The sequence below is a fragment of the Kitasatospora sp. NPDC017646 genome (assembly GCF_044329365.1).
Lineage (GTDB): Bacteria > Actinomycetota > Actinomycetes > Streptomycetales > Streptomycetaceae > Kitasatospora.
The window spans coordinates 182,244-224,850 of record NZ_JBIRJC010000013.1; the positions used below are offsets into that span (position 1 = coordinate 182,244).

The 42,607-nt window shown below is 72.0% G+C and carries 36 protein-coding genes and 3 tRNA genes (1 of these 39 running past the window's edge); 11 read left to right on the forward strand and 28 right to left on the reverse strand.

What is annotated here, in order from left to right:
* Nucleotides 1–679, reverse strand: partial view of an SIR2 family NAD-dependent protein deacylase gene (locus tag ACH4J0_RS21980; protein ID WP_396242197.1) — the 5' portion only. Its footprint begins 62 nt before the window's first position; the window shows 679 of its 741 coding nt (coding positions 1–679); its start codon is at nt 677–679; its stop codon lies off the left edge, out of view.
* A gap of 138 nt (nt 680–817) precedes the next feature.
* On the opposite strand from ACH4J0_RS21980, the gene ACH4J0_RS21985 reads away from it, so the two are divergent.
* Both ACH4J0_RS21985 and ACH4J0_RS21990 read left to right on the forward strand, forming a co-directional pair.
* Nucleotides 818–1,882 carry an ATP-binding protein gene (locus ACH4J0_RS21985; RefSeq protein ID WP_396242198.1) on the forward strand — a complete coding sequence of 355 codons (1,065 nt, stop codon included), beginning with the start codon at nt 818–820 and terminating at the stop codon, nt 1,880–1,882.
* Nucleotides 1,879–3,720: a hypothetical protein gene (locus ACH4J0_RS21990; RefSeq protein WP_396242199.1), complete on the forward strand. Its 1,842-nt coding sequence runs from the start codon at nt 1,879–1,881 to the stop codon at nt 3,718–3,720. The genes ACH4J0_RS21985 and ACH4J0_RS21990 overlap by 4 nt, the downstream gene beginning before the upstream one ends.
* A gap of 13 nt (nt 3,721–3,733) precedes the next feature.
* Here the strand turns inward: ACH4J0_RS21990 and ACH4J0_RS21995 are convergent, their stop codons facing one another.
* The 4 genes from ACH4J0_RS21995 to ACH4J0_RS22010 all read right to left on the reverse strand — a co-directional run bounded on the left by ACH4J0_RS21995 (nt 3,734) and on the right by ACH4J0_RS22010 (nt 7,121).
* On the reverse strand, nt 3,734–4,345 hold the full coding sequence (locus tag ACH4J0_RS21995) for a hypothetical protein (RefSeq protein WP_396242200.1): 612 nt from the start codon (nt 4,343–4,345) through the stop codon (nt 3,734–3,736).
* Between the two features lie 154 nt (nt 4,346–4,499).
* Nucleotides 4,500–5,180 (reverse strand): response regulator, encoded by a 681-nt coding sequence (locus tag ACH4J0_RS22000; protein ID WP_396242201.1) that lies wholly within the window; start codon nt 5,178–5,180, stop codon nt 4,500–4,502.
* Nucleotides 5,177–6,364 carry a sensor histidine kinase gene (locus tag ACH4J0_RS22005; RefSeq protein WP_396242202.1) on the reverse strand — a complete coding sequence of 396 codons (1,188 nt, stop codon included), beginning with the start codon at nt 6,362–6,364 and terminating at the stop codon, nt 5,177–5,179. Before ACH4J0_RS22005 ends, ACH4J0_RS22000 begins: the two co-directional genes overlap by 4 nt.
* An 82-nt stretch (nt 6,365–6,446) precedes the next feature.
* Nucleotides 6,447–7,121 carry a DUF4097 family beta strand repeat-containing protein gene (locus ACH4J0_RS22010; RefSeq protein ID WP_396242203.1) on the reverse strand — a complete coding sequence of 225 codons (675 nt, stop codon included), beginning with the start codon at nt 7,119–7,121 and terminating at the stop codon, nt 6,447–6,449.
* Nucleotides 7,122–7,360: 239 nt separating this feature from the next.
* Here ACH4J0_RS22010 and ACH4J0_RS22015 point away from each other — a divergent pair, with 239 nt between their 5' ends.
* The 6 genes from ACH4J0_RS22015 (at nt 7,361) to ACH4J0_RS22040 (ending at nt 14,199) form a co-directional block, all read left to right on the forward strand.
* Nucleotides 7,361–8,080 (forward strand): Crp/Fnr family transcriptional regulator, encoded by a 720-nt coding sequence (locus ACH4J0_RS22015; RefSeq protein ID WP_396242204.1) that lies wholly within the window; start codon nt 7,361–7,363, stop codon nt 8,078–8,080.
* 111 nt (nt 8,081–8,191) lie between these two features.
* The gene (locus ACH4J0_RS22020; protein ID WP_396242205.1) at nt 8,192–9,004 is read left to right on the forward strand and encodes a hypothetical protein; all 813 of its coding nucleotides are present in this window, start codon (nt 8,192–8,194) and stop codon (nt 9,002–9,004) included.
* On the forward strand, nt 9,001–11,208 hold the full coding sequence (locus ACH4J0_RS22025) for a hypothetical protein (RefSeq protein ID WP_396242206.1): 2,208 nt from the start codon (nt 9,001–9,003) through the stop codon (nt 11,206–11,208). Before ACH4J0_RS22020 ends, ACH4J0_RS22025 begins: the two co-directional genes overlap by 4 nt.
* Before the next feature lie 43 nt (nt 11,209–11,251).
* A complete protein-coding gene (locus ACH4J0_RS22030) occupies nt 11,252–12,217 on the forward strand; it encodes a hypothetical protein (protein ID WP_396242207.1) in 966 nt (321 codons plus the stop codon).
* 16 nt (nt 12,218–12,233) lie between these two features.
* The gene (locus ACH4J0_RS22035) at nt 12,234–12,764 is read left to right on the forward strand and encodes a Pycsar system effector family protein (RefSeq protein ID WP_396242208.1); all 531 of its coding nucleotides are present in this window, start codon (nt 12,234–12,236) and stop codon (nt 12,762–12,764) included.
* Between the two features lie 121 nt (nt 12,765–12,885).
* Nucleotides 12,886–14,199: a M48 family metalloprotease gene (locus ACH4J0_RS22040; protein ID WP_396242209.1), complete on the forward strand. Its 1,314-nt coding sequence runs from the start codon at nt 12,886–12,888 to the stop codon at nt 14,197–14,199.
* A 72-nt stretch (nt 14,200–14,271) separates the two neighbouring features.
* Here the strand turns inward: ACH4J0_RS22040 and ACH4J0_RS22045 are convergent, their stop codons facing one another.
* From ACH4J0_RS22045 to ACH4J0_RS22105, 13 genes are all read right to left on the reverse strand, one after another.
* Nucleotides 14,272–18,165 carry a DNA-directed RNA polymerase subunit beta' gene (locus ACH4J0_RS22045; RefSeq protein ID WP_396242210.1) on the reverse strand — a complete coding sequence of 1,298 codons (3,894 nt, stop codon included), beginning with the start codon at nt 18,163–18,165 and terminating at the stop codon, nt 14,272–14,274.
* A 98-nt stretch (nt 18,166–18,263) separates the two neighbouring features.
* Entirely contained in the window at nt 18,264–21,740 is a 3,477-nt protein-coding gene (gene rpoB / locus ACH4J0_RS22050) for a DNA-directed RNA polymerase subunit beta (protein WP_396242211.1), read from the reverse strand.
* A gap of 675 nt (nt 21,741–22,415) precedes the next feature.
* Nucleotides 22,416–22,799 carry a 50S ribosomal protein L7/L12 gene (gene rplL / locus ACH4J0_RS22055; RefSeq protein ID WP_396242212.1) on the reverse strand — a complete coding sequence of 128 codons (384 nt, stop codon included), beginning with the start codon at nt 22,797–22,799 and terminating at the stop codon, nt 22,416–22,418.
* A 90-nt stretch (nt 22,800–22,889) separates the two neighbouring features.
* Complete coding sequence (gene rplJ / locus ACH4J0_RS22060; RefSeq protein ID WP_030290437.1) at nt 22,890–23,453, reverse strand: 50S ribosomal protein L10; 564 nt, start codon at nt 23,451–23,453, stop codon at nt 22,890–22,892.
* 357 nt (nt 23,454–23,810) lie between these two features.
* Entirely contained in the window at nt 23,811–24,689 is an 879-nt protein-coding gene (locus ACH4J0_RS22065; protein WP_396242213.1) for a hypothetical protein, read from the reverse strand.
* A 132-nt stretch (nt 24,690–24,821) separates the two neighbouring features.
* Complete coding sequence (locus tag ACH4J0_RS22070) at nt 24,822–25,769, reverse strand: hypothetical protein (RefSeq protein WP_396242214.1); 948 nt, start codon at nt 25,767–25,769, stop codon at nt 24,822–24,824.
* Nucleotides 25,770–25,858: 89 nt separating this feature from the next.
* Nucleotides 25,859–26,692: a hypothetical protein gene (locus tag ACH4J0_RS22075; protein WP_396242215.1), complete on the reverse strand. Its 834-nt coding sequence runs from the start codon at nt 26,690–26,692 to the stop codon at nt 25,859–25,861.
* Between the two features lie 104 nt (nt 26,693–26,796).
* A complete protein-coding gene (locus ACH4J0_RS22080; protein ID WP_396242216.1) occupies nt 26,797–27,579 on the reverse strand; it encodes a hypothetical protein in 783 nt (260 codons plus the stop codon).
* Between the two features lie 242 nt (nt 27,580–27,821).
* Complete coding sequence (rplA, locus tag ACH4J0_RS22085; protein WP_030290441.1) at nt 27,822–28,544, reverse strand: 50S ribosomal protein L1; 723 nt, start codon at nt 28,542–28,544, stop codon at nt 27,822–27,824.
* A gap of 79 nt (nt 28,545–28,623) precedes the next feature.
* Nucleotides 28,624–29,058: a 50S ribosomal protein L11 gene (gene rplK, locus ACH4J0_RS22090; protein WP_224278191.1), complete on the reverse strand. Its 435-nt coding sequence runs from the start codon at nt 29,056–29,058 to the stop codon at nt 28,624–28,626.
* Between the two features lie 167 nt (nt 29,059–29,225).
* Nucleotides 29,226–30,119, reverse strand: a complete 894-nt coding sequence (gene nusG / locus ACH4J0_RS22095; RefSeq protein ID WP_396242217.1) for a transcription termination/antitermination protein NusG — start codon at nt 30,117–30,119, stop codon at nt 29,226–29,228.
* A gap of 206 nt (nt 30,120–30,325) precedes the next feature.
* Nucleotides 30,326–30,652 (reverse strand): preprotein translocase subunit SecE, encoded by a 327-nt coding sequence (gene secE, locus ACH4J0_RS22100; protein WP_380421353.1) that lies wholly within the window; start codon nt 30,650–30,652, stop codon nt 30,326–30,328.
* A 150-nt stretch (nt 30,653–30,802) separates the two neighbouring features.
* Nucleotides 30,803–30,875, reverse strand: a tRNA-Trp gene (locus tag ACH4J0_RS22105).
* 286 nt (nt 30,876–31,161) lie between these two features.
* Here ACH4J0_RS22105 and ACH4J0_RS22110 point away from each other — a divergent pair.
* A complete protein-coding gene (locus ACH4J0_RS22110) occupies nt 31,162–32,409 on the forward strand; it encodes a pyridoxal phosphate-dependent aminotransferase (protein ID WP_396242218.1) in 1,248 nt (415 codons plus the stop codon).
* A 109-nt stretch (nt 32,410–32,518) separates the two neighbouring features.
* Complete coding sequence (locus ACH4J0_RS22115; protein WP_396242219.1) at nt 32,519–33,565, forward strand: adenosine deaminase; 1,047 nt, start codon at nt 32,519–32,521, stop codon at nt 33,563–33,565.
* Here ACH4J0_RS22115 and ACH4J0_RS22120 read toward each other — a convergent pair.
* The 8 genes from ACH4J0_RS22120 to ACH4J0_RS22155 form a co-directional block, all read right to left on the reverse strand.
* Nucleotides 33,555–34,607: a UDP-N-acetylmuramate dehydrogenase gene (locus ACH4J0_RS22120; RefSeq protein ID WP_396242230.1), complete on the reverse strand. Its 1,053-nt coding sequence runs from the start codon at nt 34,605–34,607 to the stop codon at nt 33,555–33,557. The two genes, ACH4J0_RS22115 and ACH4J0_RS22120, sit on opposite strands and share 11 nt — an antisense overlap.
* Nucleotides 34,608–34,659: 52 nt before the next feature.
* The gene (locus tag ACH4J0_RS22125) at nt 34,660–36,129 is read right to left on the reverse strand and encodes an MFS transporter (RefSeq protein WP_396242231.1); all 1,470 of its coding nucleotides are present in this window, start codon (nt 36,127–36,129) and stop codon (nt 34,660–34,662) included.
* Between the two features lie 197 nt (nt 36,130–36,326).
* Entirely contained in the window at nt 36,327–36,911 is a 585-nt protein-coding gene (locus ACH4J0_RS22130; RefSeq protein ID WP_396242232.1) for a TetR/AcrR family transcriptional regulator, read from the reverse strand.
* 158 nt (nt 36,912–37,069) lie between these two features.
* The gene (locus ACH4J0_RS22135) at nt 37,070–37,492 is read right to left on the reverse strand and encodes a MaoC family dehydratase (protein ID WP_396242220.1); all 423 of its coding nucleotides are present in this window, start codon (nt 37,490–37,492) and stop codon (nt 37,070–37,072) included.
* A 5-nt stretch (nt 37,493–37,497) separates the two neighbouring features.
* On the reverse strand, nt 37,498–37,956 hold the full coding sequence (locus tag ACH4J0_RS22140) for a MaoC family dehydratase N-terminal domain-containing protein (protein WP_396242221.1): 459 nt from the start codon (nt 37,954–37,956) through the stop codon (nt 37,498–37,500).
* A 129-nt stretch (nt 37,957–38,085) separates the two neighbouring features.
* Nucleotides 38,086–38,250 carry a 50S ribosomal protein L33 gene (gene rpmG, locus ACH4J0_RS22145; RefSeq protein ID WP_006604855.1) on the reverse strand — a complete coding sequence of 55 codons (165 nt, stop codon included), beginning with the start codon at nt 38,248–38,250 and terminating at the stop codon, nt 38,086–38,088.
* Nucleotides 38,251–38,333: 83 nt separating this feature from the next.
* Nucleotides 38,334–38,406, reverse strand: a tRNA-Met gene (locus tag ACH4J0_RS22150).
* Nucleotides 38,407–38,449: 43 nt separating this feature from the next.
* Nucleotides 38,450–38,522: transfer RNA gene (locus ACH4J0_RS22155), tRNA-Thr, on the reverse strand.
* Nucleotides 38,523–38,749: 227 nt separating this feature from the next.
* On the opposite strand from ACH4J0_RS22155, the gene ACH4J0_RS22160 reads away from it, so the two are divergent.
* Nucleotides 38,750–40,018 carry a hydrolase gene (locus ACH4J0_RS22160; RefSeq protein ID WP_396242222.1) on the forward strand — a complete coding sequence of 423 codons (1,269 nt, stop codon included), beginning with the start codon at nt 38,750–38,752 and terminating at the stop codon, nt 40,016–40,018.
* 232 nt (nt 40,019–40,250) lie between these two features.
* Here ACH4J0_RS22160 and ACH4J0_RS22165 read toward each other — a convergent pair whose 3' ends face one another.
* Both ACH4J0_RS22165 and ACH4J0_RS22170 read right to left on the reverse strand, forming a co-directional pair.
* The gene (locus ACH4J0_RS22165) at nt 40,251–40,925 is read right to left on the reverse strand and encodes a response regulator (protein WP_396242223.1); all 675 of its coding nucleotides are present in this window, start codon (nt 40,923–40,925) and stop codon (nt 40,251–40,253) included.
* Nucleotides 40,918–42,607: ATP-binding protein (locus ACH4J0_RS22170; protein WP_396242224.1), on the reverse strand; the 1,690-nt coding region annotated here is incomplete at its 5' end. The genes ACH4J0_RS22170 and ACH4J0_RS22165, both read right to left, overlap by 8 nt.

The following is a 42,607-nucleotide window of genomic DNA, read 5'->3' on the forward strand; positions in this document are numbered from 1 at the left end:
GGATCACCTCGTCCGCCGCCTCGTCGAAGGGAGTGGGCTCGCCGTTCATGACGACCAGTCGGGCGCCGCCCTCCAGCGCGATCTGCGGCAGCGAGGCCACCGGGTACACCTGCAGACTCGTTCCCACCGCGACGAAGAGGTCGCAGGCCCTGGCGATCGCGTCGGCCTGCTGGAGCACCACGGGATCCAGCGCCTCCCCGAACATCACCGTGCGCGGCTTGAGGATCCCCCCGCACTCCCGGCACGCCGGGTCCGGCTCGCCCGCCCCGACCCGCGCCAGCGCCTCCTCCATCGGCCCGACCACCCGGCAGCGCACGCACTGCACCTCCCGCGCGGTGCCGTGCAGTTCGAGCACCTTGCGGGCGGGCAGGCCGGCCCGCTGGTGCAGCCCGTCCACGTTCTGGGTGAGCACCCGCACCGGCAGCCCGGAACGCTCCAGCTCGACCAGCGCCCGGTGCCCGGCGTTCGGCTCGGCCGCCAGCGCGCCGGTGTCGCGGCGCAGCAGCCAGGCCCGCTCGCGCACCCGGGGGTCGGCCAGGTAGGGGCCGATGGTCACCAGCTCCTGCGCCGACGGGTCCTTCTGCCACAAGCCCTGCGGGCCGCGGTAGTCGGGGATGCCGGAGTCGGTCGAGATGCCCGCGCCGGTGAGCACGGCGATCAGGGGACGCTTCGCGTTCATGCCCCGGACGGTACGGGCTCCGGGCCGCCGCGGCCACCGAGAATCCGGCGCTTCCCGGGTGACCGGAAATCCGGGTGCGCCCGGCCAACTCCCGCCGCACACTGGGCCGGTCACCCCCCGTCGCCGTGAAGGAGCCCCGTGCAGGGAGCAGTCAGCGTCTCGCCCGCCCAGGTCCCCGAGCTGTTGCTCGGTCTGGCCACCGTCCGCCCGGTGTTCCTCTGGGGCGCTCCCGGGATCGGAAAGTCCTCCCTGGTCAGGGCGTTCGCCGAGTCGCTGGGCCTGGAGTGCGTGAGCCTGGTCGGCACCCAGCTCGCCCCGGAGGACCTCATCGGCGTCCCGCAGCTCACCCCGCAGGGTCGCTCCCGTTTCTGCCCGCCCGAGCAGATCGCCCGCGACGAGCCGTACTGCCTGTTCCTGGACGAGCTCAACGCGGCCTCGCCGGACGTCCAGAAGGCCTTCTACTCGCTGATCCTGGACCGCCGGATCGGCTCGTACGAGCTGCCGCCCGGATCGATCGTGATCGGCGCCGGGAACCGCGCCACCGACGGCGCGCTCGCCCGTCCGATGGCGTCCGCCCTGGTCAACCGCATGGTCCACGTCCACCTGCGGGCCAGTGCCGATGACTGGCTGCGCTGGGCGGCCGGCGCCGGCATCCACCCGTGGATCGTCGACCACCTCACCGACCGGCCCGACCACCTCTGGTCCCCCCCGCCCAAGACCGAGGAGCCGTTCTCCACCCCGCGCGCCTGGCACATGCTCTCCGACGCACTGCACTCCTTCGGCCCCACCCTGGACGAGGAGACCCTCAAGGTGGTCACGTACGGGCTGCTCAGCCCGCAGCACGCGGTCGCCTTCTGCGGCTACGCGAAGATCGTGCGCAACTCCTACGGCCTGGAGGCGATCCTCAAGGGCGACGCCCGCTGGCCGCACCGGCTGGAGGACCGCGACCTGCTCTACTACCTGGCCGACGCCTTCCGCGGCCGCCTGGTCAAGGAGCTGCCCGCCCGCAAGGAGCACGCCTCCGGGGCGCAGCGGCAGACCGCCTTCCGGGCCAAGTCGCTGCTGGTGCAGCTGGCCGAGATCTCGGTGGAGGTCGCCCAGACGGTGATCGCCGACGGCTCGGACGGCAACCCGGTGCTGCCCTCCTGGTTCCTGATCGAGGCCGCCCGGGACATGCCCCGGCTGGTCGAGGCCCGCCGGTGAAGTCCGCCGCCGCGAAGTCCGCCGCCGCGAAAGCCGCCGCCGCGAAGACCGCCGCCGCCCGCAAGGACCCGGGCGCCGAGGCCTTCGTCGAGGGTCTCCGGCTGCTGCGCCGCAACCCGGCCTTCGCCGCCCTGCGCGCCGACGTCTGCCGCAGCCAGGACTGCACCACCACCCCGCCGGACGGCTGGGCGGTGGTCGACTCCAACGGCACCGTGCACGTCGATCCGCGCCGCCGGGCCGAGCCCGAGGAATGGGCCTGGGTGGTGGCCCACTGCCTGCTGCACCTCGGCTTCGGCCACCTCCCGAGCGCCCGCGGCACCCGGGTCCAGCCCGACCCGCACGCGGCCGCCGCCCGCTGCGCCGTGGTCAACCGCTTCCTCGCCACCTTCCCGGTCGGCCGCGCCCCGGTCGTCCTCCCCCAGGAGTACCCGGGCGGCGACGACGAGGAGCTGGCCGCCCGCTGGCGCCGTGACGGCCTGCCGCCGGCCGACGCCGCCGGGACGGCCGGCGCCGCGGGCAGCGGCGGCTGCGACCAGCTGCTGATCGAGTGGCGCGGCCACGGCCAGGCCCCCGAGGACTGGCAGACGGCCTTCGCGGCCGCCCTCACCCGCACCATGTCCGCCGCGATGGACCGGGCCGGCGGGCGGATCGACACCGAGACCGGCGAGCGCCTGCCCGAACGGCCCTGGACCAGGGCGCTCAACTGGTTCGTCTCCTCGTACCCCCTGCTCGGCGGCATCGCGGCCGGTCTCACCGTCGTGGCCGACGCGGAACTCGCCCGGGCGCACGAGATCGCCGTCGCCGCCGTCAACGCCGAGGCCGGCGAGATCTACGTCAACCCGCTGCGCCACCACTCCGACGAGGAGTGGCGGTTCATCCTCGGCCACGAGATCCTGCACGCCGCCCTGCGGCACGGCGAGCGCCGCGGCGGGCGGGACCCGTTCCTGTTCAACGTGGCCGCCGACTACGTCATCAACGGCTGGCTGCTGGAGATGGGCGTCGGCGAGATGCCCGACGGGCTGCTGCACGACCCGCAGCTGAAGGGACTGTCGGCCGAGGAGGTGTACGACCGGATCGCCCGCGACCAGCGCCGGATCCGCCGCCTCGCCACCCTGGCCGGGAAGAACCGCCCGGACGTCCTCGGCGAACCGCCGGTCCGTGACCGGCGCACCTACGTGGACCTCGACGACTTCTACCGGCGCGGCCTCCAGCAGGGCTTCGAGCTGCACCAGCGCGAACGCGGCCTGCTCCCGGCCGGACTGGTCGAGGAGATCCGCGCGCTCGCCCACCCCCCGCTGCCCTGGGACGCGCAACTGGCGCGCTGGTTCGACGAGTTCGTGCCGCGCCCGGAGCCGGTGCGCAGCTACTCCCGCCCGGCCCGTCGGCAGTCCGCCACCCCGGACATCCCCCGGGCCGGCCGCCACCACCCCGAGGAGGAGGTCCCGCGCTGCACCTTCGGCGTCGTCCTGGACACCTCGGGCTCGATGGACCGGGCGCTGCTCGGCAAGGCGCTCGGCGCCATCGCCTCGTACGCCGCCGCCCGGGACGTCCCGGCCGCCCGGGTGGTGCACTGCGACGCCGCCCCGCACGACGCCGGGTACCTCCCGGTCGAGGAGATCGCCGGGCGGCTGCGGGTGCACGGACGCGGCGGCACCGTCCTCCAGCCGGGCATCGACCTGCTGGAGCGGGCCGAGGACTTCCCGCCCGGTGCGCCCGTCCTGGTGATCACGGACGGCGAGTGCGACGTGCTGCGGGTGCGCCGCGAGCACGCCTTCCTCGTTCCGCGCGGGGCCGGGCTGCCGTTCACCCCGCGCGGGCCGGTGTTCCGGATGAGCTGAAGGCCGACCGCCGTCAGGCCAGTGCCGGGCGCAGGGCGGTGGCCGGGCGGGTCAGCGGGGCCAGGGCGCCGAGGTAGCAGGCGGCGGCGAGCGGGATGAAGGCCAGGTCGGCCGCCGAGGCGCCCGTGCCGACCAGCATCAGCACCGGGCTCCACCAGCGCAGCGCCCGGCCCGCCCCCACCGAGGCCGCGACCAGCAGCGCCAGCAGGCCGACGTAGAACAGCAGCGGGCCGACCCGGTACACGGCCGGGAGCACCCCGGGGACGTCCTGGATCCGCTCGAACAGCCGCGACTGCTCCTCCTTGGTCCCCGAGACCACGCCGACGTACAGGTCGATCCCGATCTGCACCAGCGAGGCCAGCAGGCCCGCGAACGCCGTCCCCAGCGCGGCGTTCGCGGCCAGCCTCCCGGGCGCGGTGCCGCGCGGGGCGAGCAGCGCGCGCAGGGCGAGCAGCACCGGGACGAACAGCAGCAGGCCGGCGAACATCGCGCTGTGCCCGGCGATCCAGCCGAGGCCCGGCTGACGGGAGCCGGGCACCAGGCGGATACCGCCGTAGAGCGCCATCAGCGCGGGGGCGCCGACGGCGGCGTAGGCGGCGAGGCGGCTGTTCCGAGGGGCGTTCATGCGAGGTTCTCCCGTGGTGTCCGGGGCCCGCGGACCGCTGTCGGCGTCCGCCGGCCCGTGTCCGTTCCGACACCCCGGAGCCTCCCTGCCGAGCCCCTCGTCGCGGATCGCCCGCACCGGCGAAACCGGCCCCTCCCCCGTGCGGGGGAGTACCTCAGGACTCCCCCACCACCACCGCCCCGGCCTCGTACGCGAACACCACCGCGTGCACCCGGTCGCGCAGCCCCAGCTTGCTCAGCACATTGCTGACGTGGGTCTTCACGGTGTGCTCGCTGACCACCAGCTCGGCCGCGATCTCCGCGTTGGACAGCCCGCGCGCGATCAGCCGCAACGTCTCCTGCTCGCGCAGGGTCAGCTGCTCCAGCAGCTTGGACGGCGGCCGCACCGCCCGCTCCCGGCCGCTCGGTCGGCGGGCGGCGAACTCGCCGATCAGCCGCTTGGTCACCGAGGGCGCGAGCAGCGCCTCCCCCGAGGCGACCATCCGCACCCCGTGCGCCAGGTCGTCCCGCCGTACGTCCTTGAGCAGGAAGCCGCTGGCGCCCGCGTACAGCGCGTCGAAGACGTAGTCGTCGATGTCGAAGGTGGTCAGCATGATGACCTTGGTGGCCGGAAACTCCTCGCAGACCCGGCGGGCCGCCTCCAGGCCGTCCATCACCGGCATCCGGACGTCCAGCAGCAGCACGTCCGGGTTGTGGGCGCGCACCGCCTCGACCGCCTCGGCGCCGTCGCAGGCCTCGGCCACCACCTCGATGTCCGGCTGGGCGTCCAGGATCATGCCGAACCCGGCCCGCACCAGCTCCTGGTCGTCCGCGACCACCACCCGTATCGGCGTCATCCGCCCACCCTCTCCACCACGCCCGCCGGCCCCAGCGGCAGCCGGGCACTCACCAGGAAACCCCTGCCCTCCGGCCCTGGACCGGCCTCGGCCCGTCCGCCGCAGGCCGCCGCCCGTTCGCGGATGCCGACCAGCCCGCGCCCGCCGGACCAGCCGGCCACCGTACGGTCGGCGGTCAGCGGCACCCCACGGCCGTTGTCGGAGACCACCACCTCCAGCACCTCGCCGGAGCGCCGCACCCGGATCGCGGCCCGGTCGGCCCCGGAGTGCTTGACGGTGTTGGTCAGCGCCTCCTGCACGATCCGGAACGCGGCCGCCTCCACATCGGCGGGCAACGCGCCCAGCCCGTCGGCGAGTTCGAGCTCGACCCCCAGGCCCGACCGGCGCACCCGCTCGGCCACGTCCACGAGTTCGGTCAGCCGGGGCTGCGGCGCCAGCTGCTGCCCCGCCTCCGGATCCTTCAACACCCCGAGCACCCGCCGCAGTTGGACCATCGCATCGCGGCCGGAGTCGGCGATGGCGTCGAAGGCGCGGATCGCCCGGTCCGGGTTGTCGCGCACCACCAGCGGCCCGGCCTCGGCCTGGATGACCATCAGCGAGACAGCGTGCGCCAGGATGTCGTGCATCTCCCGGGCGATCCGGGCCCGCTCCTCGGCGACCGCCTGGGCCGCCTCGCTGGCCGCCCGCACCCCGGCCTCCCGCGCCCGCTCCGCCTCCACCCGGGCCAGCTGCCGCTGGGTGCGCACCAGAACACCGAAGACGAACGAGCCGCCCGAGGTGAGCGCGCTGAACAGCGCGCCGTTCGGCGAGTGGGTGCCGACCACGTTGGCGACCACCACCACCGCGAGCACCGTCCAGCGCTGCCGGTCGGGGAAGCGCTCGGCCACCGTGTACATCCCGATCACCACGTACAGCGGCACCTGCGGGTTCGCCGAGTGCGCCACCACCGACAGCACCAGCGAGGGCGCGCTGCCGACGAGCAGGAGCGGCAGCGAGGCGCGGCGCCGCCAGGGCAGGAACATCGAGGTGGACACCGCCAACAGGTACACCCACCAGGGCCAGTCCGTGTCGTCGTTGTAGACCGACCACACCGACACCGCCACCGAGCAGACCGTCAGGAAGGTGTCCAGCACGTACGGGCTCAGCCCGGCCGTGCGGCTCCGCCAACGCGCCGCGCGCTCCACCGTCGTCCCTCCCCCGTACCCGGGGACCCCGCCCCCGCGGAGAAGATCATGCCCTACCGGCAGAACCTCCGGCACCGCCCGGTCAGGCACCGCTGACCGTCACACCGCCGGTCTCCGCCCGCGCGGTGATGCTGTGCGCCGCGCCCGGCTGCGAGGGGATGCCCACGTCCGCCCCGCCGTCCCGGGCCTGCGCGGTCACCGTGTACGCCGCCGCGGACGGCACCTTCAGCCGCACCCCGCCGTTGCCGACCCTGGCGTCCAGCGTCGTCGGCGCCGCCGCGAAGTCGGCCCGCACCCCGCCGTTGGTCGCGTTCAGGTGCGCCGTCGGGGAGGTCAGCCCGGTCGCCTCGACCCCGCCGTTCTGCACCGTGGCCTCCACCTCGGCGGACAGCCCGACCAGCCGCACCCCGCCGTTCTCCTCCTTGATCCGCACCTTCGTACCGGCCGGCACCCGCACCTCGTACCCGACCCCGCAGGAATCGCAGGAGTACGCCAGGCGCAGCACGCCGTCCTTCACCTCGTGGGAGGTCTTCGGCGCGGCCCCCCGGTAGGTCTGCTTCTCGACCACCTGCACCGCGTCACCGGTGCCGGTCACCACCACCCCGCCGTCCTCCCCCTCGACCACCAACTCCCCGACCGACCCGGCCACCCCGTAGCTGATCGTCCGGTGCTCGTCCGACTCCCAGAACGGCAGGCACCCCTGCATCCCCAGCACCACCGCCGCCGTGATCGCCACCGCGCCCAGCGCCCGCTTCATGTCCGGCCCCCTTCGCAAGCCCCGTCATCTCGACACCGAGAAGCCTCCCGCGGCCGCCGCCTGCGCCACCTCCCCCGCCGGAGCGGTTCCCGCGGCTCCCCCGTGAGGGGGAGGGAGGTCGGGGGGAAATTCGCGGATTCACCGACGCGGGGGCCGCTTCGCGGGTAACTTGTTGGCCCGCGCGCCGACGTTCCCGAGCCCGACCGCGCCAAGGCGAACCCAGCGAAGGCTGATCAGGCATGGCCAACACGCCGCCCGGCGGACCAGGTCCCGCGACCGGTCACGGCCTCGACGACCGGGTGCCCTTCCTGGCCCGGCTCGACCATGCCGACCGCACCGCGCTGCTGGCCCTCGGCCGCCGTCTCGACTACCCCGCGCGCACCACCGCGCTTCGCGAGGGCGAACCCTCCGACCACGTCCTGCTCGTCCTGCGCGGCTGGTTCAAGGTGACGGCCGCCGCCGAGAACGGGTACGAGGCGCTGCTCGCCCTGCGCGGCCCCGGCGACATCGTCGGCGAGTCCGCCGCCCTCAGCGGCAGGCCGCGGGCGGCCACCGTCACCGCGCTGGAGCAGGTCGAGACCACCGCCGTGGACCGGGCCGCCTTCACCGCCTACCTCCAGCGCACCCCGGCGGCCTCGATGCAGCTGCTGGCGCTCGCCACCGACCGGCTGCGCGCCGCCGACCACCACCGGCTGAAGTTCGCCTCGCTCAGCGTCAGCGAACGGCTCGCCGACCTCCTGCTGGAACTCGCCCGCACCCACGGCCGCCGCACCCCCGAGGGCATCGTGGTGTCCGTCCCGCTCAGCCAGCAGGAACTGGCCGGCTCAGTCGGCGCCTCCCGGGAGGCCGTCGCCCGGCTGCTCAAGTCCCTGCGGGACCGCGGCATCGTCGTCACCAGCCGCCGCTCACTGGTCGTCGCGCGCCCCGAACTGCTCCGGAGGCCCGGTCAAGTCCGCTGATCCGCACGAGAGTTCTGTGCACACCGTCACAGAACGAGTACCTCATCGGCGCTCACACCGATCCGCCCGCAACGGGCAGGCTGGGGCCCGACGACGAACCGAGAGGCGACCATGACCGACCCGGTGAACCACACCATCCTGCTGCTGGACATCGAGCAGTTCGGCAGGCGGGACGACGTCGAGCAGGCGTTCATGCGCCGGATGCTCTACTCGGTCCTGCACGAGACGCTGCGCAGCGCCGGTGTCGAACCCGCCGACCAGCGCCTGGAGGACCGTGGCGACTCCGTGATGGCCCTGATCAGCCCCACCGTCCCCAAACCCCGGCTGCTGCACGCGCTGATCAACGAGACCCCCACCCTCCTGCACGCCAACAACCGCCTCTCGGCCGCCGGCGCCCGGGTACGGCTGCGGATCGTGCTCGCCTGCGGCGAGGTCGCCGTCCAGGAACTCGGCGGAGCACTCGGCGGCGCCGTCGGCTGGGACCTCAACCAGGCCTTCCGGCTGCTGGACTCCACCGCCCTTCGCGACGCCCTGCGGCACCGGGACGGGCCCTGCGTCCTCGCCGTGTCCGACGCGCTCTACCAGGGCACCGTCCGGCACGGCCACGGCGGGCTGCTGCCGGATGCGTTCCACCGGGTCACCGTCCAGGGCAAGGAGGGCGACTTCCCGGCCTGGCTGCACGGCGAACCCGCACCCGAGCCGGTCGGCGCCCCGAGCCCCACCCCGGCCGCCGCCCCCGCCCCGGCCCCCGCTCCCGTCGCCCAGTCCACCCCGGCCGAGAGCCGCACCCCCGCCACCTTCCAGTTCCTCGGCGGCACCCCGACCTTCGGCGGCAACCTGATCGGCGGCGACCAGCACGTCGTCTCCGGCGGCGAGGTCCACGGCGACGTCAACACCGGCAACACCGTCGGCGGCGACCGATGACCGCCACCGCCGACCCGGAGGCCCCGGACCAGGAGAACGACCTCCAGGAGGCCCCGCCCGAGGAGCCGCAGAACGCCTACGAGGCCGTCCAGGAGCTGCTGGAACACGTCCCGGACTCCTTCGCCGGCCGCAACTACCTCTTCGCCGGCGGCAGTCCCGAGTTCGGCGGCAACCTCGTCGGCGGCGACGAGCACGTCGTCTCCGGCGGGCAGGTCCACGGCGACGTCGTCACCGGCCACAAGACCACCGTCTACCAGCTCGGCTCCGCCTTCGGTTCTCCGCTGCACGCCTCCGGCGAGGTGCCCGCAGAGGAACTCGACGCCCTGGGCAAGATCTTCCGCGAGGGACCGAACTTCCACGAGGCCGTCCACGTGCTGGACGAGCAGCGGGTCCTGATCCTCACCGGCCGGGCCGACACCGGCCGCCGCTCCGCCGCGCTGATGCTGCTCCGCCGGATGGGCGCCCGCCGGATCCGCAACCTCGACCCCGACGTCTCCCCCGCCGCGATGCTCGTCGGCGCCGAACCGGCCGAGGGTTACCTCCTCGCCGACTACACCACCCCCCGCACGCGCCCGCTGCGCCGCTCCGACTTCGACCGCCTCCGCGAGGTCCTCGCCGCACGGGACGCCTACCTGGTCATCACCACCCTCCCGTCCGACACGATCCGCGAACTCCCCTCGGTCGACTGGCGGCCGCCCGACCCCCGGGACGTGCTGTTCAAGCACGTGGGTGTCCGGCGGTCGCCCGCCCTGGCCCCGGCGGCCGACGAGCTGCTCGCCCTCGACCCGGTCCGGGTGTTCCTGGCCCAGAACCGGCCGATGCGGGAGCTCGTCGAGTTCTCCGTCGCGCTGGCCACCTACTCACCCGGGACGGACGAACCCTCCGACCTCGCCGGCTTCGGCCACGGCATCGTCCAGGAACAGGTGGGCCGCTGGTTCGGCAACGACGAACTCGACCTCCGGGAGAAGGCCTTCCTGATCTCCCTGGCCGTCTTCGACCACGCCCCCTACACCCTCGCCGTTGAGTGCGCCGACCAGCTGTTCCGCCGCCTGGAGACCATCCGCACCGCCGGGCAGCCGGACGGCATCCCGCCCTTCGGCAGCTCGGTCGGGGAGCGCATGGCCCTCGCCCGCGCCGAACTCACCGAGGAGACCGAGCAGACCCCGTGGGGCCCGGTCCCCCAGCGGATGGCCTCCTTCCTGGACCCCCGCACCTCCCCCACCCTGCTGCGCGAGGTCTGGACGAGCCACCCTTCGGCCCGCCCGGCGATCACCGGCTGGCTGAACGCGCTGGCCACCGACTCCCGCGCCCTGGTCCGCACCCGGGTGGCCTCCGCCACCGCCCTGCTGGCCTCCGTCGACCTCTCCGCCACCATGAGCGGGCTGCTCGGCCCCTGGTCGGGTGCCAAGGACTTCCGGCTCTGCCTCCAGGCCGCCAACAGCCTGGCCCTCGCCTACCACGCGGGCGCCACCGCCGTCCCGCGCATCCTGCGCAGCTGGGCCGGTGACGACAACGCCCGCCGCCGCTGGACCGCCATCCGCTGCTACGCCCTGCTCGGCCCGCTCCTGCCGGCCCAGGCCCTGGAGGCCTTCGCGCTGGCCGCCGAGCGGCTGAGCGCCGGTGAGCTCGACCAGCTCGCCACCAGGCTCCAGCTCGGTGCGCGGCCCCCGGCGCCCGGGCAGGCCGACCGCTTCCAGGTGCTCGGCCTGCTGGAAGCCGCCGAGCTCCTCCTGCTCTCGGCCGAGGCCGAGCAGGCCCTGCGCGCCCTGGTCCGCTGGCTCTCCGGCCCGGCCGCCCTGCGGCAGCTGGCCCTGGCCGTCTTCCTGACCGCCGCCCAGCGCACCGAGGACACCGCCGTCGGCCAACCGCTGCTGCTCGACTGGTACGCCCGCAGCCCGCGCCCCGAGCCGGGGAGCGTGGTCAGCGTCACGGTGCTGGCCGCGCCCGAGGAGCCCGTGCCCGTCCGCTCGCTGCTGGTCGCCCTGTGGCGCACGGCGCTGGAGGACCGCGTCTACCGCGACGCCGCCCTCGGCGTGCTGCGCGGCTGGCTGATCGGTGCCGCCGACCAACCGGGAACCACCGCCCGGCTCACCGAGCTGTTCGACGACCTGGCCGTCACCGAGCGCGACCGCCAGCGGCTCGACCACCTCGTCCGCACCGTCCGTGCCGGCAGCCCGGCCACCCCGGTGCTGCCCGGCGCCTGAAGCCGCACCACCCGAACCCGTCCCGATCCTGGAGCACCCGCGCATGTCGGCACCACACCGCCCCGACCTCCCCGCCGGCGACCTCGTCGACCCGGTCCTGACGGTCCACCCGCTCGGCCGCGCGCTCGGCCTGCCCAAGCGGCCGAACGCCCGGGCCGACTCCGCCCTGGTCCTGACCACGCCGTCCGGCGACCACCAGGTCTACCTGCCGCCGCACCGCCCGGGCTTCAGCGACCTGGTCGGCCGCGGCTACCAGGCCGCCTTCGAGGTCGACCTCGGCCTGCACCACCTGCGGGTCGAGGAACGGCTGCCCGGCCGGGACGACGTCGGCGCCTTCGAGGCCGTGGTGGAGATCGACTGGCAGGTGTCGGCGGCGGAGCTGGTCGTGGCCAGCCGGATCCGCGACGTCCCGGCACTGCTCGTCCCCCGGATCCGGCAGCGGATGCGGACGGTCACCCGCAACCTCACCACGGACCGGAGCGGCGAGGCCGAGACCGCCGTCCAGCGGGCCCTGGACGAGTACCCCGTCGCCGAGGCCGAGGGCCTGCGGGTGCGCTGCGCCGTCCAGCTCGACATCGACCAGGCCGCCCGCGACCAGAAGGAGCGGCTGCGCGGCTACCACTTCGACACCCAGGCGCACCCGCACGCCCTCCGGCAGGTCGAGGAGGCGAACGAGATCCTCGCCGCGAAGGCCAAGTTCTACCAGTACCACCTGGAGCAGGGCGGGGTCGCCGCCTGGGCCCTCCAGGTCGCCGCCCACCCCGAGGACCTGCCGCGGGCCCTCGGCTACCTGAAGGACGAGCAGCAGGAACTGGTCCAGGGCCAGCTCCACCTGATCGAGCGACTGCTCGACCAGAACGCCCTGGAGGAGTTCGAGCTGGACGGCCCGCGCCAGGACGCGAAGGCCGCGCTCGAAGCCCTCCTGCGGCAGCGGCCCGCCGGCCCGGGCGGGCCCGGCCCGGGTGCGCCCCGGCTCGACAAGGGCCCGAACCCGCCACTCGCACCGTGAACCCGAGGAGCTCGCCGTGTCCGCCCCGCCCACCACCGCCACGCCCACCACCGCCGCGGCGCCTCCACCGCCCGGCACCGACCTGCTCGCCGAACTGCGCACCGAGGTCGCCCGCGCGGACAGCAAGGCCGCCGTACTGGTCGCCGCCCTCGGCGTGATCGTCGGGGTGCTCGGCGGCCTGCTCACCAGCAACGGCTGGGCGCCCCAGCAGCTCTCCGCCGCCGCCAGAGCGCTGCTCGCCCTCGGCGGGCTCGGCATCGCCGTCTCCCTGGTCTCGCTGCTGTTCGCGGTGCTGCCCCGCTTCCGCCGCAGCACCTGGCGCCCGGGCCGCCCGCTCGGCTACTTCGGGGACATCCGGCTGGCCGCCGAGCAGGGGCTGCTCGCCGACGCCCTGGCCGACACCGAGCAACTGGCCGCCGAGGCCGTCCGCGCCGCGCTCGCGGAGAACAGCGTGATCGTCTCCCGGAAGCACTCCTGGGTCCGGGTCGGCATCCTCGCCTTCGGCGCCGGCCTGTTCCCGCTGGTCACCGCCCTGTTCCTGGGCTGACCGGACGCCGCACGCCCGTCCGGCACCGCCCGCACCGTCCTGCCCCGTCCAGCACCGTCATGCACAGCCCAGCACCGTCAGGACGCCGCCGCGCGCGCGTCCCGTCCCCGAGGACCTCGCCATGACCGAACCGACCTACCCGGACGCCCCGCCGCCGCAGCACCCCGGCGCCCCGCCGCAGTACCCGACCGTCCCGCCGCAGTACCCGCAGGGCGCTGCCCCGTACCCGGTCCCGACCCCGCCGCAGTACCCCACCACCGCCGCACCGCAGTACCCGACCGCGCCCCCTCCCCAGTACCCCACCACCGCCGCACCGCCCCGGTACCCGGCCGCCACCCCTCCGCAGTACTCCGCTCCGGCACCGCGGTACCCGGCCGCCACCCCGCCCCCGCACCCGCCGCAGCAGCCGCCCCGCGTCCCCGCCCAGGCCTTCGCCCCGCCGCCCGCCCCGCCGCAGCCGCCCGTGCTCGACCCCACCGTCGACATCGACCCGCACACCGGCCGGATCCACCTGGCCGCCCGCCAGCGCGGCGCCGACGCCACCGCGATCGGCCAACTGGTGTTCCAGCTCCCGCACTTCCTGTGCAGCCTGCTGGTGGTCGGGATCGTCTCGCTGTTCCTGGCCGAGCCCTTCGACTACCTGCTGATCGGCGCCTGGATCGCCTCCGGCGCGCTGGTCTTCCACCGCCCGACCGAGAAGCTCCTCGCCCGCCACCTCTTCCGGATGCGTCCGGCGCTGCACTCCGAGCTGACCCGCCTGGAGCCGATCTGGCACCAGGTGACCGCCAAGGCGGGGGTGAACCCGGAGACGTACGACCTGTGGATCGAGGACCACCAGGCCGTCAACGCCACCGCGGCGGCCGGCCACATCGTCGGCGTCACCCGGTACGCGCTGGAGACCCTCCCCGACGCCCAGCTGGCCGCCGTGCTCGCGCACGAGCTCGGCCACCACCGCGGCGGTCACGCCTGGGCGACCCTGCTCGGCTACTGGTACTCGATGCCGGCCCGGATCGCCTGGGCCGCCTTCCGGATCGGGGCGGTCATCGCCTTCCGGATCGCCTCGGTGTTCTCGCTGCTCGGCGCCCTCGTGGTCGGGCTGGTCTCGGTCGTCCTGGTGGTGGCCGTGGCCCTCTCCTTCCCGCCGCTGCTGCTCATCCTGGTCACGCCGTACCTGCTCGCCGCGGTCGGCCGCCGCTCCGAGCTGCGGGCGGACGTCCAGGCCGCCGAACTCGGGTTCGCCGACGCCATGATCGAGGTCTTCCACGGCTTCCTGCGGGACGAGGAGCAGGCCCTGGCGATCGCCGCCCGGGAGAACGGCGGGCGCGCCGTCCGGCCGGGCCTCGGCCAGCGGCTGCTGTCCAGCCACCCGGACACCCACACCCGGATCCGCCGCCTGGAGGACTGGCGCGCGGCGGCGGCGTCCGCCGCCCGCTAGGGCCCGTACGGGAACGCCGCAGGGCGGCCACCCCGTGAGGGGTGACCGCCCTGGCGATCAGTGACGCGCGACTCAGCCGGTGTACGGGCCGTAGTCGTAGTCGTCCAGCGGAACCGCCTGGCCGGAGCCGGCGCCGAAGGGCGACAGGTCGTAGTCGTCGTAGCCGACGGCCGAGTACATCGCGGCCTTGGCCTCCTCGGTCGGCTCGACCCGGATGTTGCGGTAGCGGGGCAGACCCGTACCGGCCGGGATGAGCTTACCGAGGATGACGTTCTCCTTGAGGCCCAGCAGCGGGTCCGACTTGGCGTGGATCGCCGCGTCGGTGAGGACCCGGGTCGTCTCCTGGAAGGAGGCGGCCGACAGCCAGGACTCGGTGGCCAGCGAGGCCTTGGTGATACCCATCAGCTGCGGACGGCCCGAGGCGGGGTGACCGCCCTCGGCGACCACGCGACGGTTCTCCTGCTCGAAGCGGCCGCGCTCGACGAGCTCGCCCGGGAGCAGCTCGGCGTCGCCCGACTCGATGATCGTCACGCGGCGGAGCATCTGCCGGATGATGATCTCGATGTGCTTGTCGTGGATCGACACACCCTGCGAGTTGTAGACCTTCTGGACCTCGGCGACCAGGTGGACCTGGACGGCACGCTGGCCCATGATCCGCAGGACGTCGTGCGGGTTGGTGGCACCCATGGTCAGCTTCTGACCGACCTCGACCGCCTCGCCCTCGCTGACCAGCAGCTTGACGCGCTTCGAGACCGGGTAGGCGATCTCGTCGCTGCCGTCGTCCGGGGTGACGACCAGCTTGCGGGTCTTCTCGGTGTCCTCGATGCGGACCCGACCGGCGGCCTCCGAGATCGGGGCCACACCCTTGGGGGTACGGGCCTCGAAGAGCTCGACGACACGCGGCAGACCCTGGGTGATGTCGTCACCGGCCACACCACCGGTGTGGAAGGTACGCATGGTCAGCTGGGTACCGGGCTCACCGATGGACTGGGCGGCGATGATGCCGACCGCCTCACCGATGTCGACCAGCTTGCCGGTGGCCAGCGAGCGCCCGTAGCACATGGCGCAGGTGCCGACGGCCGACTCACAGGTCAGGATCGAGCGGGTCTTGACCTCGCCCACACCGTGGCGGATCAGCTCGTCGATCAGCACGTCACCGAGGTCGGTGTTGGCGGTGGCCAGCAGCTTGCCGTCGACGGTGATGTCCTCGGCGAGCATGCGGGCGTACACGCTGGTCTCGACGTCGTCGGCCTTGCGCAGCACGCCGTCGGCGCCCACGGAGCCGATCGACAGCTTCAGGCCGCGCTCGGTGCCGCAGTCCTCCTCGCGAATGATGACGTCCTGGGAGACGTCGACCAGACGACGGGTGAGGTAGCCGGAGTCGGCGGTACGGAGGGCGGTGTCGGCCAGACCCTTACGGGCACCGTGGGTGGAGATGAAGTACTCCAGCACGGACAGACCCTCACGGAACGACGCCTTGATGGGTCGCGGGATGGTCTCGTTCTTGGCGTTCGACACCAGACCGCGCATACCGGCGATCTGACGCATCTGCATCATGTTTCCACGGGCGCCCGAGTCGACCATCATGAAGATGGGGTTCGTCTTCGGGAAGTTCGCGGCCATGGCGTCCGCGACCTCGTTGGTCGCCTGGGTCCAGATGCCGACGAGCTCCTGCTTGCGCTCGTCGTTGGTGATCAGACCGCGCTCGTACTGCTTCTGGACCTTCTCCGCCTTCGCCTCGAAGCCCTCCAGGATCTGGGGCTTGCTCGGCGGGACGATGACGTCCGAGATCGAGACGGTGACACCGGAACGGGTCGACCAGTGGAAGCCGGCCGCCTTCAGGTTGTCCAGGGTCGCCGCGACGGTGACCTTGGGGTAGCGCTCCGCCAGGTCGTTGACGATCGCGGAGAGCTGCTTCTTGCCCACCTCGTAGTCGACGAACGGGTAGTCCTCGGGCAGCAGCTCGTTGAAGAGCGCGCGGCCCAGGGTCGTGGTCAGGCGGAAGGGCTCGCCCTCGAACCAGCTGGACTGGCCCTCCTCGTCCACCGGCGGGGTCCAGCCGCGCGGCGGGACGGTGCCGGCGCCGAGGCGCAGCTCGATCGGGGCCTGGACGTCCAGCTCGCGGGCGTCGAAGGCCATGATCGCCTCGGCGGTCGACGAGAAGGTGCGGCCGGCGCCCTTCACGTTGTCGCGGTCCGAGGTCAGGAAGAACAGACCGAGCACCATGTCCTGGGTCGGCATGGTGACGGGGCGACCGTCGGCCGGCTTCAGGATGTTGTTCGAGGACAGCATCAGGATGCGGGCCTCGGCCTGCGCCTCCGCGGAGAGCGGCAGGTGGACGGCCATCTGGTCACCGTCGAAGTCCGCGTTGAACGCGGTGCAGACGAGCGGGTGGATCTGGATGGCCTTGCCCTCGACCAGCTGCGGCTCGAAGGCCTGGATGCCGAGGCGGTGCAGGGTGGGCGCACGGTTCAGCAGGACCGGGTGCTCGGCGATGACCTCTTCGAGCACGTCCCACACGACCGGACGGGCACGCTCGACCATGCGCTTGGCCGACTTGATGTTCTGCGCGTGGTTCAGGTCGACCAGGCGCTTCATCACGAACGGCTTGAAGAGCTCCAGCGCCATGGCCTTCGGCAGACCGCACTGGTGCAGCTTGAGCTGCGGGCCGACGACGATGACCGAACGGGCCGAGTAGTCGACTCGCTTGCCGAGCAGGTTCTGGCGGAAACGACCCTGCTTGCCCTTCAGCATGTCGCTGAGGGACTTCAGCGGGCGGTTGCCCGGACCGGTGACCGGACGGCCGCGGCGGCCGTTGTCGAACAGCGCGTCGACGGCCTCCTGGAGCATGCGCTTCTCGTTGTTCACGATGATCTCGGGGGCACCGAGGTCGAGCAGGCGCTTCAGGCGGTTGTTGCGGTTGATGACGCGGCGGTACAGGTCGTTCAGGTCGGAGGTCGCGAAGCGGCCACCGTCCAGCTGCACCATCGGACGCAGGTCCGGCGGGATGACCGGGACGCAGTCCAGGACCATGCCGTTGGGCTTGTTGCTGGTCTGCAGGAACGCGGAGACGACCTTGAGGCGCTTCAGCGCACGGGTCTTCTTCTGGCCCTTGCCGGTGCGGATGATCTCGCGGAGGCGCTCGGCCTCCTCCGCCAGGTCGAAGGTCTCCAGGCGGTCCTTGAGGGCCGCCGCGCCCATCGAGCCGGAGAAGTAGGTGCCGAAGCGGTCACGCAGCTCGCGGTAGAGCAGCTCGTCGCCCTCGAGGTCCTGGACCTTGAGGTTCTTGAAGCGGGCCCACACCTCGTCGAGGCGGTCGAGCTCGCGCTGCGCGCGGTCGCGCAGCTGCTTCATCTCGCGCTCGGCGCCCTCGCGCACCTTGCGGCGCACGTCGGCCTTGGCACCCTCGGCCTCCAGCTCGGCCAGGTCGGTCTCGGCCTTCTTGGCGCGGGCTTCGAGGTCGGCGTCGCGACGGTTCTCGATCTGCTGGCGCTCGACCGAGACGTGCGCCTCCAGGGACGGCAGGTCGCGCTGGCGGCGCTCGTCGTCGACCCAGGTGATCATGTAGGCGGCGAAGTAGATGACCTTCTCGAGGTCCTTCGGCGCCAGGTCGAGCAGGTAGCCGAGGCGGGACGGCACACCCTTGAAGTACCAGATGTGGGTGACCGGGGCGGCCAGCTCGATGTGGCCCATCCGCTCACGGCGCACCTTGGCGCGGGTCACCTCGACGCCGCAGCGCTCGCAGATGATGCCCTTGAAGCGGACGCGCTTGTACTTACCGCAGTAGCACTCCCAGTCCCGGGTCGGGCCGAAGATCTTCTCGCAGAAGAGGCCGTCCTTTTCGGGCTTCAGGGTGCGGTAGTTGATGGTCTCCGGCTTCTTGACCTCGCCGTGCGACCACTGGCGGATGTCGTCGGCGGTGGCCAGGCCGATGCGGAGCTCGTCGAAGAAGTTGACGTCAAGCACTGGTCGTCAAGCCCTCTTTCGTGATTCGAGAGTTTGTCTGTGGTCTGAGGGGGGCCTGGGGGCGGGCCGGCTGCGAGGGGCAGCCGGCCCGACCTCCGTCAGACCTCTTCGACGCTGCTCGGCTCGCGCCGGGACAGGTCGATGCCGAGCTCCTCGGCGGCGCGGAACACGTCCTCGTCGGAGTCCCGCATCTCGATGGACTGGCCGTCCGAGGACAGCACCTCCACATTGAGGCAGAGCGACTGCATTTCCTTGATGAGAACCTTGAAGGACTCGGGAATGCCGGGCTCGGGGATGTTCTCGCCCTTGACGATGGCCTCGTAGACCTTCACACGGCCGAGGACGTCGTCGGACTTGATGGTGAGCAGCTCCTGGAGCGCGTACGCGGCGCCGTACGCCTCGAGGGCCCACACCTCCATCTCACCGAAGCGCTGACCACCGAACTGAGCCTTACCACCGAGCGGCTGCTGGGTGATCATCGAGTACGGACCGGTCGAACGGGCGTGCAGCTTGTCGTCGACCAGGTGGTGCAGCTTGAGGATGTACATGTAGCCGACCGAGACCGGCATCGGGAACGGCTCGCCGGAGCGGCCGTCGAACAGGCGGGCCTTGCCGGTGGAGTTCACCAGGCGCTCACCGTCACGGGTGAGGGTGGTGTTGTCCAGCAGGCCGGTGATCTCGTCCTCGCGGGCGCCGTCGAAGACCGGGGTGGCGAGGTTGGTGCCGCCCTGGACGGTGTCGGCGCCGATCGCCTGGAGGCGCTGGGCCCACTCGTCGGCGAGACCGGAGACGTCCCAGCCCTGCTTGGCGAGCCACCCGAGGTGGATCTCCAGGACCTGTCCCGGGTTCATTCGGGACGGGACACCCAGCGGGTTGAGGATGATGTCGACCGGGGTGCCGTCCTCCAGGAACGGCATGTCCTCGACCGGGAGGATCTTGGAGATGACACCCTTGTTGCCGTGGCGGCCGGCGAGCTTGTCACCGTTGGTGATCTTGCGCTTCTGGGCCACGTAGACGCGGACCAGCTGGTTCACGCCCGGGGGAAGCTCGTCGCCCTCCTCGCGGTCGAACACGCGGACGCCGATGACCTTGCCGGACTCACCGTGCGGGACCTTCAGCGAGGTGTCGCGGACCTCACGGGCCTTCTCGCCGAAGATCGCGCGGAGCAGGCGCTCCTCGGGGGTCAGCTCGGTCTCACCCTTCGGGGTGACCTTGCCGACGAGGATGTCACCGGTGACGACGTCGGCGCCGATCCGGATGATGCCGCGCTCGTCGAGGTCCGCGAGGACCTCCTCGGAGACGTTCGGGATGTCCCGGGTGATCTCCTCGGGGCCGAGCTTGGTGTCACGGGCGTCGACCTCGTGCTCCTCGATGTGGATCGAGGAGAGGACGTCGTCCTGCACAAGGCGCTGCGACAGGATGATCGCGTCCTCGTAGTTGTGACCCTCCCACGACATGAACGCCACGAGCAGGTTCTTGCCGAGGGCCATCTCGCCCTCGTCGGTGCAGGGGCCGTCGGCCAGCACCTGGTTGACCTCGACCCGGGCGCCCTCGTCCACGAGCACCTTCTGGTTGAAGGCGGTGCCCTGGTTGGAGCGGGTGAACTTGGCGGCGCGGTACGTGGTGTACGTGCCGTCGTCGTTGGCCACGGTGACGTAGTCGGCCGAGACCTCCTGCACCACACCGGCCTTCTCGGCGGTGATGACGTCGGCGGCGTCGACGGCACAGCGGTACTCCATGCCGGTGCCGACCAGCGGGGCCTCGCTCTTCAGTAGCGGCACCGCCTGGCGCATCATGTTGGAGCCCATGAGCGCGCGGTTGGCGTCGTCGTGCTCGAGGAACGGGATCATGGCGGTCGCGACCGACACCATCTGGCGCGGCGAGACGTCCATGTAGTCGATCTCGGTGCCGGGGATGTAGTCGATCTCGCCACCACGGCGGCGGACCAGGACGCGCGGCTCGGCGAAGTGCAGGTCCGCGGTCAGCGGGGCGTTCGCCTGGGCGATGACGTAGCGGTCCTCCTCGTCGGCGGTGAGGTAGTCCACCTTCTCGGTGACGACACCGTCGACGACCTTGCGGTACGGGGTCTCGATGAAGCCGAAGGCGTTGACCCGGCCGTACGAGGCCAGCGACCCGATCAGACCGATGTTCGGGCCTTCCGGGGTCTCGATCGGACACATGCGGCCGTAGTGCGAGGGGTGCACGTCACGGACCTCGAAGCCGGCGCGCTCACGGGAGAGACCACCGGGACCGAGGGCGGACAGACGGCGCTTGTGGGTCAGGCCCGACAGCGGGTTCGTCTGGTCCATGAACTGCGACAGCTGGCTGGTGCCGAAGAACTCCTTGATGGAGGCGACGACCGGCCGGATGTTGATCAGGGTCTGCGGCGTGATCGCCTCGACGTCCTGGGTGGTCATGCGCTCGCGCACGACGCGCTCCATGCGGGCGAGACCCGTACGGACCTGGTTCTGGATGAGCTCGCCGACGTTGCGCAGGCGGCGGTTGCCGAAGTGGTCGATGTCGTCGACCTCGACCACGATGTCGCGGCCGGTCTCGTCACGCCACTCGGTCTCACCGGCGTGCAGCTTCACCAGGTACTTGATCGCACCGATGATGTCGGGCTCGGTGAGCACGCCGGAGTCCAGCGACTCGGCGTTGCCCAGCTTGCGGTTGAGCTTGTAACGACCGACCTTGGCCAGGTCGTAGCGCTTCGGGTTGAAGTACAGGTTCTCCAGAAGCGTCTGCGCGGCCTCGCGCGTCGGCGGCTCGCCCGGACGCAGCTTGCGGTAGATGTCCAGCAGCGCGTCGTCCTGGCCCTGGGTGTGGTCCTTCTCCAGGGTGTTGCGCATCGACTCGTACTCGCCGAACTCCTCGAGAATCATCTCGTTGGTCCAGCCGAGAGCCTTCAGCAGCACGGTGACGGACTGCTTGCGCTTGCGGTCGATGCGGACGCCGACCATGTCGCGCTTGTCGATCTCCATCTCCAGCCAGGCACCACGCGAGGGGATGACCTTGCAGGAGTAGATGTCCTTGTCGGACACCTTGTCCAGGGTGGAGTCGAAGTACACACCCGGGGAGCGGACCAGCTGCGACACGACGACACGCTCGGTGCCGTTGATCACGAACGTGCCCTTGTGGGTCATGAGCGGGAAGTCGCCCATGAAGACCGTCTGAGACTTGATCTCACCGGTCTCGTTGTTGGTGAACTCGGCCGTGACGAAGAGCGGAGCCGCGTACGTGAAGTCGCGGTCCTTGCACTCGTCAATGGAGTTCTTCGGCGGCTCGAAACGGTGGTCGCGGAAGGTCAGGGACATCGACCCGCTGAAGTCCTCGATCGGGGAGATCTCCTCGAAGATCTCCTCCAGACCGGACTTGGTGGGGACGTCCTGACCAGACTCCAGCGCCTGCTCGACCCGGGTCTTCCAGGCCGCGTTGCCGAGCAGCCAGTCAAAGCTCTCGGTCTGCAGGGCCAGGAGGTTCGGGACCTCGAGGGGCTCCTTGATCTTCGCGAACGAGACGCGGAGCGGGGCGGTGGATGCGGCGGAATTGTTCGAGGCGTTGCGCGGCGCGGCCAAGAGGGGGGTCCTTCCGAGGGCTCGGAGCTCACTACGCGCGTACCAGCCGGGCCTGCTTGGGCTTGGAGCCACCTCCCTCGCCACTGGCCTCTGCCGGGGTCGAAACCCGAGGTCAGAGCCGCTTTGCGGAGGCGGTGCCAGACCCCTTCAGGGCAACGCAAACTCCGGGCGACGAGTCACGGAGCAGCTAACAGGCAGCGCAAAGGGACAGTGTAGCCAAAGGCTACACTGCTGTCCAGCTCTGATTCGGAAACCGAATCGGAGACTCCTCCCGGTAGCCGGGGGCGCGGACGCCCACCGGGTACTGCTCTAACTCACGTGGAGTCATTTCCCGCCGGAGCCACTGGTTATGCATCCAGCGGCGAACCAACCGGGCGGACTCGCGCCTTGAGAATCGCGCGCCCCGCCAGGTTCGTCAAGGGCCCGCCGGCGGCGCGGACCTCGACCCGTCTATCGGCCCGGAGCCCTCCGGCGTTACAGAAGCCGTGGTCGGGACCACTGTCGACGACGGTGATCACCATACTCCTCGACGCCGACAGTACCGAGTGGGCGATCGGCCACACCGGTGGTTCCCGGCCTCCCCGCCCGGCCCCCGTCCGGGAACGCAAAAGACCGGGCCGACCACCCACAAGGGTGATCGGCCCGGCCTCAGGCCCCCTCAGAGGGGGCGAGGAGTCACTTGACGGTGACCTTGGCGCCAGCGGCCTCGAGGGCAGCCTTGGCCTTCTCGGCAACGTCCTTGGCAACCTTCTCCAGGACCTTGGCACCGGCGGTGTCAACGAGGTCCTTGGCCTCCTTCAGGCCGAGGGAGGTCAGGGTGCGCACCTCCTTGATGACCTGGATCTTCTTGTCGCCCGCACCGTCGAGGATGACGTCGAACTCGTCCTGCTCCTCGACGGCCTCAGCGGCAGCACCGGGAACGCCGGCGGCGGCAACGGCGACCGGGGCGGCGGCGGTGACGTCGAACTTCTCCTCGAAGGCCTTCACGAAGGCAGCGAGCTCGATGAGGGTGAGCTCCTCGAACTGCGCGAGCAGCTCGTCCTGGGACAGCTTCGCCATGATTGGCGTCCTTCCACTAAATCGGCAGGTGGTGCCGGATGTACGGGTTGGCGGGCGTACGGGCCCGCAGCGAGGCGTGAGCCTGCCGAATTACTCGGCGGCCTCGTCCTCGGCGGCGGGAGCCGGCGTACCGGCACCGCCCTGCTCGACCTTGTCGCGCAGCGCGTCCACGGTGCGGACGAGCTTCGACGGCAGGGCCTGGAAGAGCGCGGCAGCCTGGGACTGCTTGGCCTTCAGGGCACCCGCCAGCTTGGCGAGCAGCACCTCGCGGGACTCGAGGTCCGCGAGCTTCTTGATCTCATCGGCGGACAGCGCCTTGCCGTCAAGGACACCGCCCTTGATGATGAGAGCGGGGTTCTCCTTGGCGAAGTCACGCAGAGCCTTCGCCGACTCCACCGGGTCACCGGTGACGAAGGCAACAGCCGTCGGACCGTTGAACAGGTCGTCGAGCTCCGAAATCCCGGCCTCGTTGGCCGCGATCTTGGTCAGCGTGTTCTTCACCACGGCGTACTCGGCGTTGTCGCCGAGCGAGCGACGCAGGGTCTTGACCTGCTTCACCGAGAGACCGCGGTACTCGGTGAGCAGCGCCGCGGAGGAGCCACGGAACTTGTCCGTGATCTCGGCGACGGCAGCAGCCTTGTCGGGCCTGGCCATAGGCTTACGCCTCCTTCCGTGATGTCGAAGTCCGGCCGACCGCGAAAGTCGACCATTCACGCCTCGAACCGACCGGACGGAAGGAAAGCCCTTGCGAAATGCAATGAGCCCCGGTGCGCAGGCGCACGGGGCTCGTCACGACCTCGACGGGCGGCCGCGCGGACGCGGTACCCGGAGGTCGAAGCTCCAGACACACCTGCGCGGGCTGCCTGCGACGGAGCGCAGATCCTTCGGCCACCTGCTCCCTGACGGGCGCGGCGACAACCAGCGGTCTTTGGCTTCGGCAACAGTAACCGGACACGTCCGGAAGACGCAAATCGCCCTCGGGCGGGTGAACCCGGGCGGGTCGGGAGCGGTTCAGCGGGCCAGTGGGGAGACGGTCCGGACGCCGGTGTCCACGGTGTCCGTCTCGGCCGGCGCCTGGGCCGAGAGCAGCGGACCGGCCGGGTCGGAGTAGAGCACCGAGTCGTCCGCCCGGCCGCTGTCCCCGTTGCCGGTGCGCTGGAGCCGGACCAGCTGGTCCTTTTCGTTCAGCCAGAGGTCCAGGGTGAGCGAGATCGAGCCGCCGGGCGCCAGCGCGGCCCGCAGGCCGTCCCGGCGGGCCTGGGTCAGCCCGGTCTGGGCGGCCGCGTACTTCTCGGCGGTGGTGGTCACCCGGTAGTGCTCGACGGTCGCGTCCTCGTACTTCTCCTCGCCGACGAAGCTCGCGTCCACTCCGTCGGCGGTGGCGGCGGCCAGCGCCTCGACCGGGTTCAGCAGATCGATCAGCCCCGCGTACGGGACCTCCTTGTGGCCGTCCGGGTCGGGCGGGACGGTGAAGCGCTCCCAGTGCTTGCCGCCGTTGCGGGCCGCGGTGGCGGCGTCGCCGCCCTGGTAGGCGACGGTGTCCACGACGATCAGCTGCTCGGCGTCCGCCGGGGTGGAGCGCTTGATCTGCAGCGCCGTCTTGGGCGCCCAGAAGAGCGGACCGGACCCGGCGTCCGCGCCCAGCCGGTAGCTGACCTTGGCCCGGCGGGCGGTCTGCATGGCCAGCTCGGCGGAGAGCAGCACCCCGTGCGGCGAGCGGTCGGTCGGCTTGGCCGGCCCGGTCGGGGTGGCCGTGGTCGGGGAGGCACTGCTCGCGCTCGACCCGGCGGACGGCGCGGCGGGCGCGCCGCCGCGCCCGCCGCAGCCGGTCAGCCCGCTCGCGAGCACGGCGACGACGGCCAGCGCCGCCAGCCGCTGCCGTCCCGCCATCGTCCGTTCCTCCCTCACCGGGCCACCTTGCCATCCGGACCCGGATCCGCCGGTGGCGGCCCCCTGGTCGGGCCCCACCGCCCCGGGCCCGTCCACCGGTCGGACGAGTCGGGGCCGGAACGGGGGCCGGGATCAGCTGTCGGTGGCCGCGGCGTTCTTGCCGAGCTTCGCCAGCTCGGTGATCTCGATCGAGTCGGACTGGTCCGGCGCGGTCGTGTTGACCGGGGTGCCGTAGTCCGAGTAGGTGACGGTGACCTTCATCGCGCCGGCCTTGGTGTCGGCCTGCTCGGTCCGCTTCACCACGAGCTGGTCGGCGTCCACCCAGACATCGATGGTCTCGCTGGTGATACCCATGGTGGCCAGCGACTGCTTCATCCGGTCGAGCTGCTCGGGGGTGAGGCCGCCGTTGGCCTTCGCCATGTTGGCCACGTTCAGCTCACCGGTGTAGTGGGTGGCCGGCTTGCCGTTCACCGTCTCCTGCCCGACCTCGGAAACGGTGCCGGAGGCGATCAGGGTCCGCACGCCCTCCACGGGGTCGGCCTTCTTGAACTGGTCGGCGGTGCTCGCGCCGCCGGCGGCGGTGCCGCCCTGCAGCTTGGCGACGTCGCCGTAGCCGATGTGCACCCAGTGCCGCCCGTCGGACGCCTTCAGGGCGTCGCCGCCGAGCTTCATGTACATGCCGTCCGGAACGAACCGGTAGACGAACGCCGTGCCGCCGATGCTGGTGGTCATCTTGTCGGCATTCGGCATGCCGGACATGTCCATCGTCATGTCGCCCTGGAGGCCACCGCCCCAGCCCATGGCGCCGTCGGCCTTCATGGTGATGCGGCCGATGGTGATGTCCTCGGTGACCTTGGCGGACTTGGCCGCGCCGGTCTTCTTGGTGACCTGCTCCAGGAAGACCGCCGGGCTCACCTTGGCCGGCGGGGCCGCCGCCTGGGTGGTCGCGGCGGCGGCCGTGGTCGGCGCGGCCGGGGCGGCGTTCTTGCCTGCGGAGTCGCTGTTGTCGTTGCAGGCGGTCGCGGTCAGCGCCAGCGCGCCGAGGACGACGACGACGGCGGCCTTGCGGGTTCCAGCCATGGTGTTCCCCCCTTGAGAACTCCCCGGGCGCGCGCCGCGCCCGGGGTGGTAGCCGGTGGTTGTCGTTGCTGCGTCCGGTCCGAGCGGGCTCAGCCGAACAGCTTGAGGAGGTCGGCCTGGGAGCCGAGGTCACCGGCGGCGGGCGCCTCGACCTTGGTGCCCTTGCCCAGGTCGGAGTACTTCACGGTGACGGCCTTCGACTCGCCGTTGGTGTCGCCGTACTCCTGGTACTTGACGAGCTCAGCCTTGTCGTTCAGCCAGAAGTCGATGGTGAGGGTCTTGCCGTCCTCCTCCAGCGTCTTCTGGACGGACTGGCGCTGCTCCGGCGTGAGCGCGGTCATCCCGGCCACCAGGGTGGCGGCCTCCTCGACCGCCCGCAGGTGGGTCGTCTGGACGCCGTCCACGCTCTCCTGGCCGACCTTGCTCAGCTTGCCGCTCGCGCCCGCGATGGTGAGCTGGGCGACCGGGTTGGTCATCTGACCCATCACCACGAAGGCGCCGCCCATCTCCTCCGAGGTGGGCACCTTGACCCAGTGCTTGCCCTGCAGCGCCGTGGCGTCGTCGACGCCGACGTAGGCGTCGGCCCCGATGACCCGGATCTTGAGCTTCTTGCCGTCCATGTCACTGGACACGTCCAGGGCGACCTTGCCCGGGTCCTTCCAGTCGACGGTGCCGGCACCGCCCGGGCTGGTGGGGTCCGGGGAGGTCATGGTGACCTTGCCGTTCCCGGCCTTCTGCATCACCAGGGCGGCGGCGGTGAGCGCGGCCTTCGGGTCCGCGGTCAGTCCGGCCGGGACCGACCCGGCGTCCTTGGTGTCACCGGCCGACTTGCTGTCGCTGCCGCCCTTGCTTCCGCAGGCGGTGGCGCCGGCCAGCAGGACGGCGGCGGTCGCGACGGTAGCGGCGAGACGCACGGCACGCATGGAGTACCCCCCGTAAGTTCTTCGGAAGAGCCGATCCTCAGCTTCTTCTCACGCGGACTCTAACGGATCGCCAGGACCGACCCGCACCGGATATCCCCCTCCCGTCACCCGGCCGCGGCGGGCGTGGTGTCCGCCGGCCCGGAGGCAGCGACATCCGTCGTGGTCACCGTGGCTCCGGCGCTCCCCTGCGCCGTCTCGCGCAGTCTCAGCAGTCGCGGGCCGGGCCCGACCCAGAGGTCGTAGCCGATCCGCGCGACCCCGCGCTGCCGGTACCAGTCGACCACCGCGGCCAACCGCCGGGGGCTCAACTCCCCGTCCGCGCCGAAGTAGTCGGCCACCGGGGCGGCGCCCTGGTAGTGGGCGACGGTCACCCCGGCCAGCTGTTCGCCGCCGAGCGAGCCGAGCCGGTCGGTCTGGGCCATCGCGTACGCCCGGCTGCCCGGGTTGGTGACCAGCGTGCTCATCCAGCCGCCCGCGTAGCCGCCGGGGTCGATCCCGGCCTTCGGGTCGAGCGACTCCGCGGTGGTGCGGTCCGCGTGCTTGGCCGCGGCGCCCTGGTAGGCGAGGTCGATCGCGCCGTCGTGGAGGGTCAGCCGTCCGGCGCCCAGTTCGTCGGTGACGGTCAGCGCGGCCTCGTCCCGGTCCCCCCAGACCACCGTGCCGCTCGCGGTGCGCCGGCCGTCCGGGCCCTCCTGCACCACGTCGATCCGGGCACCGCCGGTGTCGTCCAGCGCCTGGGCGGCCGCGAGCACCACCTGCTTGGGCGGCACCGGCGCGGGCTCGCCGGGGAGCTGGGTGCCGGGGGCGGCCAGCATGCTGCAACCGGTGGCGGCGCCGAGCAGCAGCAGGGCCGCCGCGAGCGCGGCGGGGCGTAGGGCGGGCGGCACGGCACACTCCGGCGGTCACAGGTTCTCCACATGAACTGACCGGCAGAGCGTACGACGATTCGGTCAACCGTTCCCATCCGCCCGTGTCCCGATCCCGCAACCGTTTCCGCGGCCCGGGCCCCGCGGTGCCGGACTGGGGGCAGGCGGGGGCCGGACCGGGCCGGGAACGAACGACGGCGGGCCCGCACCCCCGGTGAAGGGGGTACGGGCCCGCCGTACGGACTGCTTCAGAGCGCTGGGGCTCAGACCGCGGCCGGGTCCTCCTCGACGAGGAGGTTGCGGGTGCGGTTCGGGTCCACCTGGATGCCGGGGCCCATGGTGGTCGAGAACGCGGTCTTCTTGATGTAGCGGCCCTTGGCGGCGGACGGCTTGGCGCGGAGCACCTCGTCCAGCGCGGCGGCGTAGTTCTCGACCAGCTGCTCGTCGGTGAAGGAGGCCTTACCGATGATGAAGTGCAGGTTCGAGTGCTTGTCGACGCGGAACTCGATCTTGCCGCCCTTGATGTCGTTGACAGCCTTGGCGACGTCCGGGGTCACGGTGCCGGTCTTCGGGTTCGGCATCAGACCACGGGGACCGAGCACGCGGCCCAGGCGGCCGACCTTGCCCATGAGGTCCGGGGTGGCGACGACGGCGTCGAAGTCCAGCTTGCCCTTCGCGACCTCGTCGATCAGCTCGTCGGCACCGACGATGTCGGCACCCGCAGCACGCGCGGCCTCGGCACGCTCGCCGGTCGCGAAGACCAGGACCCGAGCGGTCTTACCGGTGCCGTGCGGGAGGATCACGGTGCTGCGGACCATCTGGTCGGCCTTGCGCGGGTCGACGCCCAGACGCATGGCGACCTCGACGGTGCCGTCGAACTTGGTGGTGCTGGTCGCCTTGGCGAGGCGGACGGCCTCGAGGGGGGCGTAAAGGCGCTCGCGGTCGACCTTGGCGTCCGCGGCCTTCAGAGCCTTGCTGCGCTTCACTGCTGCTCCTGAATGGTGATGGGAGTTGTGGTAGTCAACGGGCCTGCGCAGGCCCTACCACGGGAAAGAGAGGGGCTGATCAGCCCTCGACCGTGATGCCCATCGACCGGGCGGTGCCGGCGATGATCTTCTCCGCCGCGTCCAGGTCGTTGGCGTTCAGGTCGGGCATCTTGGTGGTGGCGATCTCGCGGACCTGGGCGCTGGTGAGCTTGGCGACCTTGGTCTTGTGCGGCTCGCTGGAGCCCTTCTCGATACCGGCGGCCTTCAGGATGAGGCGCGCGGCCGGCGGCGTCTTCGTGATGAAGGTGAAGGAACGGTCCTCGTAGACCGTGATCTCCACCGGCACGATCATGCCGCGCTGCGACTCGGTCGCAGCGTTGTAGGCCTTGCAGAACTCCATGATGTTGACGCCGTGCTGGCCCAGCGCGGGGCCGACCGGCGGCGCCGGGTTGGCCGCACCGGCGTTGATCTGGAGCTTGATAAGCCCCGTGACCTTCTTCTTCTTGGGAGGCATGTCTCTCCGGGTCCTTCCGAGAGGTGATTGCTGGTGCGTGCGGAACCGGGGCGACACCCGGTCGCCAGCACACACATCGGACCAGGCTAACGCGTCAGCGCCGCTGGACCAAAACGGATCCGGGGCGGGGGCGCCCGGCCCCCGCCCCGGATCCTGAGACCGTGGGACTAGTTCTTCTGGATCTGGTCGAAGGAGAGCTCGACCGGGGTCTCCCGGCCGAAGATCTCGACCAGGCCCTTGACCTTCTTCGAGTCGGGGTTGATCTCGTTGATGGTCGCCTGGAGGGTCGCGAACGGGCCGTCGGTGACGGTGACCGAGTCGCCGACCTCGAAGTCCAGCACCTGGATCTCGGTCGGCTTGACCGGCGAGGGCTTGCCGGCCTCCTTGGCGGCCTGGCGCTCGACGTCCGGGGCGAGCATCTTGACGACCTCGTCCAGGGTCAGCGGGTACGGGTCGTAGGCGTTGCCGACGAAGCCGGTGACGCCGGGGGTGTTGCGCACGACGCCCCAGGACTCCGGGGTGAGGTCCATGCGCACCAGGACGTAGCCGGGGAGCTTGTTCTGGCGGATGGTCTTGCGGTCGCCGTTCTTGATCTGGACGACCTCCTCCTGCGGCACCTCGGCCTGGAAGATGTACTCCTCGACGTTCAGCGAGACGGCGCGCTGCTCCAGGTTCTGCTTCACCCGGTTCTCGTAGCCGGCGTAGGTGTGGATCACGTACCACTCGCCCGGCATGAAGCGCAGGTCCTCGCGGAACTTGGCGACCGGGTCGACCTCGGCCTCGTCCTCGGCGGACTCCTCGGCGGCCTCGGCCTCCTCGGCGGCGGACTCCTCGGTGCCGTCCTCCGCCTCGGCGGCCTCCACGTGCAGCGCGGACTCCTCGGCGGCCTCGCCGGCCTCGGCCTCGTCGTACGCCTCGACCTCGTCCTCGTCGCTGTCCGCGGCGTCGACGATCTGCTCGGCGGACTCGGCGTCGTCAGCCAGCTCGGCCGCGTCCAGCTCGGCGGCGACATCCGCCTCGCGGACGGTCTCGTCGGCGTCGTACAGGGGGGACTCAGACACTGTGGCTGCTTCTTTCCTGGAGATGGTGAAGGTGGCGCGCTCCGAAACCGGACCGGCGCTCGGCCGCTCGAGCGGGCGCCAGGAGAGGCCTCGGAGACTTCAACAGTACCGAGTCCACGGTACGCGCGCGTACGTCCGCCGCCGACAGCTCGACCCGGACCGATGATTCGGCCCGGGTCGGGAGGTGGTTCGGAGGTGGGGCTCGATCAGCCGAAGACCAAGAGGCTCAGCTTGGCGAAGCCGTAGTCGAGGCCGTAGACGAAGCCCATCACGACCACGACGAAGGTCACCACGACGGCGGTGTAGTTGGTGAGCTCGCTCCTGGTGGGCCAGACGACCTTGCGCAGCTCGGCGATGATCTGGCGGTAGAACAGGCCCATGCGCGCGAAGAGGCCCTTCTTGGCCCGCTTGCCGGACTTCTTCTGCTTGCCGGACTTCTTGTCGCCCTCGACAGCAGCGGTCTCGGCAGCGCCGTCGGTCCCCTCGGGGTTGCCGCTCTCAGGCGTTGCGGTGGAGCCCGTGGTCTCCGTCACTCGTCCTCACCTGAATCCGGGTCCGGCCGAACATCGCCTGCGTACCCGTTTCAGGCACGAGCGGTCGGCTTAAGCGGTGCTGATCGGTGCCCTCTCCGCATCAAGCCCGCTCGCTCTGTGGAGCGAACGGGCTGGGTACGGATCAAGCAGCAGGGCAAGAGGGACTCGAACCCCCAACCGCCGGTTTTGGAGACCGGTGCTCTACCAATTGAGCTATTGCCCTACGGAGCCTCGCAGCCCCTGGTGGCGACCAACCTACCGCATCTCCCCCCGCTGTCCGTACAGGCGGTGAAAGCTCCGGTCTTTTTCGGTGGGCCGTCGAGGAGCGAGTGTACGTGGTCGGAGGCTGTTTGGTCGAACCTCTTCTTCCGGAGCCCCCGGCCGCCCGGCGGATGTCCGGCCGGGGGCGGCGATCACCGGCGGATCGGCGGGGGCCGCCATGCGGACGGAGCCGTACGGATGGTGAAACCGCGATGACCGGTCCGTCCCGGTTCTGCGACGATGCAGGCATGAGCGCTTCCACCCCGCAGCCCGACCAGTCCATCCGCCCCGCCGACCGCCGGGTCTCCGCCCGGATCGGCGCGATCGCCGAGTCCGCGACCCTCGCCGTGGACGCCAAGGCCAAGGCCCTCAAGGCGGCCGGCCGGCCGGTGATCGGCTTCGGTGCCGGCGAGCCCGACTTCCCCACGCCGGACTACATCGTCGAGGCGGCCGTCGAGGCCTGCCGCGACCCGAAGAACCACCGTTACACCCCGGCGGGTGGCCTGCCCGAGCTGAAGGCCGCGATCGCCGCCAAGACGCTGCGCGACTCGGGCTACGTGGTGGACGCCTCCCAGGTGCTGGTCACCAACGGCGGCAAGCAGGCGATCTACGAGGCCTTCGCCGCGATCCTGGACCCGGGCGACGAGGTCATCATCCCGGCCCCGTACTGGACCACCTACCCGGAGTCGGTCCAGCTGGCCGGCGGTGTCCCGGTGGAGGTCGTGTCCGACGAGACCACCGGCTACAAGGTCTCGGTCGAGCAGCTGGAGGCCGCCCGCACCGAGAACACCAAGGTGGTGCTCTTCGTCTCGCCCTCCAACCCGACCGGCGCGGTGTACACCGAGGCCGAGGCCGAGGCGATCGGCCGCTGGGCGCTGGAGCACGGCCTCTGGGTGCTCACCGACGAGATCTACGAGCACCTGGTCTACGGCAACGCGAGCTTCACCTCGCTGCCGGCCCTGCTGCCCGAGCTGGCCGACAAGTGCATCGTGGTCAACGGCGTCGCCAAGACCTACGCGATGACCGGCTGGCGGGTGGGCTGGGTGATCGGCCCCAAGGACGTGATCAAGGCCGCGACCAACCTCCAGTCGCACGCCACCTCGAACGTCTCCAACGTCGCCCAGCGCGCCGCGCTGGCCGCCGTCGCGGGCGACCTGGACGCGGTGGCCGAGATGCGCGAGGCCTTCGACCGCCGCCGCAAGACCATCGTGCGGATGCTCAACGAGATCGAGGGCGTCCTCTGCCCCGAGCCCGAGGGCGCGTTCTACGCGTACCCGTCGGTCAAGGGCCTGCTGGGCAAGGAGATCCGCGGCAGGCGGCCGCAGACCTCCGGCGAGCTGGCCGCGCTGATCCTGGACGAGGCCGAGGTCGCGGTCGTCCCGGGCGAGGCCTTCGGCACCCCCGGCTACCTGCGGCTCTCCTACGCGCTCGGCGACGCCGACCTGGTCGAGGGCGTCAGCCGGGTCCAGAAGCTCCTCGGCGAGGCCCGCGACTGACGTCAACCCGACGTCCGGGCTTCACCCGGCACGCCGCCCTCTTTCACCCCTCCGGGGGATGGAAGGAGGGCGGTTCCCGTTTGGGGGCCGCATGCGGCAGTATCGGAAAATGGAACGCCTGTTGAACCCGCGAGACGTCAGGGGCCTCCCGAAGGCCCACCTGCACCTGCACTTCACCGGCTCGATGCGGCCCGCCACCCTGCTGGAGCTGGCCGACAAGCACGGCGTCCGGCTGCCGGAGGCCCTCAGCTCCGGCGAGCCGCCCAAACTGCGGGCCACCGACGAACGCGGCTGGTTCCGCTTCCAGCGCCTGTACGACACCGCCCGCTCGGTGCTCCGCGACGAGTCGGACATCCGCCGGCTGGTCCTGGAGACCGCCCAGGACGAGCAGCGGGACGGCTCCCGCTGGCTGGAGATCCAGGTCGACCCGACCTCCTACGCGCCCCGGCTGGGCGGACTGATCCCCGCACTGGAACTGATCCTGGACGCGGTGGAGCACGCCGCCGCGGCCACCGGGGTGGGCATCCGGGTGCTGGTCGCGGCCAACCGGATGAAGTCCCCGATGGACGCCCGGACACTGGCCCGGCTCGCCGTCCGCTACGCCGATCACGGCGTGGTGGGCTTCGGCCTCTCCAACGACGAGCGCCGCGGCCTGGCCCGGGACTTCGACCGGGCCTTCGAGATCGCCCGCAAGGGCGGACTGCTGGCCGCCCCGCACGGCGGCGAGCTGGCCGGCCCGGAGTCCGTCCGGGACTGCCTGGACGACCTGGGCGCCGGCCGGATCGGCCACGGCGTCCGGGCCGCCGAGGACCCGCGACTGATGGACAGGCTGGCCGACCGTCAGATCACCTGCGAGGTCTGCCCGTCCTCCAACGTCTCGCTCGGCGTCTACGAGCGCCCCGAGGAGGTGCCGCTGCGCCGGCTGTTCGACGCCGGGGTGCCGCTGGCGCTCGGCGCGGACGACCCGCTGCTGTTCGGCACCCGGCTGGCCGCCCAGTACGACCTGGCCCGGGACGTCCTGGGCTTCAGCGATGCCGAACTCGCCGAGCTGGCACGGCAGTCGGTGCGCGGCTCGTGCGCGCCGGAGGCCGTCCGCAAGGAGCTGCTGGCGGACGTCGACGCCTGGCTGGTGGACGGGCACGCCCCTACAGCTTGACGCCCACCATCACCGGCTCGTTCACCAGCTCCACCCCGAAGGCCTCGCGGACCCCGTCCCGGATCTCCCGGGCCAGGGCCAGCAGGTCCTCGGCGGTGGCCGCGCCGCGGTTGGTGAGCGCCAGGGTGTGCTTGGTGGAGAGGGTCGCCGGACCGTCGCCGTAGCCCTTGCCGAAGCCCGCGCGATCGATCAGCCAGGCCGCCGAGGTCTTGGTGCAGCCCTCCGGGGCCGGGTAGGCAGGGGCGTTCTCGGTGCCCGGACGGGTGCGGAAGGACTCGTACTGCGCGGCCGTGAGCACCGGGTTGGTGAAGAAGGAGCCGGCCGACCAGGTGTCGTGGTCCGCCGGGTCCAGCACCATGCCCTTGCCGGCCCGCAGCGCCAGCACCGCGTCGTACGCCTCGGCCAGCGGCACCGGCTCGCCCTGCTCGACGCCGAAGTGCCTGGCTACCTCGGCGTACTTGACCGGGGTGGACAGCCCCGCGCGGTCCGCCAGGGCGAACCGCACCCGCAGCACCACGTAGCGGTCCGGCTCGGCCTTGAACCGGCTGTGCCGGTAGGAGAAGGCGCACTCGGCGTTCGTGAGGGTGACCACCTCGCCCGCCGCGCGGTCGTACGCGACCACCTCGGTGACGGTCTGGGCCACCTCCTGGCCGTACGCGCCGACGTTCTGCACCGGGGTCGCGCCGGCCGAGCCGGGGATGCCGGCCAGGAACTCGATCCCGGCCAGGCCGTGTTCGCGCACCACGCGGGTGACCGCCGCCGACCACACCTCGCCGGCCGCCAGTTCCAGCACCGTGCCGTCCAGGGCGAAGCCGGTGGTGGCGATCCGCAGCACGGTGCCGGGGAAGCCCGCGTCACCGATCACCAGGTTGGAGCCGCCGCCGAGGACCAGCAGCGGTTCGCCCGCCGCGTCGGCCTCGCGGACGGCGGCGATCACCTCGTCGTCGGTGTGGGCGGTCACCAGGCGGCGGGCCGGGCCGCCGAGCCGGAGCGTGGTCAGCGGGGCGAGGGGGGCGTCGTTTTCTACCAGCACGCCCACCAGCGTACGGGGACGGGGCGGCCGGCCGGCCGCCCCCGTCGACCCGCACCACCGCTCAGGCCTTCGAGGCCTCGGCCGGGACGGACCGCCCCTCCTCGGCGACGGCGGCGTCCGCCGCACCCTCGGCCCCGGTGACCGCGACGGCGTCCCCGGCCGTCACGGACCGCTCGATCACCGCGGCCCGCTCGGCCACGAGGGCCCCGGAGGCCTTGGCCCGGCGCGGCAGCACCAGCGCGCAGACCCCGCCCGCCAGCACCAGCCCGGCGCCGACGTACAGCGCGGGAACCATCGCGTGGACGAAGGTCCCCGCCGAGCCGTCGCCGCCGCGCGCCGAGAACACCGCCGACAGCACGGCCACCCCGAGCGCGCCGCCGACCTCGCGCAGCGCGTTGTTGGCGCCGGAGGCGATGCCCTGCTCCTCCGGCGCGACGCTGTCCATCACCATGGCGGCGGTCGGCGCGAAGTACATCGCCATGCCGACGCCGCACATCACCACCGCGGGCACCACCGGGGAGTACTCGTAGTGCCCGAGCCCGTCGTTGATCGCCGCGTACAGCGCCAGGCCGACGCCCTGGAGCGTCAGTCCGACGATCACGATCGGACGGCCGCCGAGGCGGTCGGCCAGGATGCCGGCGACCGGCGCGACGACCAGCCCCACCCCGGTCCACGGGAGCATCCGGATCCCGGCCTCCTGCGGGGTGTAGCCCCCGACGGTCTGGAGGTGCTGGCTGATCAGGAAGATCGAACCGAACATCCCGAGGAACATCAGCAGGCCGGAGGCGTTGACCGCGGCGAAGGTCCGGTTGCGGAACAGCCGCATCGGCAGCATCGGGTGCTCGGCGCCGCGCTGCTCGTAGCGCACGAAGGCGATCAGCAGCACCAGGCCGCCGGCCAGCGCGGCCAGCACCAGCGGGCTGGTCCAGCCGTCCGGGTTGCCGCGGATCAGACCGAGCACGACGCCGAACAGGCCGAGGCTCACCAGAACCGTGCCGACCGCGTCCAGGGCCGGGCTGGCCCCGAAGCTCTCGCGCAGCCGCAGGGCGGCCAGCGGCACCAGGGCGACGCCGACCGGGACGTTCACCCAGAAGATCCACTGCCACGAGAAGTGCTCGGTCAGGGCTCCGCCGATCAGCGGGCCGGCGGCGATGGCGAGGCCGTTGACGCCGGCCCAGATGCCGAAGGCCATACCGCGCCTGACCGCCGGGACGGCGGCGGTCAGCAGGGTGAGGGTGAGCGGCATCGACACCGCCGCTCCGACGCCCTGGACGGCGCGCGCGGCGATCAGCGCGCCGATGCCCGGCGAGAGCGCGGCCGCGGCGGAGCCGGCGGTGAAGAGGCTGAGCCCGATCAGGAACATCCGGCGGCGGCCGAAGCGGTCGCCGAGCGCCGCGCCGAACATCAGCAGCACGGCGAAGGACAGGGTGTAGGCGCTGACCGTCCACTCCAGGTCGGAGAGCCCGCCGCCGAGCTCCTCCCGGATGGACGGCAGCGCGGTGGTGACGACCAGGTTGTCCAGGGCCGCCATGAAGCCGGCGAGGCTGGTGATCACCAGGGTCCAGACGCCGGTGCGTCCGAGTCCGGGTTTGTCGGTCGCGAGCTCCGTCGCGTTCTTCGTCGTGATCTCCGTCATGACTCCACTTCCCCCAGCGTTTCCCGGATAGTTATTGATCACTAACTTTTGAGGGCCGAAAAAGGGCCGCACGGCTCCCACCGCGCGACCCGCTACTCCTCCTCGCCCCCGCGTCCGTCCCGCTCGCGCCCATCCCCGCACTCGTCCCCGGGCTCGTTGAAGCCGTCCCAGATCCGGTGCTCCCGGGGGAAACCCAGCGCCACCAGGGCGTTGATCAGCATCCCGTAGGCGAAGAACTCGGTGGTTCCCCGCACGTCACCACCGACCCGCTCCCGGACCCGTTCGAACAGATCCCCCCACAGTTGCCGGGCGGTCTCGCCGATCTCGTCCTCGCCGGCCATCCGGGAGGCGAACACCGAGACGTAGAGCTGCATCTGCATCATGAGCTGCTCGCCGTCCTCGACCAGGCCCATGTACGCCTCGGACATCGCCGCGGCGGCCTCCTCCCCGGTCAGTCCGACGGACGCCTCGTCGAAGACCCGCCAGGTCTCCTCGATGCAGCGCTCGGCGGCGGCCGTGAAGATCGCCTGCTTGCTCGGGAACAGCCGGAACAGGTACGGCTGCGAGACGCCGACCCGACGGGCGATCGCCTCGGTGGAGGTGCCCCGGTAGCCGTGCCTGGCGAACTCGATCACCGCGGCCCGGACGACGCTCTCGCGCCGCTCCTCCGCACTCATCCGCATGCTCGTCTTCGCCACGAAGACCAAGTTAGTGACCAATCACTAGCTCTGCAACCGCGAAAACCGCCCCGGAGCCCCTCGAACGGGTCCCGGGGCGGCTGACGTCGCGGAACGCCCGGCGGAGGAGCCGGGATCCGGCCGGAGGGCGAAGGGCCTCATGCGAGCCGGACGACCGCCCTGGACATCCCGAGCACCTTCTGCCCGCCCGAGGTCGCCAGCAGGTCTACCTGCACCCTGCGGTCGTCCAGCTTCTTGGCGACCTTGGCCGAGACCTCGATCACCGCGCCGACCCCGTCGTTCGGCACCGGCACCGGCCGGGTGAAGCGCACGCCGTACTCGACCACCGTGGCCGGGTCGCCGACCCAGTCGGTGACCACCCGGATGGCCTCGGCCATGGTGAACATGCCGTGCGCGATGACGTCCGGCAGGCCGACCTCCAGGGCGAACTTCTCGTTCCAGTGGATCGGGTTGAAGTCGCCGGAGGCGCCCGCGTAGCGCACCAGTGTGGCGCGGGTCACCGGGAAGGACTGCGCCGGCAGCTGGGTGCCGACCTCGACCTCGTCGTAGTTGATCGCCATCGCGCTCACTCCCCCGCCTCGTCGGCGGCCCGGGCCACCAGCGTCATGATCGCCGTCACCACGTGCTCGCCGGTCTCGTCCGCCACCTCGCCGCGCACGGTGAGCACGTCGTTGCCCGCCAGCGACTTGATGTTGTCGATGGTGACCGCGACCGTCAGCCGGTCACCGGCCCGCACCGGGCGGCTGTACTGGAACTTCTGGTCACCGTGCACCACTCGGCTGTAGTCCAGGCCCAGCTCCGGGTCCTCGACGACCTGGCCGGCCGCCTGGAAGGCGATCGCGAACGGGAAGGTCGGCGGGGCGATCACGTCCGGGTGGCCCAGCGCCTTCGCGGCCTCCGCGTCGGTGTACGCCGGATTGGCGTCCCCGATCGCGATCGCGAACTCGCGGATCTTCTCCCGGCCGACCTCGTAAGGATCGGTGGGCGGGTAACTACGCCCGATGAAGGACGGGTCGAGCGCCATGGCAGCTCCTCGGAACGCGGGTGGAAACGCGGACGGGTACGAAAAAGCTCCGGGCCGCACCCCCTGTTGAGGGATGCGGCCCGGAGTCGAAGACCTGAATTCACACAGGCCCGGCGCCCTGCGACAGGGTCAGCGGGTCTCGCGGTGCGCGGTGTGCGAGTTGCAGCGGGGGCAGTGCTTCTTCATCTCAAGACGGTCCGGGTCGTTACGCCGGTTCTTCTTGGTGATGTAGTTCCGCTCCTTGCACTCCACGCAGGCCAGCGTGATCTTCGGGCGGACGTCGGTGGCAGCCACGGGAGTGCCTTCCTTGGACAATGAATAAGAACACAACAAGAGTAGCCGACCGGGAGTGCGATCTCCCGACCGACTACGCGGGGTAGCGGTGACCGGACTTGAACCGGTGACACAGCGATTATGAGCCGCTTGCTCTACCAACTGAGCTACACCGCCACAGTGATCAGCAGCACAGCCGAAGCTGACTGCCTTTCACCAGAGCCCCCATGCGGAATCGAACCGCAGACCTTCTCCTTACCATGGAGACGCTCTACCGACTGAGCTATAGGGGCGAACGAGGAAGAGATTACACGTTCCGCGCCCAGAGGTGAAATCCGTATCCCGGGGCGAAGTCCGCAGGTCGGCGAGGTGCACGGACGGCCGATCCGGGGCCGGGCGTTCGATCGGCCCGCGAGCCGCGCGCCCCGAGCCGATACGACTATTGCCCGCCTCCCGGCGGCCCGCCCCCGTGCCCCATAGGCTCGACGCTCATTGGCCGGGGCACGAGAAGGAGCCGTCGATGGACAGCGCAGCCGCCGACGGGCCACACTCCGGGCCCGGCCCGGCGGCCAACCCGCTCGGGCACGGCCCGATCCTCCTGCTCACCGGAGCCCGGCTGGCCGACGGACGGGTGGTGGACGTCCGGATCAGCGGCGACCGGATCCAGGCGGTCGGCACCGTCGGCAGCCTCGGCCCGCTGCCCGCCCTGCCCGGCGCCCCGACCGTCACCACCGGCGCCCGGATCGACCTCCGGGGCTACCTGCTGCTCCCGGCTCCCGCCGAGGCGCACGCCCACTACGACACCGCCTTCTCCGCCGCCCTGCCCGCCCCGCCGCCGGACACCCCCGCCGACCTCACCCGCCGGGTCACCGAGGCCGCGCTCACCTCGCTCGGCTACGGCGCCACCGCCCAGCGCACCCACGTACGGATCGGCGACGTGCACGGGCTGCGCCGGCTGGAGGCGGTGCTCACCGCCCGCCAGGCGCTGCGGGGCCTGGCCGAGCTCCAGGCGGTGGCGATGCCCCGGCTGCTCACCGGCCGGGTCGGCGCGGACGGGCGCGCCCAGCTGCGCGAGGCCCTCAAGCTGGGCGCCACGGCGGCCGGCGGCTGCCCGGAGCTGGATCCGGACCCGGCCGGGTACGTGCAACTGCTGTTGGAGGCGGCCCGAGAGGCGGACTGCCCCGTGGACCTCCACACCACCGCTGCGGACTCCGCCCAACTCGCCCGGCTGGCAAGTGCCTTGGCGCCGCTGCGGCCCCGGGTGACGCTCGGCCCGTGCGGGGCGCTGGCCCCCGGCGCGTCCACCGTGCTGGCGACCAGCGGGGTGCGGGTGGTCTGGCTGCCGCAGAACGGCGGCTGCACCGGCCTGGAGGGCCGGCCGTCGGGCCAGCGGCCGGGACTGTTAAGGGAGTTGGCCGCGGCCGGGGTGCCGCTGGCGGCGGGCAGCGGCGCCCTGCGGGACCAGTCCAACCCGGTCGGCCGGGCCGATCCGCTGGAGGCCGCCTACCTGCTCGCGGCGGGTGGGGAGCTGGACCCGGAGGCGGCGTACGACGCGGTGGCGAACCAGGCCCGGGCGGCACTGGGGCTGCCGCCGGTCCGGGTGGACGCCGGGTTCCCGGCGGAGCTGCTGGCGGTGCGCGGGGACAGCCTGGCCGGGGCGCTCGCGGGCGGCCACAGCCGGCTGGTGGTGCACAGTGGCCGGGTGGTCAGCCGCACCAGCGCGGTCCGGGAGTTCGCGGACACAGTGGTGCTGGCACTGCCCCGGCAGTCCGGCGGCACGGACTGCTGAGGGCGGAGGCCGAAGGGGCGCGCGCCTTGCGTCGCGCGCCCCCTCCCCCACCTGCTGGCCGTCCTCGGGGACGGCGGCCGGAGCGGTCCCGGACTTCCCCCACACGGAGCAGGGCCCGCTCGTTCCGGCACTGAACCTACGACCACGGATCCCCGCTCCCGGCTGGCCTTGACGCCCTCCTGTCGTGCGGAGAAGGGCTCTTGACGGCTCGTTGACGCGGGGGGGCCACGCCCTACGGCACGTACCGGTACCCGATCCCCGGCTCGGTGATCAGGTGGCGCGGGCGGGCCGGGTCGCGTTCCAGCTTGCGGCGCAGCCCCGCCAGGTAGACCCGCAGGTAGTTGCCGCGCGCCTCCTGGGCCGGGCCCCACACCTCCCGCAGGATCTGCCGCCCGGGCACCAACCGGCCGGGGTTGGCGAGCAGCAGTCCGAGGATCCGCCACTCGGTCGGGGTGAGCCGCACCGGGCCCGCCGGGCCGAGCACCGTGGTGGCGGCGAGGTCGACGGTGTGGTCGCCGATCACCGGTCGTTCCGGCGGGACGGCGCCCAACGGCCGGCGCAGTACCGCCCGCAGCCGGGCCAGCAGTTCGTCCATCAGGAACGGCTTGGTGAGGTAGTCGTCGGCGCCCGCGTCGAGGGCGCCGATCTTGTCGGCGGCGTCGGACCGGCCGGAGAGCACGATGATCGGCATCGGGCTGCGGGTGCGCAGTCCGCGCAGCACGTCCATGCCGTCGAGGTCGGGCAGGCCCAGGTCGAGCAGGACGGCGTCCGGGACGGAGTGCGAGGCCCGGTCGAGCGCCTCGCCGCCGGTGGCGGCGGTGCGGACGGCGTACTGCCGGGCGCTGAGGTTGATCCGCAGGGTGCGTAGCAGGGCCGGTTCGTCGTCGACGACGAGGATCTCATTCATGCGGTGGCGCCTCCCCAGTGGCGACGTGCTCGGCGGCGGTGTGTTCGGCGGCGGTGCGTTCGGCGATGGGCCCGGTGACGAGCGGCTCGGCGATGGGGTCGACGATGGGCTCGCCGGCGGCGGGCAGGGTGAGCAGCATGGTGGTGCCGCCCCCGGGGGTGTCCTCGACCTCCAGGCTGCCGCCCATGGCCTCGGCGAGGCCGCGGGAGAGAGCGAGGCCGAGGCCGACGCCGGTGGTGTTGTCGGTGTCGCCGAGGCGCTGGAAGGGCAGGAAGACCCGGTCGCGGTCCTCGGGGGCGATGCCGGGGCCGCGGTCGATGACCCGGATCTCGACCTGGTCGGCGTGGTGGCTGGCGGTGACCAGGACCGGCGCGCCGGGGGCGTTGTGGCGCAGCGCGTTGGTGATCACGTTGGCGAGCACCCGTTCCAGCAGCGGCGGGTCGGCGAGCACCGGCGGGGCACCGTCCAGGTCGAGCGGCTGGACCGGCGCGTACGGGTCCGGGAGGCTGTCGAGCGCCCTGGGCAGGATCTCGTCCAGGTGGGTCTCGGTGAGGTGCAGGGTGAGGGCGCCGGCCTGGAGGCGGCTCATGTCGAGCAGGTTGTCCACCAGCCGGGTGAGCTTGACCAGCGACTCGTCTGCGGTGGCGAGCAGTTCGGCCTGGTCCTCGGGCGAGAACTCGACGTCGGGGCTGCGCAGCGAACCGACCGAGGCGCGGGCGGCGGCGAGCGGGGTGCGCAGGTCGTGGCTGACGGCGGCGAGCAGCGCGGTGCGCATCCGGTCCGCGGCCTTGATCGGCTCCACCTCGGCGGCGACCACGGCCAGCCGGTCGCGCTCCAGCGCGGCGCCGACGTGGGCTGCGAAGGCGGTGAGCACCCGCTGGTCGGCGGCGGGCAGCCGGCGGCCGGTGAGCACGAGGACGGCGTCCGCGCCGACCGGCAGCTCGGTGGTCTCCTGCGGCGCCTCCCCGTCGTCCGGGTGTGCGGCCGCGCAGTGGGCGAGCACCTCGCCGTCGGAGCGGGAGAGCAGCGCGACGGTCCGCATGCCGAAGGCCGTACGGGACTTCTCCAGCAGGGCGGGCAGGGCGTCGGCGCCGCGCAGCACGCTGCCGGCCAGGGTGGAGAGGGTCTCGGCCTCGGCGGTGGCGCGGGCGGCCCGGCTGGTGAGCCGGCTGGCGTGGTCGACCACGGTGGAGACGGCGAGGGCGATGGCGGCGAAGACCACCAGGGCGACGATGTTGTTGGTCTCGCCGATGGTCAGACTGTGGATCGGCGGGATGAAGTAGTAGTTCAGCAGCACCGAGGCGATGAACGCGGCCAACAGGGCGGACATGGCGCCGCCGAGCAGGGCGACGATGACCACGCCGAGCTGGAAGATCAGCGCGTCGGTGGTGAGGTTGATGCTGGCGTGCGCCTGGGAGAGCACGGCGGTGAGCAGCCAGGGCAGCACGAAACCGGCGACGTAGCCCGCGACGGTGCGGCGGCGGGAGTGGCGGCGGCCCAGTGAGGGCAGTCGGCCGCGGCCGGTGAACTCGTGGGTGACCATGTGGACGTCGATGTCCTCGGATGCGTCCACGGTGGTCTCGCCGATGCCGGGGCCGGTGAGGAAGCGGTTGATCCGGCCGCGGCGGCTGGTGCCCAGCACCAGCTGGGTGGCGTCGTGGGCGCGGGCGAAGGCGAGCAGC

Bases quoted from the DNA above. Each gene is read 5' to 3' on its own strand.
- ACH4J0_RS21995 (WP_396242200.1), bottom strand. From the start codon at position 4,345: ATGAACGCCCCTCGGAACAGCCGCCTCGCCGCCTACGCCGCCGTCGGC.
- ACH4J0_RS22000 (WP_396242201.1), bottom strand. From the start codon at position 5,180: ATGACGCCGATACGGGTGGTGGTCGCGGACGACCAGGAGCTGGTGCGG.
- ACH4J0_RS22010 (WP_396242203.1), bottom strand. From the start codon at position 7,121: ATGAAGCGGGCGCTGGGCGCGGTGGCGATCACGGCGGCGGTGGTGCTG.
- ACH4J0_RS22015 (WP_396242204.1), top strand. From the start codon at position 7,361: ATGGCCAACACGCCGCCCGGCGGACCAGGTCCCGCGACCGGTCACGGC.
- ACH4J0_RS22020 (WP_396242205.1), top strand. From the start codon at position 8,192: ATGACCGACCCGGTGAACCACACCATCCTGCTGCTGGACATCGAGCAG.
- ACH4J0_RS22025 (WP_396242206.1), top strand. From the start codon at position 9,001: ATGACCGCCACCGCCGACCCGGAGGCCCCGGACCAGGAGAACGACCTC.
- ACH4J0_RS22030 (WP_396242207.1), top strand. From the start codon at position 11,252: ATGTCGGCACCACACCGCCCCGACCTCCCCGCCGGCGACCTCGTCGAC.
- ACH4J0_RS22040 (WP_396242209.1), top strand. From the start codon at position 12,886: ATGACCGAACCGACCTACCCGGACGCCCCGCCGCCGCAGCACCCCGGC.
- rplL (WP_396242212.1), bottom strand. From the start codon at position 22,799: ATGGCGAAGCTGTCCCAGGACGAGCTGCTCGCGCAGTTCGAGGAGCTC.
- rplJ (WP_030290437.1), bottom strand. From the start codon at position 23,453: ATGGCCAGGCCCGACAAGGCTGCTGCCGTCGCCGAGATCACGGACAAG.
- ACH4J0_RS22065 (WP_396242213.1), bottom strand. From the start codon at position 24,689: ATGGCGGGACGGCAGCGGCTGGCGGCGCTGGCCGTCGTCGCCGTGCTC.
- ACH4J0_RS22070 (WP_396242214.1), bottom strand. From the start codon at position 25,769: ATGGCTGGAACCCGCAAGGCCGCCGTCGTCGTCGTCCTCGGCGCGCTG.
- ACH4J0_RS22075 (WP_396242215.1), bottom strand. From the start codon at position 26,692: ATGCGTGCCGTGCGTCTCGCCGCTACCGTCGCGACCGCCGCCGTCCTG.
- rplK (WP_224278191.1), bottom strand. From the start codon at position 29,058: ATGCCTCCCAAGAAGAAGAAGGTCACGGGGCTTATCAAGCTCCAGATC.
- ACH4J0_RS22110 (WP_396242218.1), top strand. From the start codon at position 31,162: ATGAGCGCTTCCACCCCGCAGCCCGACCAGTCCATCCGCCCCGCCGAC.
- ACH4J0_RS22115 (WP_396242219.1), top strand. From the start codon at position 32,519: ATGGAACGCCTGTTGAACCCGCGAGACGTCAGGGGCCTCCCGAAGGCC.
- ACH4J0_RS22125 (WP_396242231.1), bottom strand. From the start codon at position 36,129: ATGGCGGCCCTGGACAACCTGGTCGTCACCACCGCGCTGCCGTCCATC.
- ACH4J0_RS22130 (WP_396242232.1), bottom strand. From the start codon at position 36,911: ATGAGTGCGGAGGAGCGGCGCGAGAGCGTCGTCCGGGCCGCGGTGATC.
- ACH4J0_RS22135 (WP_396242220.1), bottom strand. From the start codon at position 37,492: ATGGCGATCAACTACGACGAGGTCGAGGTCGGCACCCAGCTGCCGGCG.
- ACH4J0_RS22140 (WP_396242221.1), bottom strand. From the start codon at position 37,956: ATGGCGCTCGACCCGTCCTTCATCGGGCGTAGTTACCCGCCCACCGAT.
- ACH4J0_RS22160 (WP_396242222.1), top strand. From the start codon at position 38,750: ATGGACAGCGCAGCCGCCGACGGGCCACACTCCGGGCCCGGCCCGGCG.
- ACH4J0_RS22165 (WP_396242223.1), bottom strand. From the start codon at position 40,925: ATGAATGAGATCCTCGTCGTCGACGACGAACCGGCCCTGCTACGCACC.